Origin of the sequence: Pseudomonas sp. PsB (genome assembly GCF_043658375.1) — a bacterium.
Taxonomy (GTDB): Bacteria; Pseudomonadota; Gammaproteobacteria; order Pseudomonadales; family Pseudomonadaceae; genus Aquipseudomonas; species Aquipseudomonas putida_Z.
Window position 1 is genome coordinate 55715 of the sequence record NZ_JBIGLU010000005.1, and the last position, 56408, is coordinate 112122.

52 protein-coding genes, 1 tRNA gene and 1 pseudogene (2 of these 54 running past the window's edge) are annotated in these 56408 nt (G+C 63.2%); 32 read left to right on the forward strand and 22 right to left on the reverse strand.

Going from position 1 to position 56408, the window contains the following annotated elements; translation table 11 throughout:
* Positions 1–525: the 5' portion of a catabolite repressor/activator gene (gene cra, locus ACGLHT_RS09310; protein WP_274119741.1), read on the reverse strand. Its footprint begins 471 nt before the window's first position; the window shows 525 of its 996 coding nt (coding positions 1–525); it begins with the start codon at positions 523–525; the stop codon falls past the left edge of the window.
* A gap of 284 nt (positions 526–809) precedes the next feature.
* Between cra and ptsP the strand changes: the two genes are divergently transcribed.
* Genes ptsP through ACGLHT_RS09325 form a run of 3 tightly spaced genes read left to right on the forward strand, consistent with a single transcriptional unit; the run spans position 810 to position 6346 of the window.
* A complete protein-coding gene (gene ptsP / locus ACGLHT_RS09315; protein WP_274119740.1) occupies positions 810–3662 on the forward strand; it encodes a phosphoenolpyruvate--protein phosphotransferase in 2853 nt (950 codons plus the stop codon).
* Positions 3663–4610 (forward strand): 1-phosphofructokinase, encoded by a 948-nt coding sequence (gene pfkB, locus ACGLHT_RS09320; RefSeq protein WP_025337728.1) that lies wholly within the window; start codon positions 3663–3665, stop codon positions 4608–4610. It abuts the gene before it with no gap.
* Positions 4607–6346, forward strand: a complete 1740-nt coding sequence (locus tag ACGLHT_RS09325) for a PTS fructose-like transporter subunit IIB (RefSeq protein ID WP_274119739.1) — start codon at positions 4607–4609, stop codon at positions 6344–6346. Before pfkB ends, ACGLHT_RS09325 begins: the two co-directional genes overlap by 4 nt.
* Before the next feature lie 121 nt (positions 6347–6467).
* Here ACGLHT_RS09325 and ACGLHT_RS09330 read toward each other — a convergent pair whose 3' ends face one another.
* Positions 6468–6689, reverse strand: coding sequence for a DUF3820 family protein (locus ACGLHT_RS09330; protein ID WP_015268980.1), 222 nt, complete (start codon positions 6687–6689; stop codon positions 6468–6470).
* A 203-nt stretch (positions 6690–6892) separates the two neighbouring features.
* On the opposite strand from ACGLHT_RS09330, the gene ACGLHT_RS09335 reads away from it, so the two are divergent.
* Entirely contained in the window at positions 6893–7369 is a 477-nt protein-coding gene (locus tag ACGLHT_RS09335) for a PA2169 family four-helix-bundle protein (protein ID WP_025337730.1), read from the forward strand.
* Here the strand turns inward: ACGLHT_RS09335 and ACGLHT_RS09340 are convergent.
* The 11 genes from ACGLHT_RS09340 to norR all read right to left on the reverse strand — a co-directional run bounded on the left by ACGLHT_RS09340 (position 7366) and on the right by norR (position 21570).
* Positions 7366–8859, reverse strand: coding sequence for a GGDEF domain-containing protein (locus ACGLHT_RS09340; RefSeq protein WP_274119738.1), 1494 nt, complete (start codon positions 8857–8859; stop codon positions 7366–7368). The two genes, ACGLHT_RS09335 and ACGLHT_RS09340, sit on opposite strands and share 4 nt — an antisense overlap.
* Before the next feature lie 237 nt (positions 8860–9096).
* Positions 9097–10431 (reverse strand): OprD family porin, encoded by a 1335-nt coding sequence (locus ACGLHT_RS09345; protein ID WP_274119737.1) that lies wholly within the window; start codon positions 10429–10431, stop codon positions 9097–9099.
* A gap of 205 nt (positions 10432–10636) precedes the next feature.
* Positions 10637–10861: a hypothetical protein gene (locus ACGLHT_RS09350; RefSeq protein WP_274119736.1), complete on the reverse strand. Its 225-nt coding sequence runs from the start codon at positions 10859–10861 to the stop codon at positions 10637–10639.
* 288 nt (positions 10862–11149) lie between these two features.
* Positions 11150–12553 carry a heavy metal sensor histidine kinase gene (locus ACGLHT_RS09355; RefSeq protein ID WP_274119735.1) on the reverse strand — a complete coding sequence of 468 codons (1404 nt, stop codon included), beginning with the start codon at positions 12551–12553 and terminating at the stop codon, positions 11150–11152.
* A complete protein-coding gene (locus ACGLHT_RS09360) occupies positions 12528–13202 on the reverse strand; it encodes a heavy metal response regulator transcription factor (RefSeq protein ID WP_025337735.1) in 675 nt (224 codons plus the stop codon). Before ACGLHT_RS09360 ends, ACGLHT_RS09355 begins: the two co-directional genes overlap by 26 nt.
* 9 nt (positions 13203–13211) lie before the next feature.
* Positions 13212–16304 (reverse strand): multidrug efflux RND transporter permease subunit, encoded by a 3093-nt coding sequence (locus ACGLHT_RS09365; protein WP_137163013.1) that lies wholly within the window; start codon positions 16302–16304, stop codon positions 13212–13214.
* On the reverse strand, positions 16301–17464 hold the full coding sequence (locus ACGLHT_RS09370; RefSeq protein ID WP_137163014.1) for an efflux RND transporter periplasmic adaptor subunit: 1164 nt from the start codon (positions 17462–17464) through the stop codon (positions 16301–16303). Before ACGLHT_RS09370 ends, ACGLHT_RS09365 begins: the two co-directional genes overlap by 4 nt.
* Before the next feature lie 332 nt (positions 17465–17796).
* A complete protein-coding gene (locus ACGLHT_RS09375; protein WP_274119734.1) occupies positions 17797–18531 on the reverse strand; it encodes a YkgJ family cysteine cluster protein in 735 nt (244 codons plus the stop codon).
* The gene (locus ACGLHT_RS09380) at positions 18528–18839 is read right to left on the reverse strand and encodes a hypothetical protein (RefSeq protein WP_025337739.1); all 312 of its coding nucleotides are present in this window, start codon (positions 18837–18839) and stop codon (positions 18528–18530) included. Before ACGLHT_RS09380 ends, ACGLHT_RS09375 begins: the two co-directional genes overlap by 4 nt.
* An 88-nt stretch (positions 18840–18927) precedes the next feature.
* Positions 18928–19827 (reverse strand): chemotaxis protein, encoded by a 900-nt coding sequence (locus ACGLHT_RS09385; RefSeq protein ID WP_274119733.1) that lies wholly within the window; start codon positions 19825–19827, stop codon positions 18928–18930.
* Between the two features lie 189 nt (positions 19828–20016).
* Positions 20017–21570: a nitric oxide reductase transcriptional regulator NorR gene (gene norR / locus ACGLHT_RS09390; protein ID WP_025337741.1), complete on the reverse strand. Its 1554-nt coding sequence runs from the start codon at positions 21568–21570 to the stop codon at positions 20017–20019.
* Between the two features lie 154 nt (positions 21571–21724).
* Between norR and hmpA the strand changes: the two genes are divergently transcribed.
* The 14 genes and pseudogenes from hmpA to ACGLHT_RS09460 form a co-directional block, all read left to right on the forward strand.
* Positions 21725–22903: an NO-inducible flavohemoprotein gene (gene hmpA, locus ACGLHT_RS09395; RefSeq protein WP_274119732.1), complete on the forward strand. Its 1179-nt coding sequence runs from the start codon at positions 21725–21727 to the stop codon at positions 22901–22903.
* A gap of 558 nt (positions 22904–23461) precedes the next feature.
* Entirely contained in the window at positions 23462–23968 is a 507-nt protein-coding gene (locus ACGLHT_RS09400; RefSeq protein WP_025337743.1) for a disulfide bond formation protein B, read from the forward strand.
* A 559-nt stretch (positions 23969–24527) separates the two neighbouring features.
* Positions 24528–25472, forward strand: coding sequence for a ubiquinol oxidase subunit II (gene cyoA, locus ACGLHT_RS09405; RefSeq protein ID WP_015268993.1), 945 nt, complete (start codon positions 24528–24530; stop codon positions 25470–25472).
* A 3-nt stretch (positions 25473–25475) separates the two neighbouring features.
* Positions 25476–27494 (forward strand): cytochrome o ubiquinol oxidase subunit I, encoded by a 2019-nt coding sequence (gene cyoB / locus ACGLHT_RS09410; protein WP_025337744.1) that lies wholly within the window; start codon positions 25476–25478, stop codon positions 27492–27494.
* Between the two features lie 3 nt (positions 27495–27497).
* Positions 27498–28121, forward strand: a complete 624-nt coding sequence (cyoC, locus tag ACGLHT_RS09415; protein WP_025337745.1) for a cytochrome o ubiquinol oxidase subunit III — start codon at positions 27498–27500, stop codon at positions 28119–28121.
* Positions 28121–28453 (forward strand): cytochrome o ubiquinol oxidase subunit IV, encoded by a 333-nt coding sequence (gene cyoD, locus ACGLHT_RS09420; RefSeq protein ID WP_003259128.1) that lies wholly within the window; start codon positions 28121–28123, stop codon positions 28451–28453. The genes cyoC and cyoD overlap by 1 nt, the downstream gene beginning before the upstream one ends.
* An 11-nt stretch (positions 28454–28464) precedes the next feature.
* On the forward strand, positions 28465–29352 hold the full coding sequence (gene cyoE / locus ACGLHT_RS09425; RefSeq protein WP_025337747.1) for a heme o synthase: 888 nt from the start codon (positions 28465–28467) through the stop codon (positions 29350–29352).
* 290 nt (positions 29353–29642) lie between these two features.
* Positions 29643–30851 carry an alanine transaminase gene (gene alaC / locus ACGLHT_RS09430; protein ID WP_025337748.1) on the forward strand — a complete coding sequence of 403 codons (1209 nt, stop codon included), beginning with the start codon at positions 29643–29645 and terminating at the stop codon, positions 30849–30851.
* A gap of 216 nt (positions 30852–31067) precedes the next feature.
* Positions 31068–32195 carry a hypothetical protein gene (locus tag ACGLHT_RS09435; protein WP_274119731.1) on the forward strand — a complete coding sequence of 376 codons (1128 nt, stop codon included), beginning with the start codon at positions 31068–31070 and terminating at the stop codon, positions 32193–32195.
* Between the two features lie 159 nt (positions 32196–32354).
* A complete protein-coding gene (locus ACGLHT_RS09440; RefSeq protein WP_003259127.1) occupies positions 32355–32738 on the forward strand; it encodes a YkgJ family cysteine cluster protein in 384 nt (127 codons plus the stop codon).
* Positions 32739–33173: 435 nt separating this feature from the next.
* Positions 33174–33425: a DUF3077 domain-containing protein gene (locus ACGLHT_RS09445; RefSeq protein ID WP_137163019.1), complete on the forward strand. Its 252-nt coding sequence runs from the start codon at positions 33174–33176 to the stop codon at positions 33423–33425.
* A gap of 210 nt (positions 33426–33635) precedes the next feature.
* Positions 33636–34199, forward strand: coding sequence for a GNAT family N-acetyltransferase (locus ACGLHT_RS09450; RefSeq protein ID WP_008093840.1), 564 nt, complete (start codon positions 33636–33638; stop codon positions 34197–34199).
* Positions 34200–34211: 12 nt separating this feature from the next.
* Entirely contained in the window at positions 34212–34751 is a 540-nt protein-coding gene (locus ACGLHT_RS09455) for a hypothetical protein (protein WP_274078539.1), read from the forward strand.
* Between the two features lie 31 nt (positions 34752–34782).
* Positions 34783–34929: pseudogene (locus ACGLHT_RS09460) on the forward strand (lysozyme inhibitor LprI family protein); the annotation flags it as partial.
* Positions 34930–35101: 172 nt separating this feature from the next.
* Here ACGLHT_RS09460 and mnmH read toward each other — a convergent pair.
* A complete protein-coding gene (mnmH, locus tag ACGLHT_RS09465; protein ID WP_394519118.1) occupies positions 35102–36214 on the reverse strand; it encodes a tRNA 2-selenouridine(34) synthase MnmH in 1113 nt (370 codons plus the stop codon).
* The gene (selD, locus tag ACGLHT_RS09470; RefSeq protein WP_061551914.1) at positions 36214–37248 is read right to left on the reverse strand and encodes a selenide, water dikinase SelD; all 1035 of its coding nucleotides are present in this window, start codon (positions 37246–37248) and stop codon (positions 36214–36216) included. Before selD ends, mnmH begins: the two co-directional genes overlap by 1 nt.
* 126 nt (positions 37249–37374) lie before the next feature.
* On the opposite strand from selD, the gene ACGLHT_RS09475 reads away from it, so the two are divergent.
* The 4 genes from ACGLHT_RS09475 to phnE are packed head-to-tail and all read left to right on the forward strand — an operon-like array spanning position 37375 to position 40629.
* The gene (locus ACGLHT_RS09475) at positions 37375–38229 is read left to right on the forward strand and encodes a putative selenate ABC transporter substrate-binding protein (RefSeq protein ID WP_025337756.1); all 855 of its coding nucleotides are present in this window, start codon (positions 37375–37377) and stop codon (positions 38227–38229) included.
* 20 nt (positions 38230–38249) lie between these two features.
* Positions 38250–39044, forward strand: coding sequence for a phosphonate ABC transporter ATP-binding protein (locus ACGLHT_RS09480; RefSeq protein ID WP_025337757.1), 795 nt, complete (start codon positions 38250–38252; stop codon positions 39042–39044).
* Entirely contained in the window at positions 39038–39865 is an 828-nt protein-coding gene (locus ACGLHT_RS09485) for an ABC transporter permease (protein ID WP_274119730.1), read from the forward strand. The genes ACGLHT_RS09480 and ACGLHT_RS09485 overlap by 7 nt, the downstream gene beginning before the upstream one ends.
* Positions 39862–40629: a phosphonate ABC transporter, permease protein PhnE gene (phnE, locus tag ACGLHT_RS09490; RefSeq protein ID WP_015269003.1), complete on the forward strand. Its 768-nt coding sequence runs from the start codon at positions 39862–39864 to the stop codon at positions 40627–40629. Before ACGLHT_RS09485 ends, phnE begins: the two co-directional genes overlap by 4 nt.
* 139 nt (positions 40630–40768) lie before the next feature.
* On the opposite strand, the gene ACGLHT_RS09495 is transcribed toward phnE, so the two are convergent.
* Positions 40769–41662, reverse strand: coding sequence for a bestrophin family protein (locus tag ACGLHT_RS09495; RefSeq protein ID WP_274078543.1), 894 nt, complete (start codon positions 41660–41662; stop codon positions 40769–40771).
* A gap of 191 nt (positions 41663–41853) precedes the next feature.
* Between ACGLHT_RS09495 and ACGLHT_RS09500 the strand changes: the two genes are divergently transcribed.
* Positions 41854–42150 carry an addiction module antidote protein gene (locus tag ACGLHT_RS09500; RefSeq protein WP_039613839.1) on the forward strand — a complete coding sequence of 99 codons (297 nt, stop codon included), beginning with the start codon at positions 41854–41856 and terminating at the stop codon, positions 42148–42150.
* 153 nt (positions 42151–42303) lie between these two features.
* Here ACGLHT_RS09500 and ACGLHT_RS09505 read toward each other — a convergent pair whose 3' ends face one another.
* Positions 42304–43206, reverse strand: a complete 903-nt coding sequence (locus ACGLHT_RS09505) for a transporter substrate-binding domain-containing protein (RefSeq protein WP_274119729.1) — start codon at positions 43204–43206, stop codon at positions 42304–42306.
* Between the two features lie 27 nt (positions 43207–43233).
* A complete protein-coding gene (locus tag ACGLHT_RS09510; RefSeq protein ID WP_274119728.1) occupies positions 43234–44505 on the reverse strand; it encodes a D-amino acid dehydrogenase in 1272 nt (423 codons plus the stop codon).
* 107 nt (positions 44506–44612) lie between these two features.
* On the opposite strand from ACGLHT_RS09510, the gene ACGLHT_RS09515 reads away from it, so the two are divergent.
* Complete coding sequence (locus ACGLHT_RS09515) at positions 44613–45518, forward strand: LysR family transcriptional regulator (RefSeq protein WP_013971007.1); 906 nt, start codon at positions 44613–44615, stop codon at positions 45516–45518.
* A gap of 310 nt (positions 45519–45828) precedes the next feature.
* On the opposite strand, the gene ACGLHT_RS09520 is transcribed toward ACGLHT_RS09515, so the two are convergent.
* The 3 genes from ACGLHT_RS09520 to ACGLHT_RS09530 form a co-directional block, all read right to left on the reverse strand.
* A complete protein-coding gene (locus ACGLHT_RS09520) occupies positions 45829–46731 on the reverse strand; it encodes a nucleotidyl transferase AbiEii/AbiGii toxin family protein (RefSeq protein WP_274119727.1) in 903 nt (300 codons plus the stop codon).
* Complete coding sequence (gene abiEi, locus ACGLHT_RS09525) at positions 46718–47275, reverse strand: type IV toxin-antitoxin system AbiEi family antitoxin (RefSeq protein WP_075046883.1); 558 nt, start codon at positions 47273–47275, stop codon at positions 46718–46720. The genes ACGLHT_RS09520 and abiEi overlap by 14 nt, the downstream gene beginning before the upstream one ends.
* Positions 47276–47699: 424 nt before the next feature.
* Positions 47700–47784: transfer RNA gene (locus tag ACGLHT_RS09530), tRNA-Leu, on the reverse strand.
* Positions 47785–47891: 107 nt separating this feature from the next.
* Here ACGLHT_RS09530 and queA point away from each other — a divergent pair.
* The 6 genes from queA to ACGLHT_RS09560 all read left to right on the forward strand — a co-directional run bounded on the left by queA (position 47892) and on the right by ACGLHT_RS09560 (position 53956).
* Entirely contained in the window at positions 47892–48941 is a 1050-nt protein-coding gene (queA, locus tag ACGLHT_RS09535; protein WP_137163025.1) for a tRNA preQ1(34) S-adenosylmethionine ribosyltransferase-isomerase QueA, read from the forward strand.
* 14 nt (positions 48942–48955) lie between these two features.
* The gene (gene tgt / locus ACGLHT_RS09540; protein ID WP_013971009.1) at positions 48956–50071 is read left to right on the forward strand and encodes a tRNA guanosine(34) transglycosylase Tgt; all 1116 of its coding nucleotides are present in this window, start codon (positions 48956–48958) and stop codon (positions 50069–50071) included.
* 42 nt (positions 50072–50113) lie between these two features.
* Entirely contained in the window at positions 50114–50449 is a 336-nt protein-coding gene (yajC, locus tag ACGLHT_RS09545) for a preprotein translocase subunit YajC (RefSeq protein ID WP_003259111.1), read from the forward strand.
* A gap of 63 nt (positions 50450–50512) precedes the next feature.
* A complete protein-coding gene (secD, locus tag ACGLHT_RS09550; RefSeq protein ID WP_025337767.1) occupies positions 50513–52375 on the forward strand; it encodes a protein translocase subunit SecD in 1863 nt (620 codons plus the stop codon).
* Between the two features lie 10 nt (positions 52376–52385).
* Positions 52386–53294, forward strand: coding sequence for a protein translocase subunit SecF (gene secF / locus ACGLHT_RS09555; RefSeq protein ID WP_025337768.1), 909 nt, complete (start codon positions 52386–52388; stop codon positions 53292–53294).
* Positions 53295–53413: 119 nt separating this feature from the next.
* Entirely contained in the window at positions 53414–53956 is a 543-nt protein-coding gene (locus tag ACGLHT_RS09560; RefSeq protein WP_013971012.1) for a glycine zipper 2TM domain-containing protein, read from the forward strand.
* A gap of 186 nt (positions 53957–54142) precedes the next feature.
* Here ACGLHT_RS09560 and suhB read toward each other — a convergent pair whose 3' ends face one another.
* The gene (gene suhB / locus ACGLHT_RS09565) at positions 54143–54961 is read right to left on the reverse strand and encodes an inositol-phosphate phosphatase (RefSeq protein ID WP_274078546.1); all 819 of its coding nucleotides are present in this window, start codon (positions 54959–54961) and stop codon (positions 54143–54145) included.
* Between the two features lie 151 nt (positions 54962–55112).
* Here suhB and trmJ point away from each other — a divergent pair, with 151 nt between their 5' ends.
* Together trmJ and cysE are read left to right on the forward strand one after the other, a co-directional pair.
* The gene (trmJ, locus tag ACGLHT_RS09570) at positions 55113–55868 is read left to right on the forward strand and encodes a tRNA (cytosine(32)/uridine(32)-2'-O)-methyltransferase TrmJ (protein ID WP_274078547.1); all 756 of its coding nucleotides are present in this window, start codon (positions 55113–55115) and stop codon (positions 55866–55868) included.
* A 3-nt stretch (positions 55869–55871) separates the two neighbouring features.
* Positions 55872–56408, forward strand: the 5' portion of a protein-coding gene (gene cysE, locus ACGLHT_RS09575; RefSeq protein WP_025337771.1) for a serine O-acetyltransferase. The gene runs 249 nt beyond the window's last position; 537 of the gene's 786 nt are visible here — the first part of the coding sequence; its start codon is at positions 55872–55874; the stop codon falls past the right edge of the window.

Here is a 56408-nt window from a genome sequence, read left to right on the forward strand (position 1 = left end):
CAGCAGGCTGGCGGCCAGTTGCCGGCTGGCATCACGGTCGTCGCTGATCACCGAGCAGAAGTGCGCAGGGTCCAGGCGGCGGTCGATGGCGATCACCGGCAGGCCTTTGTCTTGCAGTTCGCGGTAGCTGTCGTCCTCTGGCGGCAGGCAGCTGGCGACGAACAGTGCATCGCAACGGCGGGCGCGGAACAGCTGCTGCAACTGGCGCTCGCTGTCGGGCTGGTCGTCGCTGCTGGCGATCAGCAACTGGTAGCCACGGGCGCGGGCACCTTGTTCGAGCTGCTTGGCGATGCGGGCGTAGCTGGGGTTCTCCAGATCCGGGAGAATGAAGCCCAGGGTGCGGGTATGCCGGCTGCGCAGGCCAGCGGCCTGCGGGTTGGGGGTGAAGCCGTGGGCCTCGACCACCGCGCGTACCCGCTCGACAGTGCTGTTGCTGATGCGCTGCTGTTCGGCCTTGCCATTGATGACGTAGCTGGCAGTGGTCACGGACACACCGGCCAGACGGGCGATATCGCTGAGTTTCACCGAATTTTCCTTGTTATTACCGGGGCTGGCTGTGAGCCCTGACCGGGTAGTTTGACCCGGCGAGGGCGCCACGCGCAGACGACCATTGTCGCAATTGTCCGACAGGATGGGGCTTTTTCCTCGGCAGATTATCGAGTAACGTGGCCGTCTGGTCAGATTAATCGTTTCAGCTGCCGAATTTTCTGCCTCGGCTGCCATCCGTGCAAGGCTGTTGAACTGGCCGTTCAAGTGAATTTCACAACAATACTCCAGTACCCGACCGGGAACTGCAAAAGGAGAAGGTCATGCTCGAGCTCGCCAAGGAGCAGATAGCCATGGGCCAGAAGGCCGCCGACAAGGCCGAGGCATTGCGCCTGCTGGCCGACCGGCTGGTCGCCGATGGCCTGGTCGCCGAGGGATACCTGCAAGGGCTGCAGGCCCGAGAGGCACAAGGCTCCACCTTCCTTGGGCAGGGCATTGCCATCCCCCATGGCACGCCGCAGACCCGTGACCAGGTGTACGCCACCGGCGTGCGCCTGTTGCAGTTTCCCGAGGGCGTGGATTGGGGCGATGGCCAGATGGTCTACCTTGCCATCGGCATCGCCGCCCGTTCCGACGAGCACCTGCGCCTGCTGCAACTGCTGACCCGCGCCCTGGGTGAGACCGACCTGGCCGAAGCATTGCGCCGCGCCGGCTCCGCCGAGGCTTTGCTGAAACTGTTGCAGGGCGCGCCGCAGGAACTGGCGCTGGATGCACAACTGGTCGGCCTGAACCTGGCGGCCGAGGACTTCGATGAACTGGCCTGGCGCGGCGCCCGCCTGTTGCAGCGCGCCGACTGCGTCGACAGCGGTTTTGCCGCCGTGTTGCAGCAGGCCGAGCCGCTGCCGCTGGGCGAGGGCCTGTGGTGGCTGCACAGCGAGCGCCAGGTGCGCCAGCCGGGCCTGGCCTTCATCACCCCGCAGCAGCCGCTGCGTTACCGGGACCAGCCGCTCAACGGGCTGTTCTGCCTGGCCAGCCTCGGTGCGGCCCACCAGGCCTTGCTCGAGCGCCTGTGCGAAGTGCTGATCGAAGGCCGCGGGCAGATGCTCTACCAGGCCACCAGCAGCCGCGCGGTGCTCGAGGTGCTGGGCGGTGAGGCGCCGGCGGACTGGCCCAGCGCGCGGGTCGTGCTGGCCAACCCGCACGGTTTGCACGCCCGCCCGGCAAAGGTATTGGCGCAGCTGGCCAAAGGTTTCGAGGGGGAAATCCGTATACGCCTGGTCGACAGCGCGCAGCCAGCGGTGTCGGTCAAGAGCCTGAGCAAGCTGCTCAGTCTCGGCGCTCGACGTGGTCAGGCGCTGGAACTGGTGGCTGAGCCAGCCATCGCCGCGGATGCCTTGCCGGTGCTGCTGGCCGCCATCGAACAAGGCCTGGGCGAAGAGGTGGAGCCACTGCCACAGAGCGCGGCGACCGTAGCCGGCGCAGCGGCCGAAGTGCTGCAAGCGCCCGCGGCCGGTAGCCGCATCCACGGCGTGGGTGCGGCGCCCGGCATTGCCAGTGGCCCGGCGCATGTGTGTGTCGAGCGTGAGTTCGACTATCCCCTGCGCGGTGAGTCCTGCGCCCTGGAGCGGCAGAAGCTGCGTGAAGCCGTGGCGACTGTCAATGGCGAGCTGCAGGCCTTGGTCCAGCGCAGCGACAAGGCCATTGGCGAAATCTTCGTCACCCATCAGGAAATGCTCGCTGACCCGGCCTTGACCGATGATGTGGAGCAGCGCCTGGGCCAGGGCGAAAGCGCCGCGGCAGCCTGGATGGCAGTGATCGAGGCGGCGGCACGCCAGCAAGAGTCGCTGCACGATGCCTTGCTCGCCGAACGCGCTGCCGACCTGCGTGACATCGGCCGCCGCGTGCTGGCGCAGTTGTGTGGCGTTCAGGCCCAGGCTGAACCCGAGCAACCCTACGTGCTGGTGATGACCGAAGTCGGCCCGTCCGATGTCGCCCGGCTGGACCCGAGCCGCGTCGCCGGTATCGTCACCGCCCAGGGTGGCGCCACCGCCCACAGCGCCATCGTCGCCCGTGCCCTGGGCATTCCGGCGGTAGTGGGTGCGGGGGCGTCGATACTGCTGTTGGACAGTGGCACGCCGTTGCTGCTCGATGGCCAGCGTGGCGTGGTCAGCGTGGCGCCGCCGGCGGATGAACTGCAACGGGCCCTGGCCGAACGCGACCTGCGCGAGCAGCGCTTGCAGGCCGCCTGGGCCAACCGCTTCGAGCCGGCGGTCACCCGTGATGGTCACGCTGTCGAGGTGTTTGCCAACATCGGCGAGAGCAACGGCATCGCCAAGGTGGTGGAGCAGGGCGCCGAAGGCGTGGGTCTGCTGCGCACCGAGCTGATTTTCATGGCCCACACCCAGGCCCCGGACGTAGCGACCCAGGAAGCCGAGTACCGCCGCGTGCTCGATGGCCTCGACGGGCGCCCGCTGGTGGTGCGCACCCTTGATGTCGGCGGTGACAAACCGCTGCCGTACTGGCCGATCGCTGCCGAGGAGAACCCGTTCCTCGGTGTGCGCGGCGTACGCCTGACCCTGCAGCGCCCGCAGGTGATGGAGGACCAGCTGCGCGCCTTGCTGCGCGCGGCCGACCAGCGCCCGTTGCGCATCATGTTCCCGATGGTCGGGCAGGTGCATGAATGGCGCGAGGCGCGTGCCATGGTCGAGCGCCTGCGCGCCGAGATCCCGGTAGCCGACCTGCAGCTGGGCATCATGGTCGAAGTGCCCTCGGCAGCGCTGCTGGCACCACAGCTGGCGCGCGAAGTGGACTTCTTCAGCATTGGCACCAACGACCTGACCCAGTACACCCTGGCCATCGACCGTGGTCACCCCAGCCTCTCGGCCCAGGCCGACGGCCTGCACCCGGCGGTGCTCAGCCTGATCGACATGACCGTGCGCGCCGCCCATGCCCATGGCAAGTGGGTGGGCGTGTGCGGCGAGCTGGCGGCCGACCCGCAGGCGGTGGCCGTGCTGCTGGGCCTGGACGTGGACGAACTCAGCGTCGCCGCGCGCAGCATTGCCGAAGTCAAGGCCCTGGTCCGCCAGGCCGATCACCAGACGGCCCGCGCCCTGGCGCGCGAGGCCCTGCAACAGGACAGCGCCGCAGCGGTTCGCGCGCTGGTGGAGCGTTACTGAATGGCCAAGATCCTCACCCTCACCCTGAACCCGGCGCTGGATATCACCATCGGCCTGGATACCCTGCGCCCGGGGCAGGTCAACCGCAGCCAGGAGCAGCACAGCCACGCCGCGGGCAAGGGGCTGAACGTTGCCCAGGTACTGGCCGACCTGGGGCACAGCGTCACTGTTGGCGGCTTCCTCGGCCGTGACAACCTGCAGCCCTTCGAGGCGCTGATCGACTGGCGCGGCTTCGTCGACTGCTTTGTCCGCGTACCGGGCGAAACCCGCAGCAACATCAAGCTGGTCGAGGCTGATGGCCGTGTCACCGACATCAACGGCCAAGGCCCGGAAGTCGACGAAGCGGCACGCAGTGCATTGCTGCGCCGCCTGGCGCAGATTGCCCCGGGCCACGACGCGGTGGTGGTGGCTGGTAGCCTGCCGCGCGGGATCAGTGCCGACTGGTTCCGTCAGTTGCTCGAACAGCTCAAGGCGCAAGGCCTCAAGGTGGCCCTGGACAGCAGCGGCGAAGCCCTGCGTGCCGGCCTGCAGAGCTCGCCCTGGCTGGTCAAGCCCAATACCGAAGAGCTGGGCGAGGTGCTCGGCCTGGCTGTGGATAACCCGGCGCAGCAGCGCGCTGCTGCCGAGCGCCTGCTGGCCAGTGGCGTCGAACACGTGGTGGTGTCGGCGGGCGAGCAGGGCGTCAGCTGGTTTACCCATGACCATGCCGTACATGCTTGCCCGCCCAAGGTGCAGGTCGCCAGCACGGTGGGCGCAGGTGATTCGCTGGTGGCCGGCATGGTCCACGGCCTGCTGCAGGGCGAAGCCCCGGCGCAGACCTTGACCCGTGCCACCGCGATCGCTGCACAGGCTGTTACCCAGGTTGGTTTCGGCATCCGTGACCGCGAGCAACTGGCGCGTCTGGAAGCCGCCGTGCAACTGACAGAACAACAAGAGGGTTGCCGATGAACATTGCCATTGTCACTGCCTGCCCCAACGGCCAGGTGTCGAGCGTGCTGAGCGCGCGCTTGCTGTCCGCCGCTGCCCAGCGGCGCGGCTGGAGCACCAGCGTCGAAGTACAGGATGCCGGCCACCCCGAGCGGCAACTGAGCGCCGCGCAGATAGCCGAGGCCGACTGGGTGCTGGTGGTCAGCACCGGCCCGGTGGACCTGGCACGTTTCGTCGGCAAGCGCGTGTACCAGAGCACGCCGTCCCAGGCTTTGGCCGACCGCGAAGGCTTCCTTGATGAGGCGGCGGCCAATGCCCGGCTGCTGGCCGCGGTGCCCGGCCTTGCGGCCGAAGCTGGCAACGCAGGCGCACGCATCGTCGCCGTCACGGCTTGCCCGACTGGCGTCGCGCATACATTCATGGCCGCAGAAGCCTTGCAGCAGGCCGCGCAGCAACTGGGCTACCAGCTCACCGTCGAGACCCAGGGTTCGGTCGGTGCGCGCAACCCCTTGTCCGCCGAAGCCATCGCCGCAGCCGATGTTGTGCTGCTGGCCGCCGACATCGAAGTGCCCACTGCGCGTTTCGCCGGCAAGCGCATCTACCGTTGTGGCACCGGTATCGCCCTCAAGCAGGCCCGTGCCACCCTGGACAAGGCCTTGGCCGAAGCCAAGGTGGAAAACAGCAGCGATGCTGCAGCGGCGAGCACGCCTGCGAAGGGCGAGAAGACCGGGGTATACAAGCACCTGCTCACCGGCGTGTCGTTCATGCTACCGATGGTGGTGGCTGGCGGCCTGCTGATTGCCCTGTCGTTCGTGTTCGGTATCGAGGCCTATAAAGAACCGGGCACCTTGCCGGCGGCGTTGATGCAGATCGGCGGCGAGGCTGCGTTCAAGCTGATGGTGCCGCTGCTGGCGGGCTATATCGCCTGGTCCATCGCTGACCGCCCGGGGCTGGCGCCCGGCATGATCGGCGGCCTGCTGGCCAGCACCCTGGGCGCCGGTTTCATCGGTGGTATCGTCGCCGGCTTCCTCGCCGGCTACAGCGCCAAGGCCATTGCACGATGGGCGCGCCTGCCCAGCAGCCTGGAGGCACTCAAGCCGATCCTGATCATTCCGCTGCTGGCCAGCCTGTTCACCGGCCTGGTGATGATCTACGTGGTCGGCCAGCCGGTGGCGGCGATGCTGGAAGGGCTCACGCATTTTCTCGACAGCATGGGCACCACCAATGCCATCCTATTGGGCCTGTTGTTGGGCGGCATGATGTGTGTCGACCTGGGCGGGCCGATCAACAAGGCCGCCTATGCCTTCTCGGTGGGGCTGTTGGCCTCGTCGAGCTATGCGCCGATGGCGGCGACCATGGCCGCCGGCATGGTGCCGCCGATTGGCCTGGGTATCGCCACCTTCCTGGCCCGACGCAAGTTTGCCCAGAGCGAGCGTGAAGCGGGCAAGGCGGCCCTGGCGCTGGGGCTGTGCTTCATCTCCGAAGGGGCGATCCCGTTTGCCGCCAAGGACCCGCTGCGGGTGATCCCGGCCAGCGTGGCCGGCGGGGCATTGACCGGGGCATTGTCGATGTACTTCGGCTGCAAGCTGATGGCGCCGCATGGCGGCCTGTTCGTGCTGCTGATCCCCAATGCGATCAACCATGCGCTGCTGTACTTGTTGGCGATCGTGGCGGGCAGCCTGCTGACGGCGGTGGTGTATGCGGTGATCAAGAAGAGCGAGCGGGTGGAGTTGGCGGTAGCGCCGGTGAAGGGTTAGAGATTTCAGCGGGCCTTACTGGCCTCTTCGCGGGTGAACCCGCTCCCACAGGTACTGCACAGGCATCAGGTCCGCGCGGTCTCTGTGGGAGCGGGTTCACCCGCGAAGAGGCCTGAACAGGTCAACGCCCGTGCTTCTGCCGCAACGGCACAAGCAGATCGCCCAGCCCGTTGTGATCGATCTCGTGCATCAGCGCCAGCAACCCACCCAATTCCCCCGCCGGGAAACCCTTGCGCGCAAACCAGGCCAGGTAATCCCCCGGCAGGTCGGCAATGATTCGCCCCTGGTACTTGCCAAACGGCATGGTGCGGGTCACCAGCAGTTCGAGGGTTTCCGGCTTCATGATCGGCGCACCTGGCTGTTGAAAAGCGCCGACCATACTGCAATCTGCACGAAGGCCCAAGCGGCAATCATGCAGAACGCCATTTTCAGGTTCTGCTCTGATATTTCTATCTAATTGATTTGGAAGGATTTTATTGAGATTAAAGGCTTGGCACGAACACTGCTCCGTTACAGATGACTATCACCTGCCAAGGAGTTTGTGCCATGAGCAATCCCAACAAAGATGTGATCGACGTGCTGAACGACCTGATCGAGTACAGCAAGGATGGCGAGAAAGGCTTCAAGGCCTCGGCCGATGATGTGAAGAACCCCGAACTGAAAGCGTTCTTCGTTCAACGTGCCGGTGAGTGTGCCAATGCGGCCGGCGAACTGCAGAGCGAGGTGCGTCGCCTGGGTGGCGACCCGGAAACCTCCACCAGCATCAGCGGTGACCTGCATCGGGGTTGGGTCAACCTCAAGGCGATGGTCACTGGCAAGGATGAGGAAGCGGTGCTGAACGAGGTGGAGCGGGGCGAGGACCATGCCCTCAAGGCCTACAAGGAAGCCCGCGAGAAACTGGTGAAGCTGGGCCGCACCGCCAGCGACCAGACCTACACCTTGGTGGAAAAACAACTGCAAGGTGTACAGCGCAACCATGACCAGGTCAGGGCCCTGCGCAACGCCGCCCGCGCCCGCGCCTAGTCGGCAGCAGGCCCCTCTACCCGGTTGCGGCCTTTGGCCTTGGCCCGGTAGAGCGCTTCGTCCGCAGCACCCAGCACCCTCGCCAGATCGTGCTGGGTGCCTGACAGGCCGATGCCGATGCTCACCGTGACCGAGTGGGCATCATCGGCAAACGGCGCCAGCGCCTCGACACTGGCGCGGATGCGCTCGGCCAGCAGCTGCGCACCGGCCAGGTCGGTTTCCGGCAGCACCACCTGAAATTCCTCCCCACCGTAACGCGCTGCCAGATCGGCCGGGCGACGGATGCATTCCTCGATGGTCCTGGCCACTTCGCGCAAGGCATGGTCGCCACCGGCATGGCCGTGGCGCTGGTTGAACGCCTTGAAATGGTCGACGTCCACCATCAGCACCGCCAACGGCTTGCGGTTGCGCTGGGCGCGGGCCCACTCCTGGCGCAGTACCTGGTCCAGGCGGCGGCGGTTGGCCAGGCCGGTCAGGCTGTCGGTGGCGGCCAGGGTCGCCAGGCCCTGTTCGGCCTCTTGGCGGCGGCGCAATTCGCGGCCCAGCAGCAGGGTCAGCGAGAGGATGCCCACACAGAGCACCCCGGTGGCCACGCTGACCACGATCGCAGTACGGCGCCAGGACTCGAACACGTCTTCGGCCGAATGCACCACCAGTACGATCAGCGGCAGCTGCGCGACCCGGGCGAAGGTGTACATGCGCGGTTTGCCGTTGCGGCTGGAGCGGGCGGTGAAGCTGCCGCTCTGCTCGCTGAGAATGCGTTTGAAATTGGGCCGCTCGGCATAGTTGCTGCCGATCCCTGGGTCTTGCGTGCGGCTGGGCTGGCGAGCCAGCAGTTGGCCGTCGGTGTTGAGCAGGTTGATGCTGCTGTCATCACCAATGTCCAGGCGCTGGAACAGCTCACTGAAGTACGACAGGCGCAGTGCACCCGCTGCCAGGCCGGTGAACTCGCCATTGGCATCGGAGATACGCCGGCTGAAACTGATGCACCAGTCCAGGTCGCCCAGCTTGGCCTTGAATGGCGGGCCCACCAGCAGGCCGAGGTTGGGGTTGTGCAGGTGCGCCTGGAATACCCCGGTGTCGCCGAAGTTGGCCTTGCGTGGCACGCTGCTGGTGGAGTCGCCCACCACATTGCCTTGCTTGTCCAGCCACAGCACGTCACCGCGCTTGCGGTCGACGAAGGCTTCATTGAATAGCAGGCGTTGGCGCACCGGGCCGGGGATTTCCGGCAGCTCCTTGCGCCCGACCGCCCAGATCAGGCCCTGCAGAGACTGGTCGTAGAGTTCGACGTTGCGCAGGATGTCGCTTTCGATCAGCTGGACGATATTGTTGGACGAGCGAATTGCCGACAGCTCGACATTGTCGCGCTCGCGCGCCAGCAGGTAGCTGACGATGGCCACGATGGCGAGCACGGCAAGGCAACTGCCCAGATTGAGGATCAGCTCGGGGTGCGACCTGTAGTGTGCGAAACGCGGTAATCGGGTGGTCATGCTCGCTACTGCGTGGGCAGGGCCATTCGCGGCGGCGACATTCTAGGGAAGCGGGGATTGTCGGACAAGATTTGTCCGACGGAATCACGGTATACCTTATTCTGGACTTACCACAAGCCCCTGTGGGAGCGGGTTCACCCGCGAAGAAACCAACTCGGTGTCTGGCACCGGCTTCGCCGGTGTTCGCGGGTGAACCCGCTCCCACAGGGGTTATGTGTGCTTCCTTTTAAACCAGGATCAGAACACGTTCAACGGGTAATCAACGATCACCCGCAGTTCATCGTTGTCGCTGTTGCTGTCGATCGACGCATAACCCTGGCTGCCACGGTGGGTGGCGTAGCGCACCAGCACCGACAGGTCCTTCAGGTCACCCTCCTGGAACACATACTTCACGTCCAGGTCGCGCTCCCAGTGCATGGCGTTCTCGCCATCGGCACGGTAGTAGTCGTAGTGGGTGGGGTCCTGGGTGGCCTTGGTCAGGTCGGCTTCACCGCGCGAGTACGACAGCACCGTGGTCAGGCCAGGGATGCCCACACCGGCGAAGTCATAGTTGTATTGCAGCTTCCATGAGCGCTCGTTCGGTGCGTTGAAGTCCGAGTACATACGCGAGTTGTCCAGGTAGATGCTGTCGCCCAGGTTGATGTAGTCGAACGGCGTGTTGCCATTGACCCGCTGGTAGGCGGCGGTGACGCTGTGGAACCCGGCGTTGACGGTGAAATGCACGCTATAGGTGTTGTTGTCGATCTTGCCCAGCAGGGCCTGGCCGGTGTCCTGGGTGTGATAGAAGTGCACGCCCGGGTTCAGGCTGACCAGGTCGTTGACAACATAGGTGTAGTCGAAATCGGCGTAGTACTGGTTCCAGATGTCCTTCAGTTCGGCCGCATACAGGTTGGCGGTGATGTTCGGGGTACCGCTCCACGACGCGCCGGCCCAGTTCAGGTGCTTGCTCTTGTCATGCTCGCCCAGCGAACCGTAGTAGGTGTCGATGCGGCGGTGGCCACTCTGGTTGTACGGCTTGGTGAAGCTCACCTGGCCGCCTTCGAGCAGCAGGCCGTCGATGCTGGTGTTGGTCAGGCTCACACCACGGAAGGTCTGCGGCAGCATGCGGGTTTCGCCGCCGGCGATCACCGGGTTGGTGAGGAACAGGTCACCTGCTTTCAGCTCGGTGTCGAACGCCTTGAGCTTGACTGCGGCACCGGCGGTGGAGAACGAGTGCGGGGCAGCACCCAGTTCGTCTTCGTTCTTTTGGTGAGTCGGCAGGATGCTGGTGCCAGCATGGCCGCCGCCACCGTCGAGTTTCAGGCCCAGCATGGCGTGGGCGTCCAGGCCAAAGCCGACCACACCTGGGGTGTAGCCCGACTCGAAGCGTGCAACCGCGCCCTGGCCCCACTCGCGGGTGTCGCGCACGCCGGCGTTGTGGTTGTCGCGGTTGAAGTAGGCATTACGGAAATGCAGGTTGAAGGACGAGCCTTCGATGAAGCCATCAGCCTTGTCTTCATCTGCCTGGGCGGCGAAAGGGATCGTTGCAGTCAACGCAATGAACAGCGAGGTAAAACGAAACGCGGAAGGCACCGGTACTAGCTCCTTGGGTCTGGCGGTGGGGCAGTTTTTATTTTTGAATGTGCGTCTTTTTTATAGGTGGACGTTACAGCTTGGCTGATAGTTGAAGCACATAAAAAAAGCCGCTGATCGGCAGCGGCTTTAAAAGGCTAACATATCGGCACCGGTGGTGCCCATGGCGTAGCCAAGGGAAAACGGGAGCAGCGACAGCGCTTGATCAGCTGTCGGCATTGGCATCGACAGAAACCTTGGAAGCTGTCTGGTTTGCGTCTTTGACGGCGTCGGCCTGCTGTGCGGCTACGGCTTCGCGGGCCTCTTGGTGGACCGCGGCGAACTCAGCATTACGGGTGACGAAAGCATTGGATTCTTCGGCCATGGCCAGGGGCGACAACAACAGGGAAGACAGGACGAAGACGCTGGCAATACCCATACTGTTGGACATTTGAAACTACCTTCTTGCTGTGCAAGTGCTAATGAGGACAGGGGTAAAGTTAGTCCTTTCAATGCACTTGAAACAGAGCGAGGTGCGATAAGCACTGTTGCGCAAAAGGTAATTATCTTTGAAAAAAGCAATTGGACTTTCGCCGCAAACCCCCAGCCTAGAGCACTTCCGCGGCCCTTTGTAGGAGCGGCCTTGTGTCGCGATGGGGCGCGAAGCGGCCCCAGGTTTTGTGCCACAGCAACAATTGCCGGGGGCTGCTTCGCGCCCCATCGCGACACAAGGCCGCTCCTACAGAGACCGCGCAGGCCTCAGAACTGGCAATTGGATGCCGAATGTATTGAACCCAGCGGCACTACGCACGAACACCTCCCCACCATGCATCAGCGCAATCGCCTTGACGATCGCCAACCCCAACCCATGGTTACCCCCACCACTGTTGCTACGTGCCGCATCCACCCGGTAGAAGCGTTCGAACAGCAACGGCAGGTGCTCATCGTCGATCGCTGGCCCCGGGTTGCTCACGGCGATGCTGACCTGCTGCGGCCCGGCATCGATCTGCACCTTGATCACCTGGTGCGGTGCGGTGTGCTGCACGGCGTTGTTCAGCAGGTTGATCAGCGCCCGGCGCAGCTGGGCCTTTTCGATGGGCGCCCGGGCATCGCCGCTCACGCTCACGCTGACCTGAGCGTCTTCGAGAATGTAGTCCAGGTAATCGAGGGTGGTCGCCACTTCCTCGGCCAGCGAGGCCTGGGTCAGGGCCGTGGCCTTGCTGCCCTGGTCGGCACTGGCCAGGAACAGCATGTCGTTGATGATGCTGCGCAAGCGCTCCAGCTCCTCAAGGTTCGATTGCAGCACTTCGAAGTAATGCTCGGCGCTGCGCCCGCGGGTCAGCGCCACCTGGGTCTGGCCGATCAGGTTGGTCAGCGGCGAGCGCAGTTCGTGGGCGACGTCGGCATTGAACGCCTCCAGCCGCGAGTAGGCCTGGCTTACCCGGTCGAGCGCGGCGTTGAAGGCGCCGGCGAACTGCGCCAGCTCCGGGGCCAGGGCGTGGGTCTGCAGGCGCCCGTCCAGGCGCGGAGGGGCCAGGGCCTGGGCCTCAACGGACAATGCCAGCAGCGGGCGCAGGCCGATACGCGCCACCCAGTAGCCCAGCAGCGAGGCCAGCAGCACGCCGAGCACCGCCAGCCCGACAATCGCCACCAGCAGGCTGTGCTGCGCCTGCCAGAATGTTTCGGTGTCGATGCCGATCAGAAAGCGCAGCGGCGGCCGCTCGCCCAGGGCCGGCAGTTCGCTGACCAGCACCTTGTAAGGGTAGGGCCGGTCGGGCAGGCGCAGGTCGCGCATGCCCTGCGCGCCTTCGGCGAATGCGCGGACCAGCTCGCTGGGGTGGCCGTATTCGTAGGTCGGGTTGCTGCTGACCACCCAGAAGCGAATGCGCTTGTCCTCTTCACTGAGCAGGTTGAGCTTGTTGTTGATCTTGACCCAGTGCTCCGGTGTGCCGAAGCGGTTGAGGGTGGACTCGAGCACGCTGAAGCGCGCATCCAGCTCGGCCTGCGGCAGCAGGTCGAGGCTGCGGTCGACCTGGCGGTACAGCGCCGAGCCGATCAGCAGGAACACGCCCAGCGCCACCAGGATGAACAGCGCCGACAGGCGCAGTGCGATGGAATTACCCCGCACGGTTTTCCAGGACATAGCCCATGCCTCGGATGGTGTGCAGCAACTTGTTGTCGAAAGGCCCGTCGAGCTTGGCGCGCAGGCGCTTGATCGCCACTTCGACGACGTTGGCGTCGCTGTCGAAATTGATGTCCCAGACCAGCTCGGCAATCGCCGTCTTCGACAGGATTTCACCTTGTCGGCGGGCCAGCACGCTGAGCAGCGAGAACTCCTTTGCCGTCAGCTCCAGGCGTTGGCCGGCGCGCGTGGCCTTGCGCGCCATCAGGTCGATCCACAGGTCACCCACCTGCACCTGCAGCGGTTCATGGTTGCTGCTACGGCGGGTCAGGGCTTGCAGGCGGGCGACCAGTTCGAGGAAGGAAAACGGCTTGCCCAGATAGTCGTCGGCACCCTCGCGCAGGCCATGGATACGGTCTTCGACCCGTTCACGGGCGGTCAGCATGATGACCGGTGTCTGCTTGCGCGCGCGCAGGGCGCGCAGCACGCCATACCCGTCCAGGCCAGGCAGCATCACATCCAGCACGATCACCGCGTAGTCACCTTCCAGGGCCAGGTGCAGGCCATCGATGCCGTCCCGCGCCAGGTCGACGGTAAACCCCTGCTCGCTGAGGCCGCGATGCAGGTAGTCGGCGGTTTTTTCTTCGTCTTCGATGATCAGCACACGCATGGTCTTGTCCTAACTGGCACTGGGCGCCGCCGCACGGGCGGCCTGGCGGCGGTGGAACAGGCGCTCCAGGGCCAAGTATATGACCGGGGTGGTGAACAGCGTCAGCGCCTGGCTCACCAGCAGGCCACCAACCACGGCGATGCCCAGTGGCTGGCGCAGTTCGGAACCGGTGCCGAAGCCGAACATCAGCGGCACCGCGCCGAGCAAGGCGGCCAGGGTGGTCATGATGATCGGCCGGAAGCGCGTCAGGCAGGCCTGGTGGATCGCCTGCTCCGGGGTCAGGCCCTGGCGGCGTTGGGCTTCGAGGGCGAAGTCGATCAGCAGGATGCCGTTTTTCTTGACGATACCGATCAGCAGCACCACACCGATCAGCCCCATGATGCTGAAGTCCTGGCCCATGCCCCACAGCAGGATCAGTGCGCCGAGGCCGGCCGAGGGCAGGGTGGAGATGATCGTCAGCGGGTGGACGAAGCTTTCGTACAGCACGCCGAGGATGATGTACACCGCCACCAGCGCTGCCAGGATCAGCCACGGCTGGCTCGACAGCGAACTCTGGAAGGCCTGGGCCGCGCCCTGGAAGTTGCCGCTGATGGAGTCGGGCATGCCCAGTTCGCGCTGGGTGCGCTCGAGGATGGTCACCGCATCGCCCAGGGCCACGCCCGGGGCCAGGTTGAACGACAGGTTGGCTGCCGGGAACAGGCCATCGTGGCTGATCGACAGCGGCCCGGTGCTGGGCGGCGCCACATGGGCCACCGCCGACAGCGGCACCATCTCGTTGGTCAGCGGCGAGCGCAGGTAGAAGTAGTTGAGGCTTTCGGCCTTGCCGCGCTGGCGGGCATCCAGTTCGAGGATCACCTTGTACTGGTTGGTCTCGGTCTGGAATTCACTGATCTGCCGCTGGCCGAAGGCGTCGTACAACGCCTGGTCGACGTCGGTGGTGGTCAGGCCGAAACGTGCCGCGGCCTGGCGGTCGATATCGATGCGGGTGACGCTGGCGCCCAGTTGCAGGTCGTTGGACAGGTCGCGGAACGCCGGGTTTTCCCGCAGGCGCTCGGTCAGGCGCTGGGTCCACAGGTTCAGTGCCATGCCGTCGTTGCTCTTGAGCACGTACTGGTACTGGGTGCGCGACGGGCCGGAGCTCAGGTTGATGTCCTGGCCGGCACGCATGTACAGGACGATGCCTGGTACCTGGGCCAGCTTGGGTCGCAGCCGGTCGATCAGTCCGCTGGCCGATACATCGCGTTCGCCACGCGGCTTGAGGGCGATCCAGAAACGGCCGTTGGCGATGGTCTGGTTGCTGCCGGTAACGCCCACCGAGTGGGAGAGCGCGCGCACCGCCGGGTCGGCCTCGATGATTTTGGCCAGCGCCTGGTGCTTCTCGATCATCGACGGGTACGACACATCCGCCGCCGCCTCGCTGGTGCCGAGGATGAAGCCGGTGTCCTGCAGCGGGAAAAAGCCCTTTGGGATACCCACGTAACCGGCCACTGCCAGGGCCAGGGTCAGGCCGAACATGCCGAGGGTCAGGCGCTGGTGGGCGAGGGCGCGGTCCAGGCCCTTTTCGTACCACCTGACCAGCCGCTCGCCGAAGCCGCCCTTGTGCTCTCCGGGCGGGCGGCGCATGAACAGTGCGCACAGGGTTGGCGCCAGGGTCAGCGAAACCACCACCGAAATCAGGATGGTGGCGGTGGCGGTAAGGGCGAACTCCTTGAACAGCCGGCCGACCACGCCGCCCATGAACAGCAGCGGGATGAACGCGGCGATCAGCGAGAAACTGATCGACACCACGGTGAAGCCGATTTCCCCGGCGCCCTTGAGCGCCGCCGTGCGGCTGTCGTCGCCGGCCTCCAGGTGGCGGTGGATGTTTTCCACCACGACGATGGCATCGTCGACCACGAAGCCCACCGAGATGACGATGGCCACCAGGGTCAGGTTGTTCAGGCTGAAGCCGAAGATGTACATCAGCGCGCAACTGGCGATCAGCGATACGCCGAGCACGCTGGACACCACCAGGGTCGCCGACCACTGGCGCAGGAACAGCGCCATCACCCCGATCACCAGGGCCACGGCGATCATCAGGGTCAGCTCCACTTCATGCAGCGAGGCACGGATGGTCTGGGTGCGGTCCTGCAGCACCGACACTTCGACCGAGGCTGGCAGCATCTCCTGCAGCTTGGGCAGGGCAGCCAGTACCCGGTCCACGGTATCGACGATGTTGGCGCCAGGCTGGCGGAAAATCACCAGGTTCAGCCCGGGCTGGTCGCCGGACCAGGCTTTGACATAGGCGTTCTCGGCGCCATTGATCACCTTGGCCACGTCCTTCAGGTGCACCGGTGCACCGTCACGGTAGGAGACGATCAGCTGGGCGTAGTCGTCAGGGTGGAACAACTGGTCATTGGCGGCGATGGTCGACACGCTGTGTTCGCCGTACAGCGCGCCCTTGGCCAGGTTCAGGCTGGTCTGCTGGATGGCCTGGCGCAAGTCGGCCAGGGTCAGGCCGATGGCGGCCAGTTTCTCGGGTTGCGCCTGCACGCGGATTGCCGGGCGCAGTTGCCCGGTGATGTTGATCAGGCCGACCCCGTCGATCTGGCTCAGCTGGCGCGCGAGCAGGGTTTCGGCGTAGTCGCTGAGGTCGTTGCCAGGCATCTGGCTGGAGCTGACCGTCAGCACCAGCACCGGGCTGTCGGCCGGGTTGACCTTGCGCCAGGTCGGCGGGTTGGGCAGGTCTTGCGGCAAGCGCGCGGTGGCGGTGTTGATGGCCGCCTGCACTTCCTGGGCGGCGGTGTCGATGTTCTTGTCGAGCGTGAACTGCAGGATCAGGTTGGTCGAGCCCAGTGCGCTGCTGCTGGTCATCTGGGTCATGCCGGGGATGGCGCTGAACTGCACTTCCAGCGGCGTGGCCACCGACGAGGCCATGGTTTCCGGGCTGGCGCCGGGCAGCTGGGCGGTGACCTGGATGGTCGGGAAGTCGGCTTCCGGCAGTGGTGCCACCGGCAGGCGCGGGAAGGCGATGGCCCCCAGCAGCACCAGGGCGAAGGTCAGCAGCAGGGTGGCGATGGGGTGGTCGATGCACCAGGCCGAAACACCGTTGCGCGTGTTCATGGCTGGCTCCGGCGGTCGGCCATTTCCGAGGGGGCGGGGGCGTCGGGGGCCACCTCGACCCGCGAACCGGGCTTGAGCCGCGACTGGCCATCGAGCACCAGGCGCTCGCCCGGCTTGACCCCGGCAATGATGTTCAGCCCGCTGTCCTGGTACAGCACCTTGACCGGCACACTGGTGACCTTGTCACCGTCCAGGCGGTAGACAAAGTGCCCGTCGACGCCGCGCTGTACCACAGGCGGCGGTACCACCAGGGCGTTTTCTTCCACGGCGGTGCGCAGGCGGATGGTGACCAGCTGGCCCGGCCACAGGCGGCCGTCCTTGTTGTCGAACTCGGCTTTTATCCGCACGGTGCCGGTGGTGGCGGAGATCTGGTTGTCGATCAGTGCCAGGTGGCCTTCGCCGAGCAGGCTGCGTTCGCCGTCGGCATCCATGTAGGCCTGCACCAGTGCCGGGGTGGGCGCCTTCAGCAGGCTTTGCAGGGTCGGCAGCATTTGCTGCGGCAGGGCGAATTCGACGGCGATCGGGTCGATCTGGGTGACGCTGAACAGGCTGCGGGTATCGCTGGTGCGTACCAGGTTACCGGGGTCGACGTTGCGAATACCCACCCGGCCGGTCACCGGCGAGCGGATCTGCGTGTACGACAGCTGCACCTCGGCATTGGCGATGGCCGCCTGGTTGCCCTTGACCGTGGCTTGCAGGCGGTTGACCAGGGCCTGCTGCTGGTCGAGGGTCTGCTTCGAAACGCCGTTGTCGGTACTCAGCAGGCGGTAGCGCTGCAGGTCGACGTTGGCTACCTGGATCTGTGCCTGGCTCTGGCCAAGTTCGGCACGGGCCTGGTCGAGGTTGGCGCGGATGGCGCGGTCGTCGAGGGTGGCCAGCAGGTCGCCTTCCTTCACCCACTGGCCTTCCTTGACCAGCACCTGGGTCAGTACCCCCTCCACTTGCGGGCGCACCTCGACGCTGTGCAGCGACAGCACCGAGCCGATGGCGCTGGCGTAGCGCGGCACGTTCTGCTGCACGACACTGACCACGCGCACCGGGATGGCAGTTTGCGCGCGGGTGGCAGGTGCTGGCTGGCGCTGGCCGAACCAGATACCCGCTACCGCCAGGACCAGGAGTGCCAGGGCGGCGAGGATGACAGGGCGGGACGGACGTCGCATCGGTGCGGGCACCTTGGCCAGAGGGGAGGGGAATGGTTGTCTGTATTCAAGCTTATAGCCCCCGAACCGGTTCGGCAGCGTGACCGCTGGCTGACAGCGCTGTCAGTTTTGCCTGCACCGCAGGAGATCGCTCGCCTTTTTGCGCTGCGCTGTCGTGCAGAGAACTGATCAGCCGGGTGATCCGCGTACCCTGTGGGAGCGGGTTTACCCGCGAAGAATCCAGCGCGGTACATGGCACCGGCTCCGCCGGTGTTCGCGGCTAAAGCCGCTCCCACAGGGATGGCGCCGGTTCATAGATCTGGAACAGGACAGTTGCCCCCGCCAAGGCATAGCTAGAAGCTGATGAAGGCGTAATACACCGGGGGCTCGTTGGTGGTGCGCAAACCATGCTCCTGCAGGCTCGCCACCAGCGCCGCGTCCTCCACATGCAGGGCCCACTCTGCCCGGCCAACCTCCGGTACCTGGGCCAGGGCCGCGCTGAACGCGCCCATGTCAGGCAAGTAGGCAGTAAACCCGTTGCCCTTGAGCGCACTGGTGGTCATGCCCAGCGCCTGGCACACCGCCACCTTGGCGGCGATGTCATCGCGGTCGGCCTGGCGTGAGGCCTGCACCAGCGCCTCCAGCCCGGCATCGACCAGTTGCTTGCCGTGAATCAGCTCCGGCCCCTGTTGCCAGGCTTCCGGCGGGCAGTCCTTGCTGCCTGGCCGCAGCGGGATATGCGGGTTTATTTCCACCGGGTAGATGCGACAGACCAGCGGCCGCTCGTCATAGATGGTGCACAGGTCGTTGTCGTCGAGGTTGCGGCAGCGCCCGGGGTTGAAGGCGGCAAAGGTCACCGATACGCGCGCTTCGCCGTCGCCGCAGGGCACGGGATGGGAACGACGCAGCACATGATCACGCTGTTCTACCGGCATGCCAGGGCCGTCCGCCACGAAGGCTTCGATCAGCACCACCACCTGGCCGCCGTTGTCCGCCCAGCGGCGCGCTTCGGCCAGGGTCAAGGGCACGTGGTGGCCGGTACAGCACTTGCCGCAGCCGGTACAGGCGAAACGCAGGTTGTCGGTCACTTGGCTTCCGGGCTCCACTCGCTGACGAAGGCGCGCTGGTGCTGGCGGTCGTACAGGCAAAGCTCGGTGCCGGTGCGCTGCTGCATGTGCTTCTGGGGGTAGACGCCTTCGATCAGCAGGGCGCTCATGCCGACCTGGTCATCGAACTCGGCGGGCTTGCTGCGGGCGTGGGCATCCTTGAACTGGCTGGCAGCCAGGCAGGCCTTGAGCATCTGCTGGCGCTGCTCGTTCCAGGCCTGGCTGCTGGAGGCCTGGGCGATACCGCTGAAGAGGGCGCAACTGATCAGGATAGAGCTGAGAAACTTCATACGCGATTCCGGCAAGTTACTTGCGAGGGGCGCGAATTATGCCCGACTCGACCCCGGCGGCAAGCCGGGGAGTTTGTCTCCGAATATATCAGCGCTCGGCGAACACCACGGCGCGCGCCGCCACCACCAGACAATCGGTCAGCTCCGGCGAGGAGAACTTGGTGAGGATGGCATTGGCCCCGGCCTGGGTCGCCTTTTCGCTGCTCATGGCGCTGTCCAGCGAGGTGTGCAGCAATATGTACAGATGCTGGAAATCGGGGGTTTCGCGCAGGGTGCGAGTGAAGGCGTAGCCGTCCATTTCGCTCATTTCGATGTCGGAGACGATCACGTTGATTTCCTGCGCGGTGCCTTGCAGTTCAAGCAGCACGTTGATGGCGTCCTTGGCGCTGCGCGCGGTATGGCATTCGATGCCGAGGTTGCGCAGGGTGTGCACCGACTGCTGCAGGGCCACCTGGCTGTCGTCCACCACCAGGATGTTGGCGGCGGCCAGCAGGCTGGCATCTTCCTCGCTCAAGGTGCCGTGAGGCTGCTCGGGCACCGGCGGGGCGATGGCGTGGATGACTTTTTCGATGTCCAGCACCTGCACCAGGGTGTTGTCGACCCGGGTCACGCCGGTGATGAACGAGCGGCTGCCCGAGCCGTAGGGTGGTGGTTTGATGTCGGTGCTCAGGCAATGCACGATGCGGCTGACCGCCTGCACATGCAGGCCCTGGCGCGAGCGGCTGATCTCGGTGACGATCAGGCAGCCGCCGTCCGGGTCGGCCAGCGGCCGTTCGCCGATGGCGCGGGACAGGTCGATGACCGACAGCGGATTACCGCGCAGGGTCGCCACGCCTTTCACGTGGGGGTGCGATTCGGGCAGTTTGGTCAGCGGCGGGCAGGGAATTATCTCGCTGACCTTGAGCAGGTTGATTGCCATCAACTTGCCGCTGCGCAGGGTGAACAGCAGCAGGGACAGCGAATCCGCGCGGGCATTTGGCGTGGCCATGGTGACCTTCGTGGGGAACAGGGGATAACCGGTTATCGGCCTGTTTTGGTCGGGCTTTAGCGGGCGTGGGGATTCTGGGGCTGCTTTGCAGCCCATCGCGACACAAGGCCGCTCCTACAGGGGATCGCGGTCCCTTGTAGGAGCGGCCTTGTGTCGCGATGGGGCGCAAAGCGCCCCCAGGATTCCAACTCAGCGCAGCCCGAGCCTACGGGCCAGGCGGCTAAGGTTGGCGCGGTCCAGGCCGAGTTCCCGGGCAGCCGCTGCCCAGTTTTCTTCGTGCCGCTGCAGGCAGGCCTCGATCACCTGGCGCTGGTAGTCGTCGACGGCTTCGCGCAGGCCCCCCTCGGGTAGCGGCGCCGCCGGCAAGGGCACAGCAGGGGAGGGCGGGGTGCCGGGCGTTGCCGTTGCGCGCAGGTCCAGATCGATGGCTTCCAGGGTGAGGATGCGTGGCCTGTCGGAATGTTGGCCCAGCGCCTTGAGCGCCGAGCGGCCGATCAGGTGTTCCAGTTCACGCACGTTGCCTGGCCAGTCGTAGGCCAGCAGCGCGGCCTGGGCCTCGCTGCTCAGGCGCAGGCTGTTCAGGCCCAGGCGCGAACGGTTCTGTTCGAGGAAGTAGCCGGCCAGTAGCAGCACATCACGCCCACGTTCGCGCAACGGCGGCACATGCAGCGGGTATACGCTGAGGCGGTGGTAGAAGTCGGCGCGGAAGTTGCCAGTGCGCACTTCTGCTGCCAGGTCGCGGTTGGTGGCTGCGATCAGGCGCACATCCACCCGGTGTTCGCGGTCCGAACCCAGGCGCTGCAACTGGCCGCTCTGCAGCACGCGCAACAGCTTGGCTTGCACCGTCAGTGGCAGCTCACCGACTTCGTCGAGGAACAGTGTGCCGCCGTTGGCCAACTCGAACTTGCCGCGGCGCTCGCCATGGGCGCCGGTGAAGGCACCGCGCACATGGCCGAACAGTTCGCTTTCCACCAGGGTGTCGGGCAGGGCGGCACAGTTGAGGCTGACCAGCGGTTTGTCGGCGCGGTTGCTGGCCTGGTGCAGGGCCTGGGCCACCAGCTCCTTGCCGACGCCGGTCTCACCGGTGATCAGCACGGTAAGGTCGCTGCCACCGACCAGGCGGATTTCCTCCACCAGGCGCTTGTGCGCGGGGCTCTGGCCAATCAGCTCTTTGTCCTGGCCGCTGGCCTGGCGGTAGATCTCCGCGCGGTGGTGTTCGTCTTCCGCGCGCAGGGCCAGGTGCTCGATGCGCTCGGCCACGGTGACCGTGGCGGCGGCCAGGCTGGCGAAGGCCTGCAGGGCGCCCAGCTCCAGGCTCTGGAACTGCCCGGGGGTGAGGGCGTCGAGGGTAACCAGGCCCCAAGGGCGCTCGTCGACCATCAACGGGCAGCCCATGCAGTCATGTACCTCCAGGTTGGCATCGGGGGCGTTGACCAGGCCGTCGTAAGGGTCGGGCAGCTCGGAGTCGCTGGCGAAGCGGGTGGGTTCCGCGCTGCTGAGCAGGATCTGGAAGCGAGGGTGCTCGCTGACCCGGAAGCGCCGGCCCAGGGTATCGGGGCTCAGGCCGTCCACTGCCAGCGGCACCAGCCACTCGCCGTCCAGGCGCAGCAGCGCGGCGGCATCGCAGGGCAGCAACCCACGCATGGCCTGCAGCAGGCGGCGATAGCGTTCCTGGTCGGGCAGGTCGCGGGAAAGGTCGCTGACCAGGGGCAGCAGGGTGGTGAGCAGGGGCTTCGTGGTCATATGGACTCCTGTGGGTCGATATGACTATACGTCGAGGTGGGTCGTTTTGACATGACCTGCGTCAACCCCCTGATTTTGCTGGAGATAAAAGTTGGCATGATTGATGTAATAGCTCGGGCAGTCATTTGAAGCCACAGGCTCAGGAGTTGTTGCAATGCTCAATGCCGAACAACGTGCAATCATCAAGGCCACTGTCCCCCTGCTGGAAAGCGGCGGCGAAGCGCTGACCACCCACTTCTACAAGATGATGCTCAGCGAGTACCCGCAAGTGCGCCCGCTGTTCAACCAGGCCCACCAGGCCAGCGGTGACCAACCGCGCGCCCTGGCCAACGGCGTGCTGATGTATGCCCGCCACATCGACCAGCTGGAGCAGCTTGGCGGCCTGGTCGGCCAGATCATCAACAAGCACGTTGCCTTGCAGATTCTGCCGGAGCACTACCCGATTGTCGGCAGCTGTCTGCTGCGCGCCATCGAAGAAGTGCTGGGCAAGGAAATCGCCACCCCCGCCGTGATCGACGCCTGGGGCGCGGCCTATGGCCAGCTGGCCGACATCCTGATCGGTGCGGAAGAGAACCTCTATAAACAGAAGGAAGAAGCCGAAGGCGGCTGGCGCGGTACCCGCGAATTCCGCCTGGTGCGCCGTGAGCAGGAAAGCAGCGAAATCGTTTCGTTCTACTTTGCCCCTGTGGATGGCAAGCCGGTGCTCAAGGCCGAGCCTGGCCAGTACATCGGCCTGAAGCTGGACATCGAGGGCGCCGAGCAGCGCCGCAACTACTCCCTGTCGGCACTGTGCGACGGTAAGGAATACCGCATCAGCGTCAAGCGCGAGGCGGGTGGCAAGGTTTCCAACTACCTGCACGATGTGCTGGCGGTAGGCGATACCCTGCAGCTGTTCCCGCCGGCTGGCGATTTCACCCTGGCAGCGAGCGACAAGCCGCTGGTGCTGATCAGCGGTGGCGTGGGTATTACCCCGACCCTGCCAATGCTGCAGGCGGCACTGCAAACCCAGCGTGAGGTGCATTTCATTCACTGCGCCCGTAACGGCGCCGTGCATGCCTTCCGCGACTGGATCGACGAGCTGGCCGAGCGTCACCCGCAGCTCAAGCGCTTCTACTGCTATGCAGAACCGCAGGGTGGTGCCGCGGCTGATGCCGTGGGCCTGCTGAGCGAGGACCTGCTGGCCGAGTGGCTGCCGCAAGAGCGAGATGTGGATGCCTACTTCCTCGGGCCCAAGGGCTTCATGGCGGCGGTCAAGCGCCAGCTGAAGGGCCTGGGTGTGCCAGAGCAGCAGAGCCGCTACGAGTTCTTCGGGCCGGCGGCTGCGCTGGAGTGATGTAGCGCCTGTACCGGCCTTTTCGCGGGCTTGCCCGCTCCCACAGGTACGCCACAGACTTCAAATCCTGTGGGGTACCTGTGGGAGCGGGCGAGCCCGCGAAGAGGCCGGTACAGGCTTGCAGCGTATTCATCCCAGCCGCTGGCAAGCCAGCTCCCTTGCAGCACTGCTCCCGCCCGTGGGTAATCGAGAACGAAACGGTCGATCGCATTCGTCGCCTGGGGGCTGGCTTGCCAGCGGCTGGGCCGCACTTCACCTTCCTGCCTATATAAAGGAGAGATGAAAGCGGCTGTGCAGCTTTCATCTTTAATCCTCCTTTAATCACGGTATCCTTCACTCCCGGGTGTCGAGGGGCTTGCCCCTGCGCGGCACCCGGGCAGCCGCTTTTTTGCCGCCCGGCGTTGAACCGACGTCGTTGCGGCCGGTCTCAGCCACACCGGATAGCCCTGCGCAGCGCTATCACGCCGCTTCCTCGGCACGCTCAAAGGCCCTGCCCAGCGTGTAGACTTGCGCCAGGCAGGCGGATCACGCTGCCACTATCCATCGAAGGAACCGGCAATGAACGAACAAACATCGCGCCTGAATCGGGAACGGCGCTTTCTGGTACTTTTGGGCCTGATCTGCCTTTCGCTGATCGGTGGCGCCCTCTACATGCAGATAGTCCTGGGCGAGGCACCATGCCCGCTGTGCATCCTGCAACGTTATGCGCTGTTGTTCATCGCCGTGTTCGCCTTCATCGCCGCGGCGATGCCCGGGCGCCGCAGCCTGACCTTCTTCGAGGCACTGGTGGTACTCAGCGCCATTGGCGGAATCGTTGCGGCCGGCAACCATGTGTATATACTCGCCAACCCCATGGTCAGTTGCGGTATCGACACCCTGCAGCCGATCGTGGACGACCTGCCGCTGGCCAAGCTCTGGCCGCTGGTGTTCCAGGTCGACGGCTTCTGCAGCACGCCGTACCCGCCGATCCTCGGTCTGTCGCTGGCGCAATGGGCGCTGGTGGCGTTCGTCCTGACGGCCGTCCTGGTTCCGCTCGGGATCTACCGCAACCGACGCCAGGCTTAGACAAAAGTCCCGAACGGCATGGGGTCTTTTACGCCGCATGAGAAGAGGGAAAATTCGCTCACCGCTTGATCCAGATCAACCCAGAGGCCTTGCAGAATGCGGCTTTGGGGCCTATCAAGCGGGGTGCGACAAACTGTCGCGAAGTTGAATTTTTGAGCAGCATTGTTACAGATTCTGTAAAGGACTGTTGCTCAATAAGTCATAGTCAAGGGTTGGCGACCTATCTACAATCGCCCCCAATTTCCGTTCGGCACTGCTTGCAAGTCGCAGGATTGAAGGAAGCCCCAGCGCTCCTTTTTGCTGACTTCGTCAAGTTTCGCCCAACGGCGATACCGGGCGGACCCCCCTCCGCGTTTTCCCGCACCAAATGGACTTGGTCTGAAGTACAGGCCTGTTGCCTACGAAACCATAAGCACCGCTAACCCGCTTGACGCCAAGGTCCTGCAGTCGGACCCCGGGCAGGAGCGAGTACGGGCGCGAAATGCCGCACTTGGCAGGACGAAGTGTTGGCTACCAAAACACAAATTGCATTGAAGCAAGCTGATCTAGAGGTCGTGAGATGAGTAAAAAGCGTTACCCCAGACTGTTTGGCATATTGCCCTTTTTAGGCATGCTTTTACTCAGTGGGTGCAACTGGACCCTGCTCGACCCGAAAGGTCAGGTCGGCATTGAGCAAAAGAACCTGATCCTGATCGCTACCGGCCTGATGCTGCTGGTGGTGATTCCTGTCATTATCATGACCGTGGTTTTCGCCTGGAAGTACCGTGCTTCCAACAAGGCTGCCACCTACACCCCTGACTGGTCGCACTCGACCAAGATCGAAGCCGCGGTGTGGATCATCCCGATCCTGATCATCATCGCCCTGGGCTACTTCACCTACCACTCCACCCACAAGCTGGACCCGTACCGTCCGCTGGATTCCGATGTGAAGCCGGTGCAGATCGACGTGGTCGCGCTGGACTGGAAGTGGCTGTTCATCTACCCGGAGCAGGGCATTGCCACGGTCAACAAGATCGTCTTCCCGGCTAACACTCCGGTCAACTTCCGCGTCACTTCCGACGCCGTGATGAACTCGTTCTTCATCCCGGGCCTGGGCGGCCAGATCTACGCCATGGCCGGCATGACCACCAAGCTGCACCTGATCGCCAACGAAAACGGCGAGTTCGACGGTATCAGCGCCAACTACAGCGGTGCTGGCTTCACCGGCATGAAATTCAAGGCTACTGCCACCTCTCAGGAAGACTTCGACAAGTGGGTCGCCGAGGTCAAGCAGTCGCCGAAGAAGCTGGACAAGGCCGAATACGACGCCTTGGCCAAACCAAGCGAAAACAACCCAGTCGCGCTGTATAGCGAGGCTTCGCCTGACCAGTTCCAGCTGATCGTCGACAAGTACGAAGGCATGAACCGCGGTCGTCCGAGCCACGAAGAAGCAGGCAGCAAAGATCTGGCCACTACCAAGGGTGTGGAATCGAGTATGCAACCAGCTGCCGGTGCAGAGGAGTAAGAGATGTTCGGTAAACTAAGCCTGGAGGCGATACCCTATCACGAGCCGATAGTCATGGTGACGCTTGCCATGATCGCGCTCGGCGGTATCGCTGTCGTCGGTGCTATCACCTACTTCCGCAAGTGGACCTACTTGTGGAGCGAGTGGTTGACGACTGTCGACCACAAGAAAATCGGGGTGATGTACATCATCGTCGCGATGGTCATGCTGCTGCGCGGCTTTGCCGACGCCATCATGATGCGTACCCAGCTGGCTGCCGCTACCGGTGGCTCCGAAGGCTACCTGCCGCCTGAACACTATGACCAGATCTTCACCGCTCACGGTGTGATCATGATCATCTTCATGGCGATGCCGTTCTTCACCGGCCTGATGAACCTGGCGGTTCCTCTGCAGATCGGTGCACGTGACGTTGCCTTCCCGTTCCTGAACTCCCTGAGCTTCTACCTGCTGCTGGCAGGCGTGCTGCTGGTCAACATCTCGCTGGGCGTTGGTGAATTCGCCAAAACCGGTTGGGTTGCCTATCCGCCGCTCGCGGGCATTCAGTACAGCCCTGGGGTGGGTGTCGACTACTACATCTGGGCGCTACAGCTCTCAGGCTTGGGTACGACGCTTACCGGCGTGAACTTCCTCGTCACCGTGATGAAGATGCGCGCACCTGGCATGAAGCTGATGGACATGCCGATCTTCACCTGGACCTGCACCTGGGCCAACGTGCTGATCGTGGCTTCCTTCCCGATCCTGACCGCTGCACTCGCTCTGCTGACTGTTGACCGTTATCTGGACTTCCACATCTTCACCAACGAGCTTGGTGGGAACCCGATGATGTACGTCAACCTGTTCTGGGCGTGGGGTCACCCTGAGGTCTACATCCTGATCCTGCCGGCCTTCGGTGTGTTCTCGGAAGTTACCTCCACCTTCTCCGGCAAGCGTCTGTTCGGCCACCACTCGATGATCTACGCATCGGGCGCCATCGCCGTGCTGGGCTTCGCCGTATGGCTGCACCACTTCTTCACCATGGGTGCCGGCGCCAGCGTCAACACCTTCTTCGGCCTGGCGACGATGCTGATCTCCATTCCGACCGGTGTGAAGCTGTTCAACTGGCTGTTCACCATCTACCAGGGCCGTCTGCGCTTCACCGCGCCGATCATGTGGACCCTGGGCTTCATGATCACCTTCTCCATCGGTGGCATGACTGGCGTTCTGCTGGCTGTTCCAGGTGCTGACTTCGTGCTGCACAACAGCCTGTTCGTAATTGCTCACTTCCACAACGTGATCATCGGTGGTGCGGTATTCGGCTACATCGCCGGCTTCGCCTACTGGTTCCCGAAAGCCTTCGGTTTCACCCTGAACGAGAAGTGGGGCAAGGCTGCCTTCTGGTTCTGGATCTCGGGCTTCTACGTAGCGTTCATGCCGCTGTACGCCCTGGGCTTCATGGGCATGACCCGTCGTCTGAACCACTCCGACAACCCACTGTGGGAACCCTACCTGTACGTAGCCGTTGTCGGCGCCGTGCTGATCCTGTTCGGTATCGCTTGCCAGCTGATCCAGCTGTACGTATCGGTTCGCGACCGCAACCAGAACCTGGACGTGACCGGCGACCCATGGGGCGGCCGTACCCTGGAATGGTCGACTTCGTCGCCACCTCCGTTCTACAACTTCGCCCACATGCCTGAGAAGGTTGGCCTGGACGCCTGGCACGAAGCCAAGGAAGCCGGTGTCGCCTACAAGCCTGCGGCCAAGTACGAAGCGATCCACATGCCGAGCAACACCGCCACCGGTTTGTTCATGGGCCTGTTCCTGACCGTCTTCGGCTTCGCCTTCATCTGGCACATCTGGTGGCTGGTTGGCGCGAGCCTGGTTGCAACCATCGCTGTCTTCGTTCGCCACGCTGCGCGTGACGACCAGGGCTACATGGTTCCGGCCGAAGAAGTGGCGCGCATCGAAGGCGAGCGCATGAAAGCGCTGGCCAAAGCAGGTGCTCTGCCTGCCGGCGCACGTGTCGAATCGTTTGAGCGGGTGTAATCAATGTCCAGTCAAGTAATGCACGGTGCTGCTCATGGTCACGACCATGGGCATGACGACCACCACCACGACTCGGGCCAGATGACCGTACTCGGTTTCTGGCTGTACCTGATGACCGACTGCATCCTGTTTGCGTCGCTCTTCGCCACCTACGCGGTGCTGTCCGGCAGTTTTGCCGGCGGCCCGTCGGGTCATGACATCTTCCAGCTCGATTTCGTAGCTGTTGAAACGCTGTTCCTGCTGCTGTCCTCGATCACCTTCGGCTTCGCCATGCTGAAGATGTTCGATGGCAAGAAAGCTGGCGTACTGGGCTGGTTGGCTGTGACCTTCCTGTTCGGTGCAGGCTTCATCGCGATGGAAATCTACGAATTCCATCACCTGATCGCCGAGGGCTTCGGCCCGCAGCGCAGTGGCTTCCTGTCGGGCTTCTTCGCCCTGGTAGGTACCCACGGTCTGCACGTGACCGCTGGCCTGATCTGGATGGCAATCATGATGTACCAGATCAACAAGCACGGCATCACGCCGACCGCCAAGACCCGCATGAGCTGCCTGAGCCTGTTCTGGCACTTCCTGGACGTGGTCTGGATCTGCGTATTCACCGTCGTCTACCTGCTGGGAGTTCTGTAATGGCTAACGCACACGACACTCATCACGAAGGTAACCACGGCAGCGTCAAGTCGTACATGATCGGCTTCATCCTGTCGATCATCCTGACTGCGATCCCGTTCGGCCTGGCCATGTCGCCAAGCCTGCCGAAGAACCTGACCGTTCTGATCATTGTTGCCATGGCCGTGATCCAGGTAGTAGTGCACCTCGTGTACTTCCTGCACATGGACCGCTCGAAAGAGCAACGCAACAACGTTTCGACGTTCCTGTTCACCACCCTGGTGATCGCTCTGCTTGTCGGCCTGTCGCTGTGGATCATGTTCAGCATCCACTTCGAAATGTTGGCCAAGTGAGGTAAGACTGCATGTCCGTTAAGCACTTTATCCAAATCACCAAACCGGGGATCATTTTCGGTAACGTGCTTTCCGTGGCAGGCGGTTTCTTCCTTGCCTCGAAGGGCCATGTGGATTTCGCCCTGTTCCTGGCGGTGGTGATCGGTACTTCGCTGGTGGTTGCGTCCGGATGCGTGTTCAACAACTGCATCGACCGTGACATCGACCACAAGATGGAGCGCACCAAGAACCGCGTCATGGTCCAGGGCGGCATGTCGCTGCCCCTCGCGCTGATCTACGCCACCCTGCTCGGGGTGGCGGGTTTCAGCCTGCTGTATGTCCAGGCCAACCCGCTGTCGGCGTTCTGTGCGCTGATCGGCTTCATCGTCTACGTCGGTTTCTACAGCCTGTGGCTGAAGCGTAAATCGGTGCACGGCACCTTGGTCGGCAGCCTGTCTGGTGCCATGCCTCCGGTGATCGGCTATTGCGCCGTGAGCAACAGCTTCGACCTGGCTGCGGTTACCCTGCTGGTGATGTTCAGCCTGTGGCAGATGCCGCACAGCTTCGCCATCGCCATCTTCCGCTTCAAGGATTACAGCGCTGCCAACATTCCGGTCCTGCCGGTGGCACGTGGCATCCTCGCGGCGAAGAAGCAGATCGTGCTGTACGTGCTGGCCTTCGTGCTCGCGACCCTGATGCTTACCCTCGGCGGTTACGCCGGCCTCGGCTACCTGGCCGTGGCAGCAGCCATGGGCCTGTACTGGCTGTACATGGCCTGGGGTGGCTACAAGGCCGAGGACGACAGCAAGTGGGCCCGCAAGGTGTTCGGCTTCTCCATCCTCACCGTTACTGCCCTGAGCGTGATGATGGGTGTGGACAGCCAGACCGCTGCGGACGTGCTGATGACATACGCACGCTGATACTGCTGCCTGTTTCACGAAAACCCCGGCCACTGTGCCGGGGTTTTTTTATGGGTGTTTTCCTGGATTTCGAGAGTAGCGCGCTCACTGTGGGAGCGGGTTTACCCGCGAAGAGGTCGAGCCTGAAAACATAAAATTCATATTTTCAAAAAATACATCTGAAAAAATATAACAAAACAGGAAATTGTCCTTTACAAGCATCCTGTATCGGCACTATCTTCTGATTCAGGCCGCCACATCGGCCAGCGTCGCTCGGACGGTTCCGGGCGCTTACGTACTCAGAGGAAGCCATGGCCAACCCAGGTTCGCCGCGCCGCTTTGCGCGCATCGATCGTCTCCCCCCTTACGTCTTCAACATCACTGCCGAGCTCAAGATGGCTGCCCGCCGCCGTGGCGAGGACATCATCGACCTGAGCATGGGCAACCCCGATGGCGCCACCCCGCCGCACATCGTCGAGAAGCTGGTGCAGGTCGCCCAGCGTGAAGACACCCACGGCTACTCCACCTCCCGTGGCATCCCGCGCCTGCGTCGGGCCATCTCCAACTGGTACAAGGAACGCTACGAAGTCGACATCGACCCGGAAAGCGAAGCCATCGTCACCATCGGCTCGAAGGAAGGCCTGGCACACCTGATGCTGGCCACCCTCGACCAGGGCGACACGGTGCTGGTGCCCAACCCCAGCTACCCGATCCATATCTACGGGGCGGTGATTGCCGGTGCCCAGGTGCGTTCGGTGCCGCTGGTACCGGGCGTGGACTTCTTCAACGAACTCGAGCGGGCCATCCGCGAGTCGATCCCCAAGCCGAAGATGATGATCCTCGGCTTCCCGTCCAACCCCACCGCCCAGTGCGTGGAACTGGACTTCTTCGAGCGCGTGGTGGCATTGGCCAAGCAGTACAACGTGCTGGTGGTGCATGACCTGGCCTACGCCGACATCGTCTACGACGGCTGGAAAGCCCCGTCGATCATGCAGGTGCCGGGGGCCAAGGACATCGCGGTGGAGTTCTTCACCCTGTCCAAGAGCTACAACATGGCCGGCTGGCGGATCGGTTTCATGGTCGGCAACCCCGAGTTGGTCAGTGCCCTGGCGCGGATCAAGAGCTACCACGACTACGGTACCTTCACTCCGCTGCAGGTGGCTGCCATTGCAGCACTGGAAGGCGACCAGCAGTGCGTGCGCGACATCGCCGAGCAATACCGCCAGCGCCGCAACCTGCTGGTGAAAGGGTTGCACGAGCTGGGCTGGATGGTCGAGAACCCCAAGGCCTCGATGTACGTGTGGGCGAAGATCCCGCCGGAGTACGCGCACCTGGGCTCGCTGGAGTTTTCCAAGAAGCTGCTGGCCGAGGCCAAGGTATGCGTGTCGCCGGGGATCGGCTTTGGTGATTATGGTGATGACCATGTGCGCTTTGCCCTGATCGAGAACCAGGACCGTATTCGCCAGGCGATTCGCGGGATCCGGCAGATGTTCCGGGCTGATGGGGTGGCCCGCAAATAAGCTGTTGGGGCCGCTTTGCGGCCCTTTCGCGACACAAGGCCGCTCCTACAGGGACCGCGCAGTTTTCGAATCCTGCGCGGTCCCTGTAGGAGCGGCCTTGTGTCGCGATGGGCTGCAAAGCAGCCCCGAGTGACTCAAAGGCGAGTTTTCCACCTGCATCCCACCGATTGATCTACCTATTTTTCTGCACTCATTTCTCACCACAGAGACCCACAAATGAGTGTCTTCACCGCCTATTTCTGCGGCACCGGTTCCCACCGCTTCGACGACGTCAACCCCAACTTCTGGAATGGCGAGCTGGTCTCGACCCTGGCAAGCAATGACCAGGGCCGCGAGTTTGCCCACTGGATCGCCGTTGACGGCCCCGGCAGCGGCAACCTCCAGGACGACAACCTGTTCGTCGAGCCCGGCGGCTACTTCAACTGGACCGGCCAGTTGTTCGGCCGCGGCTGGGAAGAGAACGTCAACCATGTGCTGCAGGTGATCAAGGGTGAAAGCAGCTGGCAGCGCACCAAGCTGAGCGAAGTGGAGTATCAGCGCCTGAAGGACGCCGGCGTACCCATTCCGGATGTGTCTTCCACTGCCTCCTGGTTCTGGCGTACCTACGACTATGGTGAGCGCCATCCAACACCGCAGGAGTTGCAGGAGCGCATCATCAGCTTGTTCCGCAAGCCGCGCTTGCCGACCCAGGTGAACCTGGTGGGCTGGAGCAGGGGAGGCATCAGCTGCCACATGCTGGCTAACGCCATGGCGCAGGACCCTGTATTGCGGGACATACCCGTCAATATCTTCGCCATCGACCCGGTGCCGGGCATCGGCAACCTGCAAAGCCGGCGGGTAACCCTGGCGGGCAATGTCCGCGAGTACGTGGGTTTCTATTCGCGGGACGAACGATCCAAAGGTTTCGCCTGTGTGATCCCCTCGGTCGAACCGGATACGCGGATGTGCATCTACCCCATGCCAGGCCGGCATGCCACGCTGGTGGGCAACGCCTCCGTCGACGGTGCGGGTGACGGTAAGGTACTGGCGGAGCCGGGGTTGATCGTTCGCCATTTTGCCGAGGTCTGCCTGACCCGCTGGGGTGTGCAACTGGACAAGCGCCTGGCCCTGAGCGACAACCAGTTAATGCAATACCACAGGGTCATGGCTGCTGCCGAAGGGCAGTACAAGGCCATGCGCAGCGAGTCGTATACCGTACTGACCGAGGGCGAAAAGGACGACCGGCTGGTGCATTGCGGCGAGGCTCGCACACACTTCAGCAAGGTGTGTGGTGATGGCTATGACCCGACCGAAGGCCTTGGCTTGCAGCGCTGGGATGTCACTTCCTACAAGGCATTACGCTAACTTGAACGGGCGGCCGGCGAAGGCGCTGGTCGTCCATGCTCAATTGCCGGATCAGCGGCATATATTTTTGCATTCCCCCTCTATCCAGCCGCCCCGGCTTGGATTGAAAATGGCGCCGCGGGCCAGCCCCGATAACAACAACCTTCCCTTCGTGCCATCATGTCCGAATACAACCCTTGCCTTGACTGCGGCGCCTGCTGCGGGTACTTCCGTGTGTCCTTTTTCTGGGGCGAATGCCAGTCTGCCGGGGGCCTTGTACCGGACGACCTGGTGGTACAGATCAACCCCACCCGTGTTGCCATGATCGGCACCGATGCCAAACCCTGCCGCTGCATCAGCCTGCAGGGCGAGATCGGCCAGGAGGTGGCGTGCACCATCTACGCCAACCGTTCCAGCCCCTGCCGCGAGTTCGAGGCGTCGTGGGAGGGTGGGGTGCATAACCCCAGCTGCGACGATGCGCGGGCAGCGTATGGCCTGCCACCGCTGACCCCGCCCGGGGCCAACGAGCCGCATTGGCCGGATGATGGGGCGGAGGTGGCCTGATTCATCCTGGTTGCCTTTGTCGGCCTCTTCGCGGGCACGCCCGCTCCCACAGGTACTGCACAGGACTCAAACACTGTGCGGTCCCTGTGGGAGCGGGCGTGCCCGCGAAGAGGCCATCAGCTGTAAGAAGATTCTGAACCTGAAACCAAATGCTTCAGGTGGCCGGGCATTGGGAATTATCCTACGAGCTCAGTCGGTTGCCGTCTGATAGGCAGGGAAATACCACAGCGTTAACTTCACCGTTCGCCCAGAAGGCGAGCGAGTGTGAGAACTCGTCGTTGGTAGTCCCTTGTCAGCTTATGGCAGCTGTGCGCGTGCAGGCTTTGGCCTGACCGTGGTGACTCCAACACGGGCTTCTCACCTCGCGCACGGCTGCCGCCCAAATCTGTGAGAAGGATCGAGGTGGTTGCCTTCAGCACACATTTGGAGTTCATCATGAGCAATCACCTCAAATCCCGCACCACCGCAGGCGTGGAGAAGTTCCTCGAGCTTTACCGGGTAGAACCGGGCGTACCGCTTGACCTGGCATTCGATGAATTATCGGTGCTGATCGGCTGCATCAAGCACCTGAACGAAGAGGCCGAGATGGAGGGCGACAAGATCGCCGGCAGCGCGGCACGTATTCTCAGTGCCATGGCCAAGGCGCTGATCAATGACATGGAAATGGGCTTGAATCGGGGCGCCTGAACGATTTTTGGGGCCGCTTTGCGGCCCATCGACGCGGTTCGTCGCCACGACAAGCCAGGCTCCCACAGGTACACCACAGGCCCGGAGCCTTGCACTATACCTGTGGGAGCCTGGCTTGCCGGCGATGGGCTGCGCAGCAGCCCCGGGATGCTTGAACCGATCGCTTGACGTTAAACTGTCATCTCCTCAGCAATGGACAGGAGATCCGGCGTGACCCCACCCCGCAGTTTCCCCAGTGACCTCTGCCTCGACAGCCCGCGTCTGCAATTGCGCCCCATGCGCCATGCCGATGCCGCGCAATGGCTGGCGATCATGGCCGACCCCGAGGTCATGCGCTATTGGCACCATGCACCTTGGCAAAACCTGGCCGAAGCCGAAAGCGCCCTGGCCGCCGACCGCGAAGCCTATGCCAATGGCGACCAGCTCAAGCTTGGCATGTACCGCCGTGACAACGGCGAACTGATCGGCATGGTCCAGCTGTTCAACATCGACGATGTATCCCGCCGTGGTGAAATCGGCTACTGCCTCGCCAGCGCGGTGCAGGGCAGGGGCTACATGGACGAAGCACTGACCTGCTTCATCGACTACCTCGCCCACACCCTGCACATGCGCCGCCTGGAAGGCGAGATAGACCCGCGCAACCAAGGTTCGGCACGCACTCTGGAGCGCCAGGGCTTCGTGCTGGAAGGCACATTGCGTGCGCGTTGGTGCGTTGCCGGCGAGTTGTCCGATTCGGGTATTTATGGCCTTTTGCTAGAGCCCCCGGTTGCCTAGGAAGTAAATCTTTTGCCCGTTTTCTACCTGAGTTTCAGCCTGCTGCTGTATCTGCTCGCACTGTTCTTCGATGGCGCGCTGATGAGTGGCGACCGCCATATGCCGGCCCTGCAGATGCTGTTGTATGGGCCCTGGGGCATGCCCTTCGGTCTGCACCAGTGGTTTGCCAACCCGTTGCTGGCCCTGGCGGTCCTTGCTCATCGACGCTTTCGCCGGCTGGCATTGCTGGTCGGGCTGGTGGCTCTGTATCTGGCGGTCAGCAGCTTTGGAATTGACCGCCTGCCGGACAATCAGAGCTATGAATTTCATGACCTGACCGGTTTTGGTGCCGGTTTCTACCTGTGGCTGGCGGCGATGGTGGTGTTTTGCGTGGGCCAGGCCTGGCATTGCTGGAGGGCACGTAGCGCCGACGACATGCCGGGCTGGAGCTGGCTGGATGTGGTGTTGATCGCGGCGCTTGGCGTGGCGTTGTATGCGGCAACGCAGATGCCGTCGCTGCGCTTCGAACCGGGCAAGGTACTGATGCCGCCGGAACAGCCACAGACGCTGTGATACCCACAAGCAGGGTTTATGACCAAGTATTTGGCTTGCCTACCGCGATGGCAATTGCGGGTTCCATGTGCAGGCCAGTGGCGGGACCATGGCGCAGCTGGAAGGTGGGACCTGTGTGATGGACATGACCGGCGACCGCGCGGCGGAGCTGGAGCGGGTGCTCAGCCCTGGGCAGTGAGGTCATGTCAGGAGTGACTGGCCCCCCTTGTAGGAGCGGCCTTGTGTCGCGAAAGGGCCGCAAAGCGGCCCCCGATTTCAGCATCATGGCGAAAACAGCCGGGGCTGCTGCGCAGCCCTTTCGCGACACAAGGCCGCTCCTACAAGGTATTGCACTGCTCTTGGGAGCAGCTTTAGCTGCGCGGTTCGCGCAGCGCCCGGGCCTTGAGGTACTCGCGCACTTCCACCGCATCCCCGGCAAACTCGATACGCTCTGCCTTCGCTGCACGCTGGTAGGCATACATCGGGTCGTAATACTCGCTCAGCAAGCTTTCGATGAAGACCCGGTGCAACTCCACCGAACCACTGCGCTGCTGCTCGTCCAGCGCCTGGCGCAGGATTTCCGACAGCCGTTGATGGCGCTCGCCGCCGAGGCGTTTGTGAATCCTGCCCATGCTCTGCAGAAGCGTCTCGGCAAACAGTCGAAGGCCATCTTCTGCACCATGCAGGCTGACGAACTCGGCGCTCAGGTCGATCACGTAGTCGCGCAGGATACGCTCCACGCGGTTGGCCAAACTGTCTTCCAGCCACACCAGCGGGTATTGCTGCATGCCCTGATACAACTCCAGCGGTACGGTGCAGCTGCCCACGATTCGGCCTTCGTCTTCCAGCACGAACTGCTCGATACCCCGGGCGCGTTTTTTCAACACGTCTATGGCCAGCCTGTTCTCGAAGTCGATCTGCGCTGGCTGTGCAGTGGCGCGCTTGCCAAAGCTGGAACCTCGATGGTTGGCGTAGCCCTCCAGGTCCAGCTCGTTGTCCAGCAGGTGCAGCACGTCGGTCTTGCCGGTGCCGGTCAGGCCGCCCACGAGCACGAAATCACATTGCGCGACCGCCTGTTGGGTAGTCTCCAGCAGGAAGTGGCGCATGGCCTTGTAGCCGCCCTCGACGAGGGGGTAGTCGATGCCCTTCTCATCGCGCAGCACTTTCTGCACAAGATGCGAGCGCAGGCCGCCACGGAAGCAGTACAGGTAGCCTTCCGGGTGATCCTCGGCGAACTTTGCCCAGGCCTCCAGACGTGCCTGCTTGATCTCACCGCTGACCAGCTTGTGACCCAGAACGATGGCTTCAGCCTGGCCCTTCTGCTTGTAGCAGGTGCCGACCTTTTGCCGCTCCTGGTCATTCATCAGCGGCAGGTTTACGGCACCGGGGAAGGCGCCCTTGGCAAATTCGACAGGTGCACGCATGTCCATCATCGGCACGTCGTCGAGGAACAACTGGCGGAAGTCGGTGCAGTCGGGGCGCATCAGATCACCTCGACCGCGTGGCTCTGTCGCTCGACCAGCTTGCCGATCGGCGCCAGCTGCAGGCCCAGTTCGGCGGCCACCGCCAGGAACTCGGCTTCACCTTCCGGGGTAACCGCCACCAGCAGGCCGCCGCTGGTCTGCGGGTCGCACAGCAGGTGCTTCTGGTCGTCGCTCAGGGCGCCGATCTTGTGGCCGTAGCTGTCAAAGTTGCGCAGGGTTCCGCCGGGGATGCAGCCCTCGGCCAGGTAGTGGTCGACGCTGGGCAGGCGCGGGACGGCGGCATAGTCCAGATGTGCGGTAAGGCCACTGCCTTCGGCCAGTTCCACCAGGTGGCCGAGCAGGCCGAAACCGGTGACGTCGGTCATGGCCTTGACCCCGTCAAGCTTGCCGAAGCGGCTGCCGGGGGTATTGAGGGTGCACATCCAGTCGCGAGCCAGGCCCTGGTCCTGGGTGCGCAGCTTGGCTTTTTTCTCGGCGGTGGTGAGGATGCCGATACCCAGTGGCTTGGTCAGGTACAGGCGGCAGCCTGCGCTGGCGGTGTCGTTGCGCTTGAGGTGACGCTTGCTGACCACGCCGGTGACGGCCAGGCCGAAGATCGGCTCGGGGGCGTCGATGGAGTGGCCGCCAGCCAGCGGGATGCCGGCTTCGGCGCACACCGCACGGCCACCGCGGATCACTTCGCGGGCCACTTCCGGCGGCAGCACGTTGACTGGCCAGCCGAGGATGGCAATGGCCATCAGCGGGTCGCCGCCCATGGCGTAGATGTCGCTGATGGCGTTGGTGGCGGCGATGCGGCCGAAGTCATACGGGTCATCGACGATCGGCATGAAGAAGTCGGTGGTCGAGACCACGCCGCGCTCGTCATCCAGCGCGTACACGGCAGCGTCGTCGCGCGAGGCGTTGCCCACCCACAGTTTCGGGTCCAGGGCCTGGGCGCCGCTTTCAGCGAGGATCACATCCAGCACCTTGGGGGATATCTTGCAGCCACAGCCGGCACCATGGCTGTACTGGGTCAGGCGAATCGGCTCGCTCATGTGCACCTCAGGAGGTCAATTTGATGCGCGATTGTAGCAAAGCTGGCCTTTGCGCCTGCGCCTCTTATAATTCCCGTCGTCGGCGCATAAGCCGGCCTTTCCCCGCTATTGAACCGGAGAACACCCATGCTCAAACGCCCTCTGGCGCTCGCCGCCGGCCTCGTGCTGTCTTGCTGTGCCGTTGTCGCCCAGGCTGCCGACACCCTGCGGGTCAGCGCCATCCCTGACGAAGCACCGACCGAACTGCAGCGCAAGTTCAAGCCTTTGGGCGAGTACCTGGCCAAGCAGCTGGGCATGGAGGTGAAGTTTGTGCCGGTGGCTGATTACCCGGCGGTAGTCGAATCGCTGGCTTCCAACCGTCTGGACCTGGCCTGGCTGGGGGGCTTCACTTTCGTGCAGGTGCACCTGAAGGACCCTGCAGCCACGCCGCTGGTGCAGCGTGAACAGGATGCGCAGTTCACTTCCAAGTTCATCACCGCCAACCCTGATGTGAAGAGCCTGGCCGACCTCAAGGGCAAGTCGTTTGCCTTCGGTTCCATCTCGTCTACCTCGGGCAGCCTGATGCCGCGTTACTTCATGCTCAAGCAGGACAACATCAAGCCTGAAGACTACTTCGGCCGCGTCGCCTACTCCGGCGCCCACGATGCCACCGTGGCCTGGGTGCAGGCCGGCAAGGTCGATGGCGGCGTGCTCAACGCCAGCGTGTGGCAGAAGCTGGTGGATGCCGGCAAGGTCGATACCGCCAAGGTGAAGGTGTTCGCCACCACCCCGACCTACTTCGACTACAACTGGACCGTGCGCGGCAACATGGACCCGGCGCTGAAAGAGAAGATCAAGAAAGCCTTCCTCGGCCTCGACCCGGCCAACCCGGAGCACAAGGCGATCCTCGACCTGCAGGCCGCCAGCCGCTTCATCGAGACCAAACCTGAGAACTACGTGGGCACCGAACAGGCTGCACGCGAGGCCGGCCTGCTCAAGTGACATCGACAGTGGCTTCCAACGTGGCTATTCATCTGCACGGGGCCGGGCTGCGCCATGGCCAGGTGCGTGCGCTTGATGCCGTGAGCCTGAGCATCGGCCAGGGCGAGCGCGTCGCCATCATCGGGCCTTCGGGCGCGGGCAAGTCCAGCTTGCTGCACCTGATGGCGACCGCCGTCCAGCCCAGCAGCGGGCGCCTGGAGCTGCTCGGCGAACAGCCCTGGGCGCTGTCCGCCAGGGCCCGCCAGCGCCTGCGTGCGCGGGTAGGCCTGGTGCACCAGGCACCGCCCTTGCCACCGCGCCAGCGGGTGGTGACGGCGGTGCTGGCCGGCCGCCTGGGGCAGTGGAGTGTGCTGCGCGGCCTGCTCAACCTGCTGTACCCCAGTGATGTGCCGGGGGCGCGCCAAGCCCTGGCCGAGCTGGGCCTGGCCGACAAACTGTTCGTGCAGTGCGGGCAATTGTCCGGTGGCCAGTTGCAGCGGGTGGGTATTGCCCGGGCGCTGTACCAGCGGCCGCAGGTGTTGCTGACTGACGAGCCGGTGTCGGCCATGGACCCGGTGCTGGCCGACCACAGCCTGGCCTTGCTCAACCGCCACGCCCAGGCCAATGGCGTGACCCTGGTGGCGAGCCTGCATGCCGTGGATCTGGCGCTGGCGCACTTCCCGCGGGTGATTGGTATCCGCGAAGGGCAGGTGGCGTTCGACTGCCCGGCGCAAGCGGTGACCGAGCAGTTGCTGGATGCGCTGTACGCCAACGAACAACTGGCTTCACCGCCAAGCCAGGGGCCGACCCTGACCGTGCAGATTCCGCGATGCTGACGCTTGATGCCCGCGACCCGGCGCTGTTGCCGCGGTTGCTGCTGACCCTGCTGGCGGTGGCGGTGCTATGGCCTGGCATCCGGTTGAGCGAACTGAACCCCGGGGTGCTGCTGCAGGCAGAGAACCGCCAGCAGATCGCCAGTTTCACCAGTGCCTTCTGGCCACCGGCACACGATGCCGACTTCCTTTCGCTGCTGTATGAAGCCACCCTGCAGACCCTGGCCGTGGCCACGGCCGGCATGGCGTTGGCGTTACTGCTGGCGGTCCCTGCCGGGTTGCTGGCCAGCCGTGCCCTGTCGCTACGCGCAGCCTCCCGTGGCGGTCGCGCCGGGTTATGGTCGCGGTTGCTGCGCCTGCCGGTGCGCTGGTTGCTGATTTTCCTGCGCAGTGTGCCGGAAATCGTCTGGGCGTTGCTGTTCGTGCGGGCCGTGGGGCTGGGGCCGACGGCGGGCGTACTGGCCATTGCCATTACCTACAGTGGCATGCTCGGCAAGGTCTATGCCGAGATCTTCGAGTCGGTCGACCAGCGCCCGGCGCATGCCTTGCTGCAGGCGGGTAGTGGCCGCCTGGCTGCGTTTTTCTACGGCATCCTGCCCAGTGCAGTGTCCGAAGTGGTGTCCTACACCGTGTACCGCTGGGAGTGCGCTGTACGTGCCTCGGTGGTGATGGGCTTTGTCGGTGCTGGTGGGCTGGGGCAGCAGATCGACCTGTCGATGCGCATGTTCGCTGGAGCGGAAGTGGCAAGCATGCTGCTGACGTTCCTGGTCCTGGTGATGCTGGCCGACCTGCTCAGCCGCTTCCTGCGTTGGAGGCTGGCATGAACCGGGTCATCAATTGGCTGGTGCTAGGCGCCATCGTGGCTGCGGTGATGGCCTCGTTCGCATACCTGGAGCTGGACTTGCAGGCGCTGGTCGGCAACGGCGGGCTGGGGCAGATGGGCGAATATGCCGGGCGTTTCCTGCACCCGGACCTGTCTGCCGGGCACCTGCGCGCGGTTGCGCACGGGGCGCTGGAAACCTTGGCCATGTCCGGCCTGGGCACCTTGTTGGCCATGCTGCTGGGCATGCTGTTGGCGCTGCCGGCCGCTGGCCGGTTCGGTTGGCCGCTGCAGGCCTGTGCGCGGTTGTTGCTGAATGCCCTGCGGGCCATCCCGGAACTGGTGTGGGCCGCGCTGACGGTGCTGGCGGCCGGGCTTGGGCCGAATGCCGGTACCCTGGCGTTGGCGCTGCACACCGCTGGCGTGCTGGGGCGGCTGTTTGCCGAGGCGCTGGAGAACGCACCGCCGGAGCCGGCGGCGGCCATCCGCTTGCAGGGCGGCAGCCAGGTGGCGGCATTCTGCTTTGGCACCTTGCCCAATCTGTGGCCGCAGTTGCTGGCTTATAGCCTGTATCGGTGGGAGAACAATATCCGCATGGCCAGCGTGCTGGGGTTTGTCGGTGCGGGTGGGTTGGGGCAGATGCTGTACACCACCTTGAGCTTGTTCCAGGAGGCCCAGGCCAGCACGGTGATCATGGGGATGCTGGTGCTGGTGTTACTGGTGGACGCGTTGAGTGATGTGTTGCGCCAGCGCTATGTGCGGGCCTGATCGATAGCCGGGGCCGCGTTGCGGCCCTATCGCGACACAAGGCCGCTCCTACAGGCAAAGCGCCGCCTTTGATGCTTGCGCGGTCCCTTGTAGGAGCGGCCTTGTGTCGCGATGGGCTGCGAAGCAGCCCCAAAATCCCTCAGGCACCCACAACTCCGGCACACTGCGCCTCCCGCTGCATCGACTCCAGGTTCCGCTCGATCGTCTCGCAAATGCTGTCCATCTGGATCTGGTGTTCACTGAGTCTGAACGGGCTCTGCAAATCCGTCCCGATCCGCTCGATGGCCAGCAGCATGAAGCCCACCACCGTCGAAGCCAGCGGCGTGAACCAGCCCAGCGATTCCACCAGCCCCACCGGTACGATCAGGCAGAACAGGGTGATGAACAGCCGCGGAAAGTACACGTAAGGGTAGGGCAGCGGCGTATTGGCTATCCGTTCCATGCCACCTTGGGCATTGGACAGGTCCACCAGCGTCGACTCCAGCCTTGCCAGGCGAATGCTGTCCAGTCGCCCGGCCTGGTATTCCCGCGCCAGCAACGCAGCAGAACCGCTCAGAATGTCGTTGGCGAAATTGTTCGAACGGTTGCGCCGCTCGAATTCCGCAGGCGGGATGAACGCCATCAGTTCATCCGGGCAGCGCTCGCCCTTCAAGTGTGCCGCCAGGCAGTTCACATAGGCGATATGCCGGCGCAGCAGGGTAGCCTTGATCGGGTTCAGGCCATCATCCGGGTCATCGATCAGGGTCAGCGCCTGCCGCGCGAAGCTGCGTGAACTGTTCACCAACGCCCCCCACAATGTGCGCGCCTCCCACCAGCGGTTGTAGGCGCTGCTGTTGCGAAAGCTCACCAGCACCACCAGCGCCGAGCCCAGCAAGGTCAACGGGATCAGTGGCAGGGTGAACTTGCTGTTGAAGAACAGCATGAAATCGATGGTGACCAGCACATCCCAGATCAGCAGCCAGAACAACGACCAGCCGATGTAGCCGACGGTCTTCACGACCAGGCGGTACTTGCGGGTGATGATGTCTTTCACGCGGGGGTACCTCGAAACGCGGGTGATGCAGGATCGGACGTCGAGGCGCGGCGAAGGTTCGGGTGTTGAATGTTGCAGGTTTTTTATGACCGTGAAGAGAAAAGTCTGACCCCGCTATGGGAAATGCCTGAGTTCCCATATAAGGGGTAAGGCGACAGAGTGGGCCGCTTCAACACTTGAATGGGTGTGAAATGAGCGAAAAGTTGATCCCGTTTGATATGGCGGCCTTGTTGAGTAGTGATGAGGCCATCACTGAGTACCTTAGTCAGGTCCTCGCAGATGGCGATACCGAGGAAATAATTCGGGCACTTGGCCATATCGCTCGCGCACGGGGAATGACGCAGATCGCCACCGAGAGTGGGTTGGGAAGGGAAAGTCTGTACAAGGCACTCAGTCCAGGCGCAAAACCACGCTTTGACACTGTGCTGAAAGTCATTCGTGCCTTGGGTGTCGACCTCCTCGTTCAGCCCCATGTAGTTCCCCGCTAGCAGAACAGGGATTTCGGAGGGCTGAACGGGGCGGTTGGTCAGCTTCATGGCAGGTCATTCCTGCGCTGGCAACGGGGCGCGGTCGGACCGGCCGAGGCCATTGCCTCCAGTACTTGGCGAGGCCGTGAGCCAGAGGGGCTGGTCGTCTGGATGCTACTCCACCGGGTCACTCACCGGCTTGGCAAAGATGGCCTTGAGTTCGCTGGTCATCGGGAACTCCAGGTTTAAGCCTTTGGGCGGAATCGGCTGTTCGAACCAGCGCTTGTAGATCCCGTTGATTTCCCCTGATTTGTACAGTTCGCCCAGCGATGCGTTCACCAGCGCGAGGAACTGCGGGTCATCCTTGCGCACCATGCAGCTGTAGATTTCCCGCGACTGCTCTTCCCCGACCACCACCCAGTTGTGCGGATCACGGGCTTTGGCGCGTTCTCCGTAGAGCAGCGCATCGTCCATGTAGAACGCCGCCGCACGGCCGGACTGCAACATCTGGAAGGCTTCACCGTGGTCCTTGGCGCTGATCACGTACATGTCCATCTTGTTATCGACGTTGTAGCTTTTCAGATAGCGTTCGTTGGTGGTGCCGGCGGTGGTTACCACGTTCTTGCCGCGCAGGTCGGCGAAACTCTTGATCCCGCTGTCTTTGGCCGTCAGCAACTGGCCTTTGACATAGATGAACCCATAGGAAAACGCCACCTGTTTCTGGCGCTCTGCGGTGACGCCGGTCGAGCCGCACTCCAGGTCAACGGTACCGTTCTGTACCAGCGGAATGCGGGTTTGCGATGTCACCAGGTTGTACTTCACCTTGAGCTGGGGCAATGCCAGCTTCTGCTGTACCCGCTCGACGATCTCGTTCGCCAGGTCTACCGAGTAGCCCATGGGTTGCCCCGAATGGTCGCCCACATAGGAGAACGGTACTGAAGCATCGCGATAGCCCAAGGTAATGCTGTTGGCTCTGGCAATCTTGCTCAGGGTAGGCCCCAGCGCTGCTTCGTCAGCATGGGCCTGGGTGCCTAGCAACAGGCCAAGGGTGCAGCCGATCAACGTGATTTTTCGCATTGTTATTCTCCGTTGTAGGTGAGGGGGTCAGAGACATGCTGCAGTACGGTTATTTCCACCAGCCGCACGGGCGGTGAAACCCTGCAGGTCGATGGAGGGGCGGCGCTGGCCGATCAGTTCACTCAGCAGACGTGCGCTGGCGCAGGCCAGGGTAAAGCCCAGCGCACCATGGCCGAGGTTCAGCCACAGGTTGCGATACGCCGTTGCGCCCAGCAGCGGCACGCCGCTAGGCGTGGCCGGACGCATACCGGCCCATTCGATGGCGTAGTCATAATTACCGGCGTTGGCGAAAGTCTCGCGGGCCTGGCGCTTGAGCAAGGCCAGGCGCTTGGGGTCCAGCGACGGATCGAAACCGACAATGTCGACCATCGCCGCCACACGCAACTGTTCACCGATCCGGGCGTAGACGATCTTGCGGTCGTAGTCGGTGATGCTTAGGTCCGGCGCCCGGTGCTGGGCGCCAATCGGTACTGTCAGGCTATAACCCTTCAGCGGATACAGCGGCAGGTCGATGCCCGGCAGTGCCAGCAACGCACTGCGATGGCCGGCCGCAACCACCAGGTGCTCCACCGGCAGCACTTCGTCGTCCAGTTCAATCGCATTCACTACGCCATGCGCATGGCGAATTCCGGACACCGCCTGGCCCAGGCGGAACTTGCAGCGTCCCGACGCCTGCAAGCGCGCCGCCAGTTGCTGGCAAAAGCTGTGGCAATCGCCGACTTCTTCATCCGGGGTATAGATGGCACCGACAAAGGGCGCCTCCGCCAGCGCTGGGTCCAGACGGGCACAGTCGGCGTGCGACAGCACCTGTTGTTGCTGGGGTGCGGCAAGGTTCTTGCGCGCATGCTCGAAGCTGCTGGCCTTGCGGAAGGTGACCAGCTTGCCGTTGCGTCGCCAGTTGAAACCACCCAGGCCGTCCTCCTCACGCCAGGCTTGCAAGGTCGACTGGCTCAGCAGTGCGAGGCGCAGCAGATGGCCGGCGTTGGCGCGGTTGACCGAGGAGCGGCAAGCACCCAGGAATGCTGCCATCCAGCGCCACTGCGCACGATCGAAGCGCGGGCGCAATCGCAGCGGCGATTCACCGCGCAGCATCCAGCCAAGGGCCTGCAATGGCACACCTGCGTCGGCCAGGGGCGCCACGTAGCGGTAGGACAGCTGGCCGCCGTTGGCGAAGCTGGTTTCACTGCCCAACGAATCGCGAGCCTCGATCAGCGTCACATCAAAGCCGTCGCGTACCAGTGCGTAAGCGGTTGACAGGCCAATGACGCCACCGCCGATGATGCATACATGCTGAGCCATGTCAGTCCTTGGTCGTGGTTGGAACGAGGCTGAGGTTAGGGCCAGGTGACACGTGGCGAAAAATGAATAAAGATCGCTGAGCCATAAACAAAGGTTATGGACTTGCCATGCGCCTTCGCCATATCGAGATTTTCCAGGCCATCCGCCAGACCGGCTCGGTCAGCGGTGCCGCACAGTTGCTGCACGTTTCCCAACCTGCCGTGACCAAGGTGCTGCAGCACGCCGAGCAGCAACTGGGCTTCCCGTTGTTCCTGCGGGTGCGCGGCAAGCTGCAGCCCACGCCCGAAGCGCTGGAGCTGGAGCGTGAGGTCGACAAGGTCACGGAGAGCCTGCAAGGGGTGCGACGCCTGGCGCAAAGCCTGCGTCGCGCGCCGGGCCACAGCCTGCGGATCGGTGCGACCCCGGCACTGGCCCTGTCGCTGCTGCCGCCGGCCATTCATGAATGGACCCAGCGTTATCCGGATATCGCCTGCGAGCTGTCCAGCGCCCACAGTCGCGAACTGGTGCAGAACCTGTTGATGCGGGAGATCGATGTCGCCCTGACCCTGCAACAGCCAGATCACCCAGCGCTCAAGGCGCAGGCGCTGGCCAGCGGGGTTTTGGTGGCATTGGCGCCGGCAGGTTATTGGCCGCTGGAAGATGAAGGCAAGCCGCTGCCGTTGGCGGCACTGGCCGGCGCGCCCATGATCGGGCTGTCCAGCGCCGACCCGCTGTCGGTGCGCCTCGAAAGCTACCTCAAGGCGGTGGAGCCGCCGCCACGGGTGAGCATCGCGGTGCAAACCTATTCACTGGCCAGGGCGATGGTCGAATCCGGTGCTGGGCTGGCGGTGATCGATCCCTTCACCGCACTTGGCGCGGCGCCTGGGGCGACCGCGATCAGGCCGCTGGCCCCGGCGCTGCCGATTACCTTGTATGCGGTGACCCGCACTGCCGAACCGTCACCGCATACATTGAGCGAGCTGCTGACGATTTTCAGCAGCCGTGCCCAGGGGCAGCTGGATCGCTGGCGCTGACCGGACGGGCAAAAAAAACCGACCATAAGGTCGGTTTTTCTGAAATATGTTCAGCGACATATAACGCCGAACCACCGTTTCTCTTGGTATCTCGACGCTGACACCTTGCACTCTGAACCTCCACTGTTCAAACCTGGCATGGGTAGAGGAATCCTGGTCCGCCTCGTTGCGTCTCGTCAAGGAAAACCAAAATCAAAACGAGTGCCTAGGATCGCTTACCCCCTCTCGGCGGCCCGCTTTTCATCTCAATAAAGTGCAAAGGGGGAGAGAGCCATTGAACACAGCCCCTGAATATGAATCTCCAGAAAATTCACATCAGGAATGTCAAGTCGCCTCCATCGCGACCTTTGTGGCTGAGATGCGTCCGCAACTCGCTGAAATGGTCCCTTACCGTCTGTACGACGTACTCCCAGAACGCCCGATTATCGACAGTCTGCGTTACAACCTGCAGCGGCAGAAACCTGCGCATCTCTTTCTGAAAATCTCGCTGTGTTTGCTCCTGTCCCAAACTGGCCACCCGCTCCTCACCCTGCTGAAGGAATACTTCAACAGTGGTCGCATGATCACCAAGCTTTCTTTCGGCAAGTTCATAAGCGGGCGTCACCGTCCGCTGCCTGAGCCAGGCGATATCCCAAAGATCTCGATTCTTGATACGGCCCCGTCGCAGCGTAAATGCCAGCAACTTATCAACGAAGATTTCCTCAAGACTTTGCGCGTTGACGATCAATCCTTCGGTTCCCATGTCGACCCCATAAGGGTTTAACAAGGTCATCGGCTTAGGCTGGTAGGAAGGGATTGCACAGATATCTATATGGATTTTCTGCGCTGGCAGGCTTCGTGCCTCGGGACGTGTTTGCACGCGTAGCTTCCATGTGTCCACATTGCCTTCCTCCCGCGTAGGTTCGCTTACATCCACCTGTAGTCCGTACTTGTCGTTCAGGCTTGCAATGAGGTTCTCCTTCAGCGCAGCAAAATCCTCCCGTTTGAAATCCGCACCGCCCGTAAAGTCGAGGTCTTCACTGAGCCGTCGGGAGCCGTAGCAAGTCCGCAAACATGTTCCCCCAATGAAGCAGAGGTCCTGCAACAGACCTGTTTCGCTCAGGATCCGCATGATGTCGTGATGCAGCAGTTCCTTTTCCACGACCACCTGCAACGGGGCCAGGTCGGGCGTGTTGGTGAGGGCCTGCTGGACGAGTTGGTCAAACAAGTTCATTGGCTATTTCCCAATCAATCAGGTCCAGGCTGCGCTTGGCGCGTTTCATGTCTGCGAGGGCAAGGGCAGGCTTGGCGCGCCACAGCCGGCAGCGCTCGTCATAGTCAACCTGGCCCTGAAGGTCGGTGGCCTTGCGCCTGGTGTGGATGAACTCAAGTGTGCCGAATGTTCCGCAACGTATGGTCTGAGTGCGTCCGGATGACATGAGGGTTAGCCAATTCAGGGGGACCTGCGAGATCACGCCGGCGTCGCTGAGGGCGGACTCCAGGCTGATGTAGTTCAGGTTGTTCGCTCGCAGGCGTGCGGCAGCGTGGTACAGGACCAGCCCTTGGTTGGGTTTGGCCGGGGTGTAGAGGTAAAGGCCACGGCAGAGTCGGATCAAGGTGCTGTCGTTGGCGGCACGGCTCAGTACGGTGCGGTAGGCACTGTCGGAGAGGTCTGGTAGCAGGGCCCGCATATCGGCGGGGGTGAACAGGTAGCGTTGCGCAGTAGCTAGCTGCTGCAGGCCCCTATGGAGGCGACGTAAGGGTTGGAGATCGCGCATGGTGGTGGTTCTACAAAAAGTCACGGTTATTGAAATAAAGTGTAGAACCATAAATTGTTCGATGCACAGAAAGTTGCACATTGTGAAACTTTCTGTTGAGTCTTTACTGATCTGCGCTCTAGTGATGGGGGGTTACTGGATCGCCTGTCAAAGCCGGTCCTTGAAATGGCAACGACAGGCCGAGACTAGGATGCGATCCAGAGCACCGCAATGGCTTGGAAGGGGCAGGGAGTATGTTTGGGAAATGGACTACGGGGAGGAGGGGAAATCTTAAAGATTTGCTGCGGAATTGAGGTGACTGTCAGAACCTTGGGGCCGCTGTGCGGTCCTTCGCGACACAAGGCCGCTCCTACAGGGAGTGGCGTCGCTTGAAGAAATCGCAGGCACAAAAAAACCGACCATAAGGTCGGTTTTTTCCGGATCTTGGTGCCCCGAGGGAGACTCGAACTCCCACTCCTTTCGAAAACGGATTTTGAATCCGCCGCGTCTACCAATTCCGCCATCAGGGCATGTGGCGCGCAGTATAGAGAGCCACCGCTGGTCGGTCAATCGGCTTTCATGGTCAATTTTCACACATTGGGCTAAACTTCCCGGCCCTGCCGAACCGAACATCATCATGCGCGTCGCCGATTTTTCCTTCGAACTCCCCGATTCCCTGATCGCCCGCCACCCGTTGGCCGAGCGCCATGGCAGCCGTCTGCTGGTGCTCGATGGGCCAACCGGCGCGCTGGCGCACCGGCAATTCCCCGATCTGCTCGAGTATCTGCGCCCCGGAGACCTGATGGTGTTCAACAACACCCGGGTGATCCCGGCGCGGTTGTTCGGCCAGAAAGCTTCCGGCGGCAAGCTGGAAGTGCTGGTCGAGCGCGTGCTCGACAGCCATCGTGTGCTGGCCCATGTGCGCGCCAGCAAGGCGCCCAAGGTAGGCGCGGTCATCCTCATCGATGGCGGCGGCGAGGCCGAAATGGTCGCGCGCCATGACACGCTGTTCGAGCTGCGCTTCACCGAAGAGGTACTGCCACTGCTCGACCGCGTCGGCCACATGCCGCTGCCGCCCTACATCGACCGCCCGGACGAGGGTGCTGACCGTGAGCGCTACCAGACGGTGTACGCCGAACGTGCCGGTGCGGTCGCCGCGCCCACCGCAGGCCTGCACTTCGACGAGGCGCTGCTGGAAAAGATCGCCGCCAAGGGCGTCGAGCGGGCTTTCGTCACCTTGCACGTGGGCGCGGGCACCTTCCAGCCGGTGCGGGTCGACAAGATCGAAGACCACCACATGCATAAAGAGTGGCTCGAAGTGGGCCAGGATGTGGTCGATGCCATCGAGGCCTGTCGCGCCCGTGGTGGCCGAGTGGTCGCGGTCGGCACCACCAGCGTGCGTTCGCTGGAGAGCGCCGCGCGCGATGGCGTGCTCAAGGCCTTCAGCGGCGACACCGACATCTTCATCTACCCGGGCCGGCCGTTCCATGTGGTCGACGCGCTGGTCACCAATTTCCACCTGCCGGAGTCCACGCTGCTGATGCTGGTCTCGGCCTTCGCCGGCTACCCCGAGACCATGGCCGCCTACGCGGCGGCGGTCGAGCAGGGGTACCGCTTCTTCAGTTACGGTGATGCCATGTTCATCACCCGCAATCCGGCGCCACGCGGGCCCGAGGATCAAGCATGAGTCGCACCTGTCGAATGTCCTTCGAACTGCTGGCCACCGACGGCAAGGCCCGTCGTGGCCGCATCACCTTCCCACGCGGCACCGTGGAAACGCCGGCGTTCATGCCGGTGGGCACCTATGGCACGGTCAAGGGCATGCTGCCGCGCGACATCGAGGCCATCGGCGCCGAGATGATCCTGGGCAACACCTTCCACCTGTGGCTGCGCCCGGGCACCGAGGTGATCAAGAAGCACAACGGCCTGCACGACTTCATGCAGTGGAAAGGCCCGATCCTCACCGACTCCGGTGGCTTCCAGGTGTTCAGCCTGGGCGCCATGCGCAAGATCAAGGAAGAGGGCGTGACCTTCGCCTCGCCAGTCGATGGCGCCAAGGTGTTCATGGGCCCGGAAGAGTCGATGCAGGTGCAGCGTGACCTGGGCTCGGACGTGGTGATGATCTTCGACGAGTGCACCCCGTACCCGGCCGAGCACGATGTGGCGCGCGCGTCCATGGAGCTGTCGCTGCGCTGGGCCCAGCGCTCGAAGAACGCCCACGCCGACAACACCGCGGCGCTGTTCGGTATCGTCCAGGGCGGCATGTACCAGGACCTGCGCATGCGCTCGCTGGAAGGCCTGGAAAACATCGGCTTCGACGGCCTGGCCATTGGTGGCCTGTCGGTGGGCGAGCCCAAGCACGAAATGATCAAGGTGCTGGATTACCTGCCGGGCCAGATGCCTGCTGACAAACCTCGTTACCTTATGGGGGTAGGCAAACCGGAAGATCTCGTTGAGGGTGTGCGCCGCGGCGTCGACATGTTCGACTGCGTGATGCCGACGCGTAACGCGCGCAACGGTCATCTGTTCGTCGATACAGGGGTGATCAAGATCCGCAATGCGTTCCATCGCCACGATGATTCGCCGCTGGATCCGACCTGTGACTGCTACACCTGCACCAACTTCTCCCGCGCCTATCTCCATCACCTGGACAAGTGCGGCGAAATGCTGAGCAGCATGCTGAATACCATCCACAACTTGCGCCATTACCAGCGCTTGATGGCCGGTTTACGCGAGGCTATTCAACAGGGTAAATTGGCCGCCTTTGTCGACGCCTTCTACGCCAAGCGCGGGCTTCCTGTGCCGCCTTTGGACTGACTGTCCGCATCCATTATTAGAAAATTACATTAGGAGTGCCCAATGAGCTTCTTGATCCCCGCCGCATACGCGGACGCCGCAGCACCCGCCGCCGGCCCAGCCGGTACCGGCTTCGAGTGGATTTTCCTGGTCGGTTTCCTGGTCATCTTCTACCTGATGATCTGGCGCCCGCAGGCCAAGCGTGCAAAAGAGCAGAAGAACCTGCTGAGCAACTTGCAGAAGGGTGACGAAGTTGTCACCAACGGCGGCATCGCCGGCAAGATCGTCAAGGTTTCCGATGATTTCGTGGTACTGGAAGTTTCCGACAACGTCGAGCTGAAGTTCCAGAAGGGTGCCATCGCGGCCACCCTGCCAAAAGGTACGCTCAAGGCTATCTGAGTTACCGGTTTTTCTTTCCAGTCGGGGCGCGCAACGCGCCCCGCGTCTTGAACGGGCGGCGTGATGCTGAACAAATACCCTCTGTGGAAATATGCACTGATCGTGCTGGTACTGGTGGTCGGTTTCATTTATTCCGCTCCCAACCTCTACCCGGATGATCCGGCGGTACAGATCAGTGGTGCCAGCTCGGCGCTGCAGGTGAACCAGGCCGACCTCGACCGCGTCAGCAAGGCGCTGGGCGATGCCAAGATCGCCGTCAAGGGCGCTAGCCTGGGTGAGAAGGGCAGCGGGCTGATCCGCCTGACCAATCAGGAAGACCAGCTGCCAGCCAAGGATGTAGTGCGCAAGGCACTGGGCGATGATTACGTCGTGGCCCTGAACCTGGCCCAGACTACCCCGCAATGGTTGCGCAACCTGGGCGCAAGCCCGATGAAGCTGGGCCTGGACCTGTCCGGTGGTGTGCACTTCCTGCTGGAAGTGGACATGGACAAGGCCATGAACGCCCGCATGAAAGTCTACGAAGGCGAGGTCAAGACCTTGCTGCGCAAAGAGCGCGTCCGCTACCGCAGCCTGCCTCAGCAGGATGGCGGCATCATGCTGGGCTTCGCTGACGATGCCACCCGCGAACAGGCTCGTGCCCTGATCCGCAAGAATTTCAATGACTTCGACCTGACCACCACCGAGCGCAACGAGCTCGCCGTGCTGCGTCTGGCGCTGACCCAGGCGAAAGTCGCCGAGATCCGCGAATACTCGATCAAGCAGAACCTCACCACCGTCCGCAACCGGGTCAACGAGCTGGGCGTGGCCGAGCCGCTGGTGCAGCGCCAGGGCGCCAACCGCATCGTGGTCGAGCTGCCAGGCGTGCAGGACACTGCCGAAGCCAAGCGAATCCTGGGTAAAACCGCCAACCTGGAGTTCCGCTTCGGCGCCGAGCCGGGCGCGTCCAAGGCCACTACCGAGGTGTTCGAGTTCCGTGAGGGCGGCCGTTCCGCCGCGGTCGAGCGCGGCCTGATCATCACCGGTGACCAGGTAACCGACGCCCAGGCCAGCTTCGACGAGCAAGGTCGCCCGCAGGTGAACATCCGTCTGGATGGCCACGGTGGCGAGCTGATGACCCGCGCTACCCGCAGCAACGTCGGCCGCAGCATGGCGGTGATCTTCATCGAGCAGAAGCCGGTCACCCGCTACGTCAAGCAGACCGTCGACGGCGTCGAGAAGGACGTTGCCGTACAGAGCTTCCAGGAAGAGAAGAAGATCATCAGCCTGGCGACCATCCAATCGCCGCTGGGCAGCCAGTTCCGCATCACCGGCCTGAACGGCCAGGGCGAATCGTCCGAACTGGCCCTGCTGCTGCGTGCCGGTGGCCTGGCTGCGCCGATGTACTTCGCTGAAGAACGTACCATCGGCCCAAGCCTGGGTGCCGACAACATCACCAAGGGCATCGATGCATCGCTGTGGGGCATGCTGTTCGTCTCGCTGTTCATCATCGCCATCTACCGCGCCTTCGGTGTGATCGCCACCATTGCCCTGGCGGGCAACATGGTCCTGCTGCTGGCGCTGATGTCGCTGCTGGGCGCCACCCTGACCCTGCCGGGTATTGCCGGTATCGTGTTGACCATGGGTATGGCGGTGGACGCCAACGTGCTGATCTTCTCGCGTATCCGCGAAGAGCTGAACGCCGGCATGTCGGTGCAGCGCGCCATTCATGAAGGCTTCAACCGCGCCTACACCGCGATCATCGACGCCAACCTGACCAGCCTGCTGGTCGGCGGCATCCTGTTCGCCATGGGTACCGGCCCGGTCAAGGGCTTTGCGGTCACCATGTCCCTCGGGATTTTCACCTCGATGTTCACCGCCGTCATGGTGACCCGTGCAATGGTCAACCTGACCTGCGGCGGGCGTGACATCAAGAAGCTGTGGGTTTGAGGGAGCTGCGATGAAAACCATCAACTTCATGGGCGTGCGCAATGTCGCGTTCGCCATTACCGTGCTCCTCACCGTGCTGGCGCTGTTCAGCTGGTGGCAGAAGGGCCTGAACTTCGGCCTGGACTTCACCGGCGGTACGCTGATCGAGCTGACCTACGAGCGCCCGGCCGACCTCAAGGCGGTGCGTGCCGAGCTGGTCAATTCCGGCTTCCACGAGGCGGTGGTGCAGAGCTTCGGCGCCACCACCGACCTGCTGGTGCGCATGCCGGGTGATGACCCACAGCTGGGCAACAAGGTTGCTGAAGCCCTGCAGAAGGCCGGTGGCGACAACCCGGCCAAGGTCAAGCGTGTCGAGTTCGTAGGTCCGCAGGTGGGTGAGGAGCTGCGCGACCAGGGTGGCATGGGCATGCTCCTGGCACTGGGCGGCATCCTTATCTACCTGGCCTTCCGCTTCCAGTGGAAGTTCGCCGTGGGCGCGATCGTCTCGCTGATCCACGACGTGGTGGTGACCCTGGGTATCCTGTCGTTCTTCCAGATCACCTTCGACCTGACGGTGCTGGCGGCGGTACTGGCGATCATCGGCTACTCGCTGAACGACACCATCGTCGTGTTCGACCGGGTGCGCGAGAACTTCCGCGTCATGCGCAAGGCCTCGCTGATCGAGAACATCAACGTTTCCACTACCCAGACCCTGCTGCGGACCATCGCCACCTCGGTTTCGACCTTGCTGGCCATTGCCGCGCTGCTGTTCTTCGGTGGCGACAACCTGTTCGGCTTCTCGCTGGCCCTGTTCATCGGCGTTATGGCCGGTACCTATTCGTCGATCTATATCGCCAACGTGGTACTGATCTGGCTGAACCTGAGCAGTGAAGACCTGATCCCGCCGGCCAAGACCGACGGTGTGGACGACCGTCCGTAAGGCGTGCTCCACGCCGTTTGGCGGCCAAAAAGGCGCGAGTGTTGAACTCGCGCCTTTTTTTTTACTCCAAGGCTGGGAGAAGGCGGGTCGGACCCGCGGGTTATGATCAGGAGGTTCATGTGAACAAATCAATGCTTGTGGGTGCGGTACTGGGTGCTGTCGGTGTGACTGCCGGAGGTGCTGTCGCGACCTACAGCTTGGTCAACAAGGGGCCTGAGTATGCGCAGGTCACCGACGTGCAACCGATCAAACAACAGGTAAAAACCCCCCGTGAAGTCTGCAAGGACGTCGCCGTGACGCGGCAGGCGCCGGTCAAGGACCAACACCAGATCGCAGGTACCGTGGTGGGCGCCATTGCCGGTGGCCTGCTGGGTAACCAGATTGGTGGTGGTAGCGGCAAGAAGATCGCCACCGTGGCCGGTGCGGTCGGTGGTGGTTATGCCGGTAACAAGGTGCAGGAAGGCATGCAGGAGCGTGACACCTACACCACCACGCAAACCCGCTGCAATACGGTCAACGACATCAGTGAGAAAGTGGTGGGCTACAACGTGAAGTACACCATTGGCGACAAGGTGGGGCAGGTGAAGATGGATCACGAGCCCGGGTCGACCATTCCGCTGGACAAGAATGGCAAGCTGATCCTGAGCGAAGCCGGGCAGTGATTTGTGTTGCCTGAGCCGGCCTCTTCGCGGGCTTGCCCGCTCCCACAGGTATAGCGCTGCCCTCGAGGCTGGTGTCATTTCTGTGGGAGCGGGCAAGCCCGCGAAGAGGCCTGCACAGATAATGCAAAGCCACAGGCATAAAAAAAGCACCCGAGGGGTGCTTTTTTGTTTGCCGGCAATCCGCGCTTAGCGCTTCATGTTCTCTGGCAGGTGCGGCTGGATAGCAGTCAGCACGGCCTTGAAGCACTTGATGTTGCCCGCAACGATATGGCCCTTGTCGAGGAAGTCGTGGCCACCGTTGAAATCGCTCACCAGGCCGCCCGCTTCCTGGATCAGCAGCACGCCGGCCGCCATGTCCCATTCGGACAGGCCCGACTCCCAGAAGGCGTCGAAACGGCCGGCGGCCACGTAGGCCAGGTCCAGGCTGGCGGAGCCGGCGCGGCGGATGCCGGCGGTCTGGCCAGTCAGGGCGCGGAACATGCCCAGGTAGTTGTCCAGGTCAGCCATCTGGCTGTCACGGAACGGGAAGCCGGTACCCAGCAGGGCGCCTTCCAGGCTGGTGCGCGAGCTGACACGCAGGCGGCGACCGTTGAGCTGGGCGCCACGGCCACGGCTGGCGGTGAATTCTTCCTGGCGAACCGGGTCGACGATCACGGCGTGCTCAAGGCGGCCACGGTATTTGCAGGCGATGCTGACCGCGAAGTGCGGGATGCCACGCAGGAAGTTGGTGGTGCCATCCAGCGGGTCGATGATCCACAGGTAATCCTTGCCTTCTTCGCCGCTACCCGCGTGCAGGCCGGTTTCCTCGCCCTGGATGGAGTGGTTCGGGTAGGCCTTGCGCAGGGCGTTGACGATGCTCTGCTCGGCGGCGCGATCGACTTCGGAGACGTAGTCCTTGGCCTCTTTCTCATCGATCTTGATGCTATCCAGGCGTTCGATGGAGCGGAAAATCAGTTCACTGGCGCTGCGAGCGGCGCGCAGGGCGATATTCAGCATAGGCTGCATGGGCGGGTCACCTGGAGATGTTAAAGAAGAAAGCCGATCATTCTAGCAGAAAACTTTGGCGGCAGAAGTGTCACATTTGCTTTCATGGCGTTACGTCTGTCGGTTCTGTAAGATCGAAGGCCCTGATTCCTGCATCTGTGAGCACAACACCTTGCTGCAAAATATTCGTGTTGTTCTGGTCAATACCAGCCACCCCGGCAACATCGGCGGCGCTGCACGTGCCATGAAAAACATGGGCTTGTCGCGTCTGGTGCTGGTGCAGCCGAAAGAGTTCCCCGCCGTGGATGCCAGCGCCCGAGCCTCGGGTGCCGACGATGTGCTGGACAACGCCCAGGTGGTCGACAGCCTCGAGCAGGCGCTGGTCGGCTGCAACCTGGTGATGGGCACCAGCGCCCGCGAGCGGAGCATCCCCTGGCCGCTGATCGGCCCGCGCGAGTGCGGGGCCAAGGCGGTGGGGCATGCCAACGGTGGCGAGGAAATCGCCCTGGTGTTCGGGCGTGAACACGCCGGCCTGACCAACGAAGAACTGCAGCGATGTCACTTCCACGTGCACATTCCCTCCAACCCCGACTTCAGCTCGCTGAACCTGGCCGCCGCTGTCCAGGTGCTCTCCTACGAGGTGCGCATGGCCTGGCTGGCCGCCGGTGCAGCGCCGGGCAAGGTCGAGAAGGTTGACGCCAGCGAGCTGGCGACCATGGACGAAATGGAGCTGTTCTACGACCACCTGGAAAAGACCCTGGTCGGTATCGGCTTTCTCGACCCCGAAAAGCCCAAGCACCTGATGCCGCGCCTGCGCCGGCTGTATGGGCGGGTGGCGGTCGAACGTTCGGAAATGAGCATTTTGCGCGGCATCCTCACCGAGACCCAGAAAGTGGTCCGGGGCGAGCCGCATAAACGGAAGGACTGACAGATGTTCGAACGCCTGCGTGAAGATATTCAAAGCGTATTCCACCGTGACCCGGCTGCGCGTAACGCCTTCGAGGTGCTGACCTGCTACCCGGGCATGCACGCCATCTGGCTGCACCGCCTGGGCAATGCCTTGTGGAAGCGTGATTTCAAGTGGCTGGCCCGCCTGGTATCGAACTTCGGTCGCTGGCTGACCGGCATCGAGATCCACCCCGGCGCCACCATCGGCCGGCGCTTCTTCATCGACCACGGCATGGGCATCGTCATCGGCGAAACCGCCGAGATCGGCGACGATGTCACCCTTTACCAGGGCGTGACCCTGGGCGGCACCAGCTGGAACAAGGGCAAGCGCCACCCCACCCTGGAAAACGGCGTGGTGGTAGGGGCGGGGGCCAAGGTGCTGGGCCCGTTCACCGTCGGTGCCGGGGCCAAGATCGGTTCCAATGCGGTGGTGACCAAGGCAGTGCCGCCCGGCGCCACCGCGGTCGGCATCCCTGGGCGCATCATCGTCAAGAGCGAAGACAATGAGGTCGAGGCCAAG

Bases quoted from the DNA above. Each gene is read 5' to 3' on its own strand.
- ptsP (WP_274119740.1), top strand. From the start codon at position 810: ATGCTCGAGCTCGCCAAGGAGCAGATAGCCATGGGCCAGAAGGCCGCC.
- pfkB (WP_025337728.1), top strand. From the start codon at position 3,663: ATGGCCAAGATCCTCACCCTCACCCTGAACCCGGCGCTGGATATCACC.
- ACGLHT_RS09325 (WP_274119739.1), top strand. From the start codon at position 4,607: ATGAACATTGCCATTGTCACTGCCTGCCCCAACGGCCAGGTGTCGAGC.
- ACGLHT_RS09330 (WP_015268980.1), bottom strand. From the start codon at position 6,689: ATGAAGCCGGAAACCCTCGAACTGCTGGTGACCCGCACCATGCCGTTT.
- ACGLHT_RS09335 (WP_025337730.1), top strand. From the start codon at position 6,893: ATGAGCAATCCCAACAAAGATGTGATCGACGTGCTGAACGACCTGATC.
- ACGLHT_RS09340 (WP_274119738.1), bottom strand. From the start codon at position 8,859: ATGACCACCCGATTACCGCGTTTCGCACACTACAGGTCGCACCCCGAG.
- ACGLHT_RS09350 (WP_274119736.1), bottom strand. From the start codon at position 10,861: ATGTCCAACAGTATGGGTATTGCCAGCGTCTTCGTCCTGTCTTCCCTG.
- ACGLHT_RS09355 (WP_274119735.1), bottom strand. From the start codon at position 12,553: ATGTCCTGGAAAACCGTGCGGGGTAATTCCATCGCACTGCGCCTGTCG.
- ACGLHT_RS09360 (WP_025337735.1), bottom strand. From the start codon at position 13,202: ATGCGTGTGCTGATCATCGAAGACGAAGAAAAAACCGCCGACTACCTG.
- ACGLHT_RS09365 (WP_137163013.1), bottom strand. From the start codon at position 16,304: ATGAACACGCGCAACGGTGTTTCGGCCTGGTGCATCGACCACCCCATC.
- ACGLHT_RS09370 (WP_137163014.1), bottom strand. From the start codon at position 17,464: ATGCGACGTCCGTCCCGCCCTGTCATCCTCGCCGCCCTGGCACTCCTG.
- ACGLHT_RS09380 (WP_025337739.1), bottom strand. From the start codon at position 18,839: ATGAAGTTTCTCAGCTCTATCCTGATCAGTTGCGCCCTCTTCAGCGGT.
- ACGLHT_RS09385 (WP_274119733.1), bottom strand. From the start codon at position 19,827: ATGGCCACGCCAAATGCCCGCGCGGATTCGCTGTCCCTGCTGCTGTTC.
- norR (WP_025337741.1), bottom strand. From the start codon at position 21,570: ATGACCACGAAGCCCCTGCTCACCACCCTGCTGCCCCTGGTCAGCGAC.
- hmpA (WP_274119732.1), top strand. From the start codon at position 21,725: ATGCTCAATGCCGAACAACGTGCAATCATCAAGGCCACTGTCCCCCTG.
- ACGLHT_RS09400 (WP_025337743.1), top strand. From the start codon at position 23,462: ATGAACGAACAAACATCGCGCCTGAATCGGGAACGGCGCTTTCTGGTA.
- cyoA (WP_015268993.1), top strand. From the start codon at position 24,528: ATGAGTAAAAAGCGTTACCCCAGACTGTTTGGCATATTGCCCTTTTTA.
- cyoB (WP_025337744.1), top strand. From the start codon at position 25,476: ATGTTCGGTAAACTAAGCCTGGAGGCGATACCCTATCACGAGCCGATA.
- cyoC (WP_025337745.1), top strand. From the start codon at position 27,498: ATGTCCAGTCAAGTAATGCACGGTGCTGCTCATGGTCACGACCATGGG.
- cyoD (WP_003259128.1), top strand. From the start codon at position 28,121: ATGGCTAACGCACACGACACTCATCACGAAGGTAACCACGGCAGCGTC.
- cyoE (WP_025337747.1), top strand. From the start codon at position 28,465: ATGTCCGTTAAGCACTTTATCCAAATCACCAAACCGGGGATCATTTTC.
- alaC (WP_025337748.1), top strand. From the start codon at position 29,643: ATGGCCAACCCAGGTTCGCCGCGCCGCTTTGCGCGCATCGATCGTCTC.
- ACGLHT_RS09435 (WP_274119731.1), top strand. From the start codon at position 31,068: ATGAGTGTCTTCACCGCCTATTTCTGCGGCACCGGTTCCCACCGCTTC.
- ACGLHT_RS09440 (WP_003259127.1), top strand. From the start codon at position 32,355: ATGTCCGAATACAACCCTTGCCTTGACTGCGGCGCCTGCTGCGGGTAC.
- ACGLHT_RS09445 (WP_137163019.1), top strand. From the start codon at position 33,174: ATGAGCAATCACCTCAAATCCCGCACCACCGCAGGCGTGGAGAAGTTC.
- mnmH (WP_394519118.1), bottom strand. From the start codon at position 36,214: ATGCGCCCCGACTGCACCGACTTCCGCCAGTTGTTCCTCGACGACGTG.
- selD (WP_061551914.1), bottom strand. From the start codon at position 37,248: ATGAGCGAGCCGATTCGCCTGACCCAGTACAGCCATGGTGCCGGCTGT.
- ACGLHT_RS09475 (WP_025337756.1), top strand. From the start codon at position 37,375: ATGCTCAAACGCCCTCTGGCGCTCGCCGCCGGCCTCGTGCTGTCTTGC.
- ACGLHT_RS09485 (WP_274119730.1), top strand. From the start codon at position 39,038: ATGCTGACGCTTGATGCCCGCGACCCGGCGCTGTTGCCGCGGTTGCTG.
- phnE (WP_015269003.1), top strand. From the start codon at position 39,862: ATGAACCGGGTCATCAATTGGCTGGTGCTAGGCGCCATCGTGGCTGCG.
- ACGLHT_RS09500 (WP_039613839.1), top strand. From the start codon at position 41,854: ATGAGCGAAAAGTTGATCCCGTTTGATATGGCGGCCTTGTTGAGTAGT.
- ACGLHT_RS09505 (WP_274119729.1), bottom strand. From the start codon at position 43,206: ATGCGAAAAATCACGTTGATCGGCTGCACCCTTGGCCTGTTGCTAGGC.
- ACGLHT_RS09510 (WP_274119728.1), bottom strand. From the start codon at position 44,505: ATGGCTCAGCATGTATGCATCATCGGCGGTGGCGTCATTGGCCTGTCA.
- ACGLHT_RS09515 (WP_013971007.1), top strand. From the start codon at position 44,613: ATGCGCCTTCGCCATATCGAGATTTTCCAGGCCATCCGCCAGACCGGC.
- ACGLHT_RS09520 (WP_274119727.1), bottom strand. From the start codon at position 46,731: ATGAACTTGTTTGACCAACTCGTCCAGCAGGCCCTCACCAACACGCCC.
- abiEi (WP_075046883.1), bottom strand. From the start codon at position 47,275: ATGCGCGATCTCCAACCCTTACGTCGCCTCCATAGGGGCCTGCAGCAG.
- queA (WP_137163025.1), top strand. From the start codon at position 47,892: ATGCGCGTCGCCGATTTTTCCTTCGAACTCCCCGATTCCCTGATCGCC.
- tgt (WP_013971009.1), top strand. From the start codon at position 48,956: ATGTCCTTCGAACTGCTGGCCACCGACGGCAAGGCCCGTCGTGGCCGC.
- yajC (WP_003259111.1), top strand. From the start codon at position 50,114: ATGAGCTTCTTGATCCCCGCCGCATACGCGGACGCCGCAGCACCCGCC.
- secD (WP_025337767.1), top strand. From the start codon at position 50,513: ATGCTGAACAAATACCCTCTGTGGAAATATGCACTGATCGTGCTGGTA.
- secF (WP_025337768.1), top strand. From the start codon at position 52,386: ATGAAAACCATCAACTTCATGGGCGTGCGCAATGTCGCGTTCGCCATT.
- suhB (WP_274078546.1), bottom strand. From the start codon at position 54,961: ATGCAGCCTATGCTGAATATCGCCCTGCGCGCCGCTCGCAGCGCCAGT.